Here is a 57,671-nt window from a genome sequence, read left to right as displayed (position 1 = left end):
CGCCCCGGACGTCCACCGGGCGGAACGGGGGGCGGCGGGGGTGGCCGCTCGCGTACTGTGACGTGCCGGGGGCGGCGCCGGGAGCTGTCGCCCGGATCAGCCCGACCCCCGCAGGTCCGGGCCGGTCCGGCCGGAAGACGCCGAGGCCCCCGTCGGACACGACACCGGGGCGATCCAGAGCGAGGAAGCACGTGGCAGAGCAGAGGCCGTCGCACCGCGAGACGGCAGTGACCGGCGCCCGCAGGATCGTCGTCAAGGTCGGCTCCTCCTCGCTCACCACGGCCTCCGGCGGCCTCGACGCCGACCGTGTCGACGCCCTCGTCGACGTCCTCGCCAAGGTCAGGGACGGCGGCGAACGGGAAGTCGTCCTCGTCTCCAGCGGGGCCATCGCCGCCGGACTCGCCCCGCTCGGCCTGGTCCGCCGCCCCAAGGATCTGGCCCGCCAGCAGGCTGCCGCCAGCGTCGGACAGGGCCTCCTGGTGGCCCGCTACACCGCCTCCTTCGCCCGCTACGGCGTCCGCGTCGGCCAGGTGCTCCTCACCGCCGACGACACCAGCCGCCGCGGCCACTACCGCAACGCCTACAGCACCCTCGACAAGCTCCTGGAGATGGGCGCCGTCCCCGTCGTCAACGAGAACGACACCGTCGCCACCGACGAGATCCGCTTCGGCGACAACGACCGGCTCGCCGCCCTCGTCGCCCACCTCGTCCACGCCGACCTGCTCGTCCTGCTCTCCGACGTCGACGGCCTCTACGACGGGCCGCCCGGCACCCCCGGCGCCTCCCGGATCACCGAGGTCACCGGCCCCGAAGACCTCGTCGGCGTCACCATCGGCAGCGCCGGCAGGGCGGGCGTGGGCACCGGCGGCATGGTCACCAAGGTCGAGGCCGCCAACATCGCCACCGCCGCCGGGGTGCCCGTGGTCCTCACCTCCGCCAGCCGGGCCGCCGACGCTCTCGCGGGCCGCGACACCGGCACTTACTTCCACCGCACCGGCCGCCGCTCCGCCGACCGGCTCCTGTGGCTGGCCCACGCCTCCACCCCGCAGGGTGCGCTCACCCTCGACGACGGCGCCGTACGGGCCGTGGTGGACCGGCGCACCTCGCTGCTGCCCGCCGGAATCTCCGCCGTCGAGGGCGAGTTCAGCGCCGGGGACCCGGTCGAGCTGCGCGACCTGCGCGGCACCCCGGTCGCCCGCGGGCTCGTCAACTTCGACGCGAAGGAGATCCCCCAGCTCCTCGGCCGCTCCACCCGCGATCTGGCCCGCGAACTGGGGCCCGCGTATGAGCGCGAGATCGTACACAGGGACGATCTCGTCATCCTCACGCCTCGCCTCACCCCCTGAAACGGCTGAAAGTCCCGCTCTGCGGCAGTGACCTTTACCAAAACCGCCCCACGCCCGGCTGTGGACTGGTCCACTTTGTAGCGGGGAAACAGGGGACCGCACAGCGACACATCACAGGAGGCCACCGGTGAGACGAGCGCGCCCGGGGGCGCCGCCCCGAGGCACGGCCAGCCGCGCCCTGACGAGTGTCGGAACGGGAGCGGATCTCGACCGGAATCCGCTCCCGGCCGACACCGCCGCGCAGGAGCCGGTCACGACGGCGAAGGAGGAGCCCCCGCCGTCGAAGCTCTGGCACATCACCCTCAGCGTCTCGGGCGCCGAGACTCCGCTGGGGGAGGTCAGACGCGGCCTGGAACAGCTCGCGCACGACCATCCCTTCCTGCTGACCAGCCGCTACGCGGGCGACCACGCGGAGATCCGCTACTGGGAAGAGGCCCGCGACCTCCACGACGCGGCCGCTGTCGCGCTGCGACTGTGGGGCGAGCACCGCTCCACCGCCCAGCTCCCGCCCTGGAAGATTGTCGGCCTCGAAGTCATCGACCGCGAGACCTACCACCAGCGCATCGCCGAGGGCTACGGCCCGCCGCCCGCGGCCCCCGTGGGAGTACACCCGTACTGACCGCGGGCGGCCGCCGGGCGAGCCGGTCGGGCGGCCGCCGGGCCCGGCTCGCGGGCGACGTCCCGTGGGTGGGCGGTGGGAGGTGGGCCGGTGGCCCGGGGCCGTCGGCTCGGAGCCGAGCGGTCGGGCGAGCCGGTCGGGCGGATGCTCGGGGCCTTGGGGTCGGGGCCCTGTGCCCGGTGACCGTCGGGCCGGGGCCTTCGGCTCGGAGCTGGGGCCTGTGCCCGGTGACCGCCGGGCACAGGGTCCCTGCGCCGGTGCGGTGTCCGACCCCCGGTCGGCCGTCTCGCATCACGGGATACGTGACGGATGCCCGCAGAACGCGCATTACCCTGCGGGCATGACCACGCTCTCGCCCTACGACAACCTCTCGCCGGTCACCCGGACCGCCTACCGGGCCCGCGCTGCCGCCGCCGACATCGCGCCACTTCCGCGCGCGGCCAAGGACGACGCGCTCCTGGCCATCGCCGACGCCCTGGAAGTGCGCACCGCCGAGATCGTCGAGGCCAATGCGAAGGACGTCGAGCGAGCCCGCGAGGCGGGGACGAGCGAAGGCATCATCGACCGCCTCACCCTCACGCCGGAACGGCTCCGCGCCATCGCCGCCGACGTCCGGGACGTGGCGGCCCTGCCCGACCCGGTCGGCGAAGTGGTGCGCGGCTCGACGCTGCCCAACGGCATCGACCTCCGCCAGGTCCGGGTCCCGCTCGGCGTGGTCGGCATCATCTACGAGGCCCGCCCGAACGTCACCGTGGACGCCGCGGCCCTCTGCCTGAAGTCCGGCAACGCGGTCCTGCTCCGCGGCTCATCCTCCGCCTACGCCTCCAACACCGCTCTGGTCCGCGTCCTGCGCGACGCGGTCGGCGGCTCGGGCCTGCCCGCCGACGCGGTGCAACTCGTCCCGGGCGAGAGCCGCGACTCCGTACGCGAACTGATGCGGGCGCGCGGCCTGGTCGACGTCCTCATCCCGCGCGGCGGCGCCTCGCTGATCCGCACGGTCGTCGAGGAGTCCACCGTCCCCGTCATCGAGACCGGCACCGGCAACTGCCATGTCTACGTCGACGCCCAGACGGACCTGGCCATGGCGGTCGACATTCTCGTCAACTCCAAGGCCCAGCGCCCCAGCGTCTGCAACGCAGCCGAGACCCTGCTCGTCCACAAGGACGTGGCGGACGCCTTCCTGCCGCTGGCCCTGGACGCCCTCGCCGAGGCCGGGGTCACCGTCCACGGCGACGAGCAGGTCCTGGCCCGCGCCGAGGGCTCGAAGGCCACGGTGGTCGCGGCGACGACGGAGGACTGGGAGACCGAGTACCTCTCGTACGACATCGCCGCCGCGGTCGTCGACTCCCTGGACGCGGCGGTCGCGCACATCCGGCTCTGGTCCTCCGGCCACACCGAGGCCATCGTCACCACCTCGCAGGCCGCCGCCCGCCGGTTCACCCAGTTGGTGGACTCGACAACGGTCGCCGTGAACGCGTCCACCCGCTTCACGGACGGCGGACAGTTCGGCTTCGGCGCCGAGATCGGCATCTCCACCCAGAAGCTGCACGCCCGCGGCCCGATGGGCCTGCCCGAGCTGACCTCGACCAAGTACATCGTCACGGGCGACGGCCACATCCGCTGACCATCGCCCCCCGCCGCACCCGGCCCTGGGGACCGGCCCCCTCCGGCCGGGAGGCGGCGGCGCAGGGGAGGGGCCGGGGCTACGGGGGCCGGGGCGGGCGACCCCGGCGGCGCCCCGGCGAGGAGGACCCGGATGGCGGAGGCCCGCCGGTGGGCCAGGGACGCAGACCCGGATGGCGGGGCCCGCCGGTGGCGGCCCGGCGACGAACACCCGCATGGCTGTGGCCCGTGGACGGCATCGGGACGGCTGGTACACCCACAGGTGAGGCCCCCCGGACGCGGGCCGCTCCCGACCGCATGTTCCCCTCCTCCCCGCCGGGGGAGTTTTCGGGGTCCCTGCCGAAATGGTCCCGACAGGGCTACGCTGAAACCGTGCCGGACGACGTGGGGGGCAAGCCGTTCCCGGACGGCTGGGAGCCCGACGACGACCGCGGGGGCGCGGACGAGGACTTCGCCACCGTGGTGTTCGACGAGGACTTCGTCCGGGCCGCGACCGTCCATGAACCCACCGCTGTGGAGCGCCTGCTCGCGGCCGCCGAGGCCCGCGCCGAGACAGACGCGGCCCGTGACCGCCGCAGCCGCCGGGGCGACGACGATCTCTACGACGAGCCCGGCTTCCACGGCGGGTCTCGCGGCTATCACGACCCCCAGGACCTCGACTACGACCCCGGCTACGGCGACGACGAGTACGACGGCCCCGCGGCTGACCCCTACGGCCGTCACGGCGGCTCCCTGCGCCCCTACCGGAACTCCGCCCGCTGGCATCGCCCGGTCGCCTGGCTGCTGGCGCTGGTGATGGGCGTCGGCATGGTCGCCCTCGCCTTCACCGCCGTGTACCGCGGTGCCTCGGCCAACCGTCAGGACCAGATGCCGCCCCCCGCGACCAGCGGCGTCGACAAGCCCGGAGCCGCTCCCTCCGCCTCCGCCGACTACTCCCGCCCGGTGGTCTCGGCCGAGCCCCGCCTCCCCTGATCAAGGTTTGACCACACGGACCCCCTGACCCTGACCGAGGTCCGGCCACGCGGACCCCCCTGACCGCCGCTTCGCTCACCCTTCGGGCCACAGAGCCGCTGGCACCGGGCCGCTCGCCCCCTCCTGGGCCGTCGGGCCGCAGACTGGTTGCCCCGTGTGCCGCACCCCGGCCTCCCTGGTGCCGTTCGCCCGGCTGCCCTAACCCCTCCCCGCCATTGCCGGCCGTCGTCGTCCCTTGTTCACGCCACCCCTCACCCCCCATGCGCCCCAGCGTTCGGCCGTGGTCCCGCCCGGCCCTCCCGTCACCCGTTCGCCGGTGCCCACACCGGCAGTTCCCCTCGCTCTCCGCGTTTACGTACGTGGCAATCGACCTACCCTCAAGGTGTGACCCCTCGTTCCCAGGGGGGCTTCTCGCTGCCGGACGTCGCTCGGCCGAAGCAGACCGTTGCGCACCGGACCGACGGTGTGGGGATCGGGAGAGAAGTCATGACAGGCCGCTCAGAACCGCCGGACGGCCCGCCCGAGAACCCCGCGGGCGGCGAGGACGAATACCGCTCCCTCGTCTTCGACGAATCGTTCGTCCAGGCTGCCCGTATGCAGGAGTACTCGGCCCAGGAGCGGATGGGCGACCACGCCCGTGCGGTCCGCGCGCTGCCCGAGCCACCGGTCGTCGTCCGCAGCGGCGGCTCCCGGACCGCCATAGCGCTGATCGTCCTGATCGCCCTGGCTTTCACCCTCGCCGTCTACATAGGTTTCCGCAGCCCCTACCCCCAGCCCGCGCCCCGGCGGGCCGAACCGCTGAGGACCACCGTCGTCCCCCTGGCCCCGCGAGGTGCCGTCCCCGGCGGATCACCCGAGCGGCTGTACGCGACCGGACCGGCCGCCGCGAGCCGGACGGGCGCGGAGGGGATCAACTTCCCCGCCGTGCGTCGTACGCAGAACTTCTCCGACAGCCAGATCACCGCCGCTCTCGCCACGGTCAAGGACTACCTGGTGGTGTCATCCCTGGACCCCGACGTCCTCACCGGCGCCGTCCGCAGGCCCGTCGAGCATCTCCTCGATCCCGATCAGCACACCCAGTTCGAACAGAGCCTGAGCACCCCCGCGGACGACGGGCGCCGCGCCGCCACCGGCTGGCTGGTCCGCTTCGATCCGTCCCACGCGGAACTCGCCGACCAGCGGATCCGGGTCCAGGGAACGCTCCGGTACGAGGAGGAGGCCGCCGGGGTCCTGGGGGTCGTCTCGGACCACACGTTCACCTATGCTCTGCGTCCGGCGAACGGGCCTGACCGGGAGGACGGCGCCTCGTTGTTCACTGTGCGGCGCGAACTGCATTTCCGCTTCGACCGGGAGGACCTCCGCCTCCACCGACTGGAACTGCGCACCGCCTACGTCCAGGCCGGGCCGCACTCCTGCTCGGTGGACGCGGCCGGTTCCTTTCGCCCCCTCCTCGCCGGGGAGCGGCCGGACGACCGCGGCCCCGCCGCCACCGACCCGTACGCCACGGGCCGGCCCACCGCTGCCCTGTGCGGGACCCTGGCCACCGTCGGCTCCTCGGCGCCGGCCCCGGGGCCCTCGGCTAGTTCCCCGAGCTCCCCTCCTCGGGGTCCTGAGGCCGGCGCGATGTCCCGTCCCCGCCCGTAGCGGAGTCTCCGGCCGGGCCCTGCGCCCCGCCCTTTGCGCCCCCGGCACCGGTGAACCTGTCGCGCAGCTTGCCGCCGAGGTCCCCCGCGCCTCCGGCGATGTCACCCACCAGCTTCATCAGCGGGTCCTTGCTGGTGCGCACGGTGTCGGCGTAGTGCGTGGCGGACTCCCGGAACGAGTCCGTCACGGACGTGTCCTTGTCCTCGTCGCGGCGGGGGTAGTGGCCGTCCATGATCCGCTGGAAGTCGCGGGTCTCCGACCACTTCTTCAGCTCGGCGGCGCGCACCGCGGTGAACGGGTGCGTCCGGGGCAGCACATTGAGGATCTTGAGGACGGAGTCGCGCAGGTCGCCGGACTTCTCGTACTCGTCGGCCTGGGCGAGGAAGGCGTCCACGTTCATCTCGTGGAGGTGGTTGCCACCGGCGATCTTCATCAGGCCGCGCATCGACGCCTGGGTGTCCTGGCCCACCAGCAGCCCGGCCCGGTCGGCGGACAGCTCCGACTTGCGGAACCACTCGCGCAGCGCGGTCACGATGGCCATGATCGCGACATTGCCCAGCGGGATCCAGGCGACCTTCACCGCCAGGTTGGTCAGGAAGAGCAGAATCGTCCGGTACACCGAGTGGCCGGAGAGCGCGTGGCCCACCTCGTGGCCCACCACCGCCCGCATCTCCTCCTCGTCGAGCAGCTCGACCAGGCCGGTGGTCACCACGATGATCGGCTCGTCCAGCCCGATGCACATGGCGTTGGGCTGCGGGTCCTGCTTGACGTACATCGGCGGGACCTTCTCCAGGTCCAGGATGTAACACGCGTCCCGCAGCATGACGTTGAGATGGGTGAACTGGGCGTCGCTCACCCGGACGGAGTCGGACAGGAACAGCAGCCGCAGGCTGCGCTCCGGAAGCAGCCCGCTGAGCGCCTTGAACACGGTGTCGAACCCGGTCAGCTTGCGCAGGGCCACCAGGGCCGAGCGGTCGGCGGGGTGCTCGTAGGCCCGGGAGGAGATCCCGGGGAATCGCCTGCGCTGCCTGCTCGGCACGTGCTCGTGACTGGTGTCGGTCATGGATGGCCCCCTGTTCGTACGAGACGTCGCTCGTCCCCCGGACAAAAACCAGCCTATGCGCTGGCGCTACGGTGTGCGGGGGGCTGTGGATAACTACAAGGAGCGCCCGAAATGCCGCACATCGCCGTACTGCTCGCCGCCGTGTCCGAGGAGCAGGGACCTGGTGACACCTTGAGGATCGTGCTGCTCGTGTCGATTCTCGGCGCGGTGCTGCTGGCCTGGTTCCTGCTGCGCGGATACCGCAACAACGACGACAACGACTGAGTCGGCGTGAGCGTGCCCGAGGGCCCCGCATACGATGTGCCTGACGTCTTCCTTCCGCCTCACGATCGATAGGTCCTGCCGAAGATGAGCCTCACGAGCACCGCACACGAGCTGGTCACCCTTGCCTCCGGAGGGGAGGGCGGCGGCAATCACGAGAGCCTCAACCCCTACCTCGTCGGCGGTCTGGCCTTCCTCGCGCTGATGTTCCTGCTCTGGGTCACCACCCGCTTCAACCGCGACCGCTGAGTCGGAGGCGTACAGCCGTGCCAGTAGGCTCTGCACGCATGGGAGAGCAGGAAGTGTCTACCGGCCCCGGCAAGCGCCGACTCGGCGTCATGGGCGGGACATTCGACCCGGTCCACCACGGACATTTGGTGGCGGCCAGTGAAGTGGCCGCCCAGTTCCACCTGGACGAGGTCGTCTTCGTCCCGACCGGGCAGCCGTGGCAGAAGAGCCACAAGAACGTCTCCCCGGCCGAGGACCGCTATCTGATGACGGTCATCGCCACCGCGTCCAATCCGCAGTTCTCCGTCAGCCGCAGTGACATCGACCGTGGCGGACCGACGTACACCATCGATACGCTGCGGGATTTGCGCGAGGCCCACGGCGACGCGGACCTCTTCTTCATCACCGGCGCCGACGCGCTGTCCCAGATCCTCACCTGGCGCGACGCGGAGGAGCTGTTCTCGCTCTCCCACTTCATCGGTGTGACCCGCCCGGGTCACGTACTCACGGACGACGGGCTGCCCGAGGGCGGTGTATCTCTCGTGGAGGTCCCCGCGCTGGCGATCTCGTCCACGGACTGCCGTGAGAGAGTCGCGCAGGGGGAACCGGTCTGGTACCTGGTGCCGGACGGCGTGGTCCGCTACATCGACAAGCGCCAGCTGTACCGCGGCGAATGAGCCACGGAGAGGGGCACCGGTGAACGACCGACACAACCCGTACGACCCGTACTACCAAGAGCCGCGGATCATCGGCTACGACGCGTACGGGCAGCCGGTGTACGAGCAGCAGGGCCAGCAGTCCTACGACCACCAGCAGTCGTACGACCAGCAGGGCCGACCGTACGACCAGCAGGGTCAGCCCTACGGCCGGCAGAGCCAGCAGTACGACGCCTACGCCCCCCAGCAGGACCAGGGACAGGGGCAGGACGGCCAAGGGCAGGGGCACGGCGGTCAGGGCCAGGGGCACCGGATTCCGGACGCGGGGTACGGCTACGACGCGTACGGCAATCCCCAGCAGCAGTCCCCGTCCCCGTACGACTCCTACCCGGGTCAGCACCCCGGGCAGGGCGGGCAGGGCCAGGGCGGGGACCAGGGGTACGGGTACGGCTCGTACACCGACTACGGCTACGCCACCGGGCAGCAGCCCGCCGCGGTCGACACCGGGCAGCACTGGGGCATCCCGCAGCAGGGCACCGCCCCCGCGCCGGAACAGGCCCCCGAGCACGCCCCGCAGCAGTCTCCTGCCGGGCCGCGGCAGCCGCAGGATCACGCGGCAGCCGAACCGGAGGGCGACGCAGCTGTTCCGGGCCGGCGCGAGGCCGCCCCCGACTACCGCACCGAGCAGTTCTCGTTCATCGAGGAGCCCGACGAGGACTCCGAAGACGTCATCGACTGGCTGAAGTTCACCGAGAGCCGCAGCGAGCGGCGTGAGGAAGCGCGCCGCAAGGGCCGCAACCGCATGATCGCCCTCATAGTCGTGGCCGCCCTCGTGGTCGTCGGCGGGATCGGGTACCTCTGGGCCGCCGACATGATCCCCGGAGCCTCCGGTTCGGACGAGAAGAAGGCCGTCGCCGCCGGAGCCCAGCAGCGCGACATGATCGTGGTGCACCTGCACGACACCAAGAAGGGCGCCACCTCCACGGCGCTGCTGGTCGACAACACCACCATCAAGCAGGGCACCACCGTCCTGCTCCCCAACTCCCTCGCCGTCGCGGGTGACGACGGTACGACCACCACGCTCGGCAAGTCCGTCGACGACGACGGCAGGACCGGCACCCGCGAGGCGATCGACACCCTCCTCGGCACCCGGATCACCGGCACCTGGCGGCTGGACACCCCCTACCTGGAGAACCTCGTCGAACTCGTCGGCAACATCGAGGTCGACACCGACACCGACGTGCCGGATGCCAAGAAGGGGGCCTCCCCGCTGGTGAACAAGGGCGACGGGCAGACCCTCAGCGGCCCGATGGCCGTCGCGTACGCCACCTACCGGGCCCCGGGCGAACCCGAGGCCAAGCAGCTGACGCGGTTCGGCGAGGTCATGCGGGCCACGCTCCGCAAGATCTCCGAGGACCCCAAGGCGGCGACCGTCACCATCGAGACGCTGCTCCAGGTGCTCGACCCGTCCCTCCCGGAGAAGGACCTCGGGGCCTCGCTCGCCAAGCTCGCCTCCCGCGCCAAGGTCGGCGACTACAAGACGGCCGTCCTGCCGGTCCAGGACGACGGCACCCTCACCGAAACGGCCACCCGCAGCGTCGTCAAGGACATTCTCGGCGGCGCGGTCAAGGCCCCCGAAGCGGGAGCACCCCTGCGGGTCGCCGTCCGCAACGCCACCGGGAACGACAAGGCAGCCGAGGCGGCCAGGGTCCAGCTGGTCAATGGCGGCTACGCCTTCGTGGACAGCGGAAAGGCCGGTGCCGAGTCCTCGTCCGTCGTGCTCTACCGGTCCGCCGAGGACAAGGGGAAGGCGACCGAGGTGGCCAAGACCCTGGGGCTGTCCGGCGATGAGGTGAAGAAGGGCGAGCCCGCCGCCAACGCCGACGTGTCCGCGGTCCTCGGTGAGGACTACAAGATCCAGTAGCCGTCACCCGTCACCCGTCACCCGTCACCCGTCACTCGTCAGGCGACGGGTGACGGCGGTAGGCGGCAGGCCGGGAGAAACGCGGTGAGGCGCTGTCGGCGGTCCGTGAGACCCTAGAGGTTGCATCCGACCGCCGACGAAAGCCTGCATGTGACCGCCACGGACCGCTCCATCGAGCTCATCAACGCCGCCGCTCAGGCGGCCGCCGACCGGCTCGCGCACGACATCATCGCCTACGACGTCAGCGACGTGCTGTCGATCACCGACGCCTTCCTGCTGGCCTCGGCCCCCAACGACCGTCAGGTCAAGTCGATCGTCGACGAGATCGAGGAGCGGCTCCAGAAGGAGCTCGGCGCCAAGCCGGTGCGCCGTGAGGGCGACCGCGACGCCCGCTGGATCCTCCTCGACTACGTCGACATCGTCATCCACGTCCAGCACAGCGAGGAGCGCGTCTTCTACGCGCTGGAGCGCCTGTGGAAGGACTGCCCGGAGATCGCGCTGCCCGAGGACGCGATCAAGACCCGCGGCAAGGCCGAGGAGCACGCACAGCTCAACGGCGGCACGGAAGGCGACCAGAGCTGAACGGCGGCAGGGGCGGCAGGGGCCGCAGAATCGTCCTCTGGCGACACGGCCAGACGGCATGGAATCTGGAGCGCCGCTTCCAGGGCTCCACGGACATCGAGCTGACCGAGGCAGGCGTCGGGCAGGCCCGCCGGGCGGCCCGGCTGCTCGCCTCCTTGAAGCCGGACGCCATCGTGGCCTCCGACCTGCGGCGCGCGGCGGCCACGGCCGCCGAGCTGGCCGCCGTCAGCGGACTGAGCGTCGCTCACGACGCCGCGCTCCGGGAGACGTACGCGGGTGAGTGGCAGGGGCTGACGCACCAGGAGATCGTCGAGCGCTACGGCGAGCAGTACGCCGCGTGGAAACGCGGTGAGCCCGTGCGCCGGGGCGGCGGCGAGCTGGAGACCGAGGTCGCCGACCGGGCCGCCCCGGTCGTCCTGGCGCACGCCGAGAAGCTGCCCGCCAACGGCACCCTCGTCGTGGTCAGCCACGGCGGCACGATCAGGACGACGATCGGTCGGCTGCTGGGGCTGGAGGCGCATCACTGGGAAGGGCTCGGCGGGCTGTCCAACTGCTGCTGGTCCGTCCTCGGCGAGGGCGCGCGTGGCTGGCGGCTGTTGGAACACAACGCGGGCACCCTGCCCGAACCGGTGCTCGGCGACGACGACTAGGACGGGTCCTCAGACGATTAGGACGGGTCCTCAGGCGAGGTCCCAGGGTTGTCCCGAGGGGAAGCACCAGGGCTGTCCTCCCGTGAGGGCGGCGGGTCGGGCGGCGGGCCGGACGCTGTTTCCGGCTCCGCTGGGGCGGGCCCGGCCGGATTTCACTTTCCGGCAGGTCGCAGGCTAGAGTTCTTCTTGTTCGCAGCGCGGAAACGCGAGGAAACACAGCGGACAGCGGGGCTATAGCTCAGTTGGTAGAGCGCCTGCATGGCATGCAGGAGGTCAGGAGTTCAATTCTCCTTAGCTCCACAATCACGATCCCGTCCCCACCAGGGGGCGGGATCTTCTGTATGGGGGGTCGCGAGCGGGCTGACCCTCTTGCGAGGTCATGGCAGAATCGGAACGCCGAAGGGGGCGACGGACCGATCGGGAGGGAGCGCGATGCCTGCGACTCGCGCACGCGTCCCCGACCTGCCGCTTGTCGCTGTTCCGCACTCCGGCTCTCCAACGTCCGAAGATCGATCCCGGCTCGGCTGTCCGTCCTGCGGTTCGTCCCATGTCGCCCAGGTCCTGGGTGACAACGGAGGGGTCTCCTACGTGTGCACGGCCTGCGGCCACAGCTGGAGCTGACTGATGGGTGCACACAGGCGTAAGTGCGACTGGTGCGACAGCGGTACGCCCATTGTCAGGGACATGGACCCGGTCAACGCGGAGTACCAGTACTGGTGCGAGGAGTGCGCACGGGCGTTGATCATAAAAGGCGACCCCATCGAGACCTACCGGGAGCTGGAGGGGGAGCCGATCTACGGGCGGCTCCTGGAGGAGCACTGCACCCTCAAGCGTTTCTACTCGTTCGCGACCGCCTGACCTGCGATGGAAGGTTCCCTATCCGTGATGAATCGGGCATAAGGTGGCCAACCGGATGCGATGTGGTGAAGCACCGGGGGGACCGTGTAATGTTCTCGATGTCGCCGGGGAAACCGGGCGGCGAACGGCAAGGGGCTATAGCTCAGTTGGTAGAGCGCCTGCATGGCATGCAGGAGGTCAGGAGTTCAATTCTCCTTAGCTCCACAGTGAAGAGGCGGCCACCCGATGCGGGTGGCCGCCTCTTTTGTCCGTTGGTGTGGCCGAGGTGGGGACAGCGACGGCAGTCGTCCCGGGGGGCTGCGCCGAACGCCCGCAGCAAGGCCTCTGGCCGCACGTCGCGTATCCTCGGGGACGCCATGATTTCTGCTACGGAGAGCGACCGCTGACCGGGAGGGACGTCGACCCACCCGCGCTGTCCGGCCATCGGTCGCTCTCCGGTCCCCTCCGGACGTGTGCGGTACCCTGACGCCATGCGTGCCGTACGCCTTCTGCTTAGCGAGCCGCGCTGAAGAGTCCCGACCGGTGAGAACGCCTGGTCGGAGTCAGCGCGGCGTCCCCTCCTGTGCGAGGGGATTTTTCGTTTCCCGGCAGATGACGATCGATGGAGCTTTGAGGATCATGAGCGAGACGAATTCCGCCGCCGAGACGGCCGCGCCGCACCGCTACACGGCGGCGATGGCCGCCGACATCGAGGCACGCTGGCAGGACTTCTGGGACGCCGAGGGGACGTACGAGGCGCCGAACCCCACCGGCGACCTGGCGGGCAACCCGGAGCTGGCCGCTCGGCCGAAGAAGTTCGTCATGGACATGTTCCCGTACCCCTCGGGCGCGGGACTGCACGTCGGACACCCGCTGGGCTACATCGCCACCGACGTCTACGCCCGTCACCAGCGGATGACCGGCCACAACGTGCTGCACACCCTGGGATTCGACGCGTTCGGCCTGCCCGCCGAGCAGTACGCCGTCCAGACCGGCACGCACCCCCGGGTCTCCACCGAGGCCAACATGGAGAACATGAGGGTCCAGCTGCGTCGGCTGGGGCTGGGACACGACAACCGCCGCTCCTTCGCGACGATCGATTCCGAGTACTACAAGTGGACGCAGTGGATCTTCCTGAAGATCTTCAACTCCTGGTACGACACCGAGGCCGACCGGGCCCGCCCGATCGACGAACTGGTCGAGCAGTTCGAGAACGGCACGCGCGCCACCCCCGACGGCCGTGAGTGGAGCGCTCTGAGCGCCGCCGACCGCGCCGAACTGCTGGGCGAGTACCGCCTGGCGTACGCCTCCGACGCGCCCGTCAACTGGGCGCCCGGTCTGGGCACCGTGCTGGCCAACGAGGAGGTCACCGCGGACGGCCGCTCCGAGCGCGGCAACTTCCCCGTCTTCAAGGCCAAGCTGCGCCAGTGGAACATGCGCATCACCGCCTACGCCGACCGGCTGCTGAACGACCTGGACGGGCTGGACTGGCCCGAGGCGATCAAGCTCCAGCAGCGCAACTGGATCGGCCGCTCCGAGGGCGCCCGGGTCGAGTTCCCCGTCGACACCGCCGGGGGCATCACCGTCTTCACGACCCGTCAGGACACCCTGTTCGGCGCCACGTACATGGTGCTGGCCCCCGAGCACGACATGGTCGAGCGGATCATCCCGGCCACCTGGCCCGAGGGAACCCACCCGGTGTGGACCGGGGGGCACGCGAGCCCCGCCGAGGCCGTCAACGCGTACCGCAAGCAGGCCGCCGCCAAGTCCGACGTCGAGCGGCAGGCCGAGGCGAAGGACAAGACCGGTGTCTTCACCGGCGCGTACGCCACCAACCCGGTCAGCGGCGAGCGGGTCCCCGTCTTCATCGCGGACTACGTCCTGATGGGCTACGGCACCGGCGCGATCATGGCCGTACCGGCGCACGACACCCGCGACTTCGCCTTCGCGCGCGCCTTCGAGCTGCCCATGCGCTGTGTCGTCCAGCCCTCCGACGACCGCGGCACCGACCCCGCCACGTGGGACGACGCCTTCAGCTCGTACGACGCGGAGCTGGTCAACTCCGCCAACGACGAGATCTCGCTGGACGGTCTGGGCGTGGTCGAGGCCAAGGCGAGGATCACCGAGTGGCTGAAGGAGCGTGGCGCCGGCGAGGGCACCGTCAACTTCCGGCTGCGTGACTGGCTGTTCAGCCGCCAGCGGTACTGGGGCGAGCCCTTCCCGATCGTCTACGACGAGGACGGCATCGCCCACCCGCTGCCGGAGTCGATGCTGCCGCTGGAGCTGCCGGAGGTCGAGGACTACTCGCCCCGCACCTTCGACCCGGAGGACGCCTCGGCCCAGCCCGAGACCCCGCTGTCGCGCAACGCGGACTGGGTCAACGTCACGCTGGACCTGGGTGACGGACCGAAGCGGTACCGCCGCGAGACCAACACCATGCCCAACTGGGCCGGTTCCTGCTGGTACGAGCTGCGCTACCTGGACCCGACCAACGACCAGCAGCTGGTCGACCCGTCGATCGAGCGGTACTGGATGGGCCCGCGCGAGGGGCAGCCCACCGGCGGCGTCGACCTGTACGTCGGCGGCGCCGAGCACGCCGTGCTGCACCTGCTGTACGCGCGCTTCTGGTCCAAGGTCCTGCACGACCTGGGCCACATCTCGTCCGCCGAACCGTTCCACAAGCTGTACAACCAGGGCATGATCCAGGCCTTCGTCTACCGCGACAGCCGGGGCATCGCCGTCCCCGCGGCCGAGGTGGAGGAGCGCGACGGCGCCTTCTACCACGCGGGCGAGAAGGTCAGCCGCGTCCTGGGCAAGATGGGCAAGTCCCTGAAGAACGCGGTCACCCCGGACGAGATCTGCGCCGAGTACGGCGCGGACACGCTGCGCCTCTACGAGATGGCGATGGGCCCCCTGGACGTGTCCCGCCCCTGGGACACCCGGGCGGTCGTCGGCCAGTACCGGCTGCTCCAGCGGCTGTGGCGCAACGTGGTCGACGAGGAGACCGGCGAGGTCACCGTCGTCGGCACGGAGCCCGACGAGGACACCCTGCGGGCCCTGCACAAGGCCATCGACGGCGTCGGCCAGGACCTGGCCGCGATGCGATTCAACACCGCGATCGCCAAGATCACCGAGCTGAACAACCACCTGACCAAGGCGGGCGGCCCGCTGCCCCGCCCGGTCGCCGAGCGGCTGGTCCTGCTGATCGCCCCCCTGGCCCCGCACATCGCGGAGGAGCTGTGGCGGCGGCTGGGCCACACCGATTCGGTCGTCCACCAGGACTTCCCGGTGGCGGACCCGGCGTACGTCGTGGACGAGACCGTCACCTGCGTCGTCCAGATCAAGGGCAAGGTCCGGGCCCGCCTGGAGATCTCGCCGTCGATCACGGACGAGGAACTGGAGAAGCTGGCCCTGGCCGACGAGACGGTCGTGGCGGCGCTGGGCGGGGCGGGAATCCGCAAGGTGATCGTGCGCGCGCCGAAGCTGGTGAACATCGTCCCCGCGTGACGTCCCCGTCACCGCTGGGGGCCATCCCCTACGGGCAGGTTGGGGGTTCCGAAGGAACCCTCGGCCTGCCCGCTCCGTTTACGGTGGAGAGGGCGACCGGTACGTCCGGTACCGGCGGCCGCACCGAGACACCGAGGGGCATTCATGGAAGCCGCGATCACGATCCTGGCGCTGCTCCTGGTCGCGTTCTTCGCGCTGGGCGTCTACGCGACGGTCAAGGCCGTCGGCGCGGCCAAGCGGGGCGTGGACCGTACGATCACGCAGGCCCGTCGCACCGTGGAGGACACCACGCTCCGGGCCAAGAGCTTCGGACAGGTCGGTGTCGCGGGCGACCTCGCGCAGCTCCGCCTCTCCCTGCGCACCTCGATGCGGGCCACACAGGACGCCCTGCACGCGGGTGTCGCCGAGGACGCCTCCCTGGCCGAGTCGGTGGCGCTCTTCCGGCGGCTCAGCGCCCACGGGCTGGAGCTGGACGAGGAGCTGAGGCGGCTGGAGCGCGAGCCCGACCGTGCGACGGTCGCGGCCCTGCTGCCGAAGCTGAGGGAGCGCACCCAGCGGATCACGCACTCGGCGGAGTCCTTGCGCTGGGCGGCTCGGGACCGGGCGCGTCAGTTCGCCGACGACGACCTGGACGCGCTGAACGCCCAGATCGACGTCGAGGCCGGAGCGCTGCGGCACTGGACGGTGGAGGAGCCGTCGCCGGCCCCGGGCGCCCCGGCGTCCGCGTCTTCGGACCACCGTCCCGGGGCGGAGTGGCCGGAGCCTGCTCCCTCGGCCGGAGCCAGCAGCACGGCCGACGAGGCCTGGGCCGGACAGCCCGCCGAAGAGGCCCCGCAGGCGATCACCGGACCGGACCCACGGCAGCAGACGGCTTACCCGTGGCAGAAGACCACCCGGCCGGAAACGACGAACTGACCCCAGGGCACGGGGAGGGGCGCGGGGCCCGGGGCGGGAACGGGGGGGCTCCGGTCGGCAGTCAGGTGCGGTGGCACTGGGGCACGTTGGTGGTTCGACACCTGGGTGCGCGGCTTTCGGGGAGCTCGGTCTCTACGTTCAGGTGCCGTGCTCTTAGGCACGTTGGTGGTTTGACACGTAGGTGCGCAGGCTCTCGAGGAGCATGGTCTCGACGTTCAGGTGCCGTGGCCCTCAGGCACGTTGGTGTCCCGACGCTCCGGAGGGTCGTGTCGCCGGTGCCACGGACTCCGCTTGAGCGGTGCCGCGCTGCCCGCCTCGGGTGACGTCGGACCGCGAGGCTCCGCATGGCGGCGCGGTGGTTGGCCCGGCGCGCCCAGCTGACCGGATGCGTTCCGAAGCGACCAGGAATGATCGCTGGTCCGGGGCCGGGCTGCCGAGTCCCCACCACGCCAGGTAACCTCCGGCACATGTCCCGCCATGTCGCTGTCGTCACCGATTCAACGGCCTATCTGCCGCGCCCGGCGATGGAACGGCACGGCATCACCGCGGTGCCGCTGACCGTCGTCCTGGGCGATCAGGCCTTGGAGGAGGGCACGGAGATCTCGGCCCGTTCGCTGGCCCTGGCGTTGCAGAAACGCCACTCCGTGACGACGTCCCGACCGAGCCCCGAGGTCTTCGCCGCGGCCTACCGGGCGGCGGCCGTGGGCGGGGCGGACGCCGTGATCTCCCTGCACCTGTCGTCGGAGTTCTCGGGAACGTACGACGCGGCGCTGCTCGCGGCGCGGGACGCCCCCGTACCGGTGCGGGTGGTGGACACCGGCATGGTCGCCATGGCCCTGGGGTTCTGCGCCCTCGCGGCCGCGGAGGCGGCAGAGGCGGGGAGCGGCCTGGACGACGCGGTGGCGGCCGCGGAGAAACGGGCCGCCGGGACGTCCGCTTATTTCTATGTCGACACTCTGGACTATCTGCGCCGGGGCGGCCGGATCGGTACGGCACAGGCCTGGCTGGGCTCCGCCCTCGCGGTGAAGCCGATCCTGGAGCTGGACAGCGGTCGGATCGAGCTCCTGGAGAAGGTTCGGACGGCGTCCAAGGCGATCGCCCGCCTGGAGGAGATCGCGGCCGACCGGGCGGGGAAGGCGGCCGTGGACGTCGCCGTCCACCACCTCGCGGCCCCGGAGCGCGCGGACCGGCTGGCGGAGCGGCTGCGTGAACGTGTCCCCGGCCTGGCCGACCTGCACGTCAGTGAGGTCGGCGCGGTGATCGGTGCGCACACCGGGCCGGGGCTGCTGGGCGCGGTGATCTCGGTTCGCTGACCTCGGCGGTTGGCTGATCCCGGTTGGGTGAGCTTGGTTGGGTGGGGTCGCGCGCCCTAATTCTCACTCGGGGGAGTGGCCGAGTTATCCACTACTGGCCGTTTGTCCCCAGGAATCGTGGCTGCTCAGCGGCTTCGGGAGGATGTGCCTAACGTCGTGAGGCATGACCCTTCCAACTCCTCGGGTGTCTGCACCCGATGCCGCGTCCGTCCAGCCGAACGACGAGCTGTTCCCCGCTCCCGATTCCGGCTCCGGCCCTGGCCCTGGCTTCAGCCCCGGCCCCGGTTCAAGCCCCGGCTCCGGCTTGGGCTTCAGCCTTGCCCCTGATTCCGGCCCCGGCCTCGGTCCTCCGGCCGACCGCCCGCCGGGGTGGCGGCGGCAGGGTTCCGGTACGCGTCCGAGCGGTCGCGCGGGAGTCCGGCCAGGCTCTCGATCTGCTGCCGCTCCCCGTGCCCGCCACAGTGCACGACGATCCGCGAGAGGGCGAGAGGCTCTTGCCGCGGCCGCCGCGCGGCACCGCGCGGATGCGCTGATGGCGGGCGCGCCTCCCTCCGTCGGTGAAGGCGACTCCGGTTCTGCTTACCTCGCCGAACGGCAGACCACGGACCCGGTCAGCACCCCTGCCGAGGAGGAGAACAGGTCCGTGGCCGGGGACGCGGTTGCCGGAGATCGGCCGCTCGAACCACCGTACGGACGGCGGCGCCGTCTGGTGTCGGCTGTTCGGGACCGGCTGCCGTTGTGGGTGCGGCTCCGCTGCGGAATTGCTCCGCGGACGTCGGTGGTGCTGGGCATGGTGCTGCTCGCCGCCGTGGTCTTCGCCGCGTTCCACTTCTGGTCCGTGCGTCCCGAGGCGGTGCGTGCGCCGGAGCCCGTCGTCGCTGAAGGGAGCACGGCGGACCCCGCGTTGCCGCAGGAGTCGTTACGGCCGGACAGCCCCGATCCGGTCCCCCGCCCGATCGGCGGTGCTCCACAGGCAGGCGGGGCCGCGGCCGGGGAGGTCGTGGTCGATGTCAGCGGCAAGGTGCGCCGGCCGGGCGTTCGGCGACTCCCGGCGGGTTCCCGGGTGGCGGACGCGCTCCGAGCGGCCGGGGGTGTGCGGGACGGCACCGATGTGACCGGACTCAACCGGGCGCGGGTCCTCGTGGACGGCGAGCAGGTCGTGGTGGGTCTACCGGCCGGTGCCTCCGCGCCCGGGGCGACCGGTGGCGCCGGCGGACCGCTCGGAGCGGCGGGCCCACCGGGTCAGCCCGGCCCCGGGGCACCGCTGAGCCTCAATACGGCGACCGCGGAGCAGCTCGAAACCCTGCCGGGCGTCGGGCCGGTGCTGGCCCAGCGCATGATCGACCACCGCACGGAGAGCGGCGGCTTCCGGTCCGTCGACGAGCTCCGGGAAGTCAACGGCATCGGTGACCGACGCTTCGCCGACCTCCAGCCGCTGGTACGGCCATGAGCGGCCGGTGGAGCCGAACCGGGGCCCTCGATGCGAGGCGGGGGCCGGAGGTGGATCCGGCCCCTGGGTCGGGGCTGGGGCTGGGGCCCAGGTTGGGGCCGGGGCCCGGGCCGGTATCGGGGGCGGAGCCGATGTCCGGGGTGGTGCCGAAGCCGAAGCCGAAGCCGAAGCCGAAGCCGAAGCCGACACCGGAGCCGGCGCCGGAGGCCGTCCGGGCGGAAGGGCCCTTGGATCTGCGGCTCGTCCCGCCCGCCGTGGCGACCTGGGCCGCTGCGGCGTGGGCTCTGGGGTTGCCGGGGCGTTGGGTGGTCGTGGTGGTCCTCGCCTGTTCCGTACCAGCGTTTGCGCTGCTGGCGGTGGCCTGCCGTACGCCGTGGGCCTCGGGTGGTTCTCGGCCCGGTGACGGCACGCCGCCCCCCGGTGACCCGCAGGAGCCCGCTGATCCCCGGGCCGCCGATCCTCGGGCTCCCGGCCGCGCTCGGGCTCCCGGCCCTGCTGGGGCCTCCGGCCGTGCGCGGGCCGCCGGTGCTTTCCGGGCGGAGTGGTCTGCCGGACGGCCCCGGGCGGTGGTCGCTGTAGGAGCCGTGCTGCTCTGCGCGGCGGCGGGCGCGGCTGTGGCGGGACTCCATGGGGCCGACGTACGACGCGGTCCCGTTCCGGGGCTGGCGCGGGAGGGCGCCCGGGTAGACGCCGAAGTGCGGGTCAGCTCGGACCCCCGGGCGACCCGTCCGGCGGTGCGGGGCAGCCACAGCACCCCGGCCCTCCTCCTGATCGACGCCGACGTCATCGAGGTGGTGACGCCCGACGGCCGGAGCACGCGGGTCCGTACGCCGGTACGGCTGATGGTCGCGGCGGGCGAGCACCGCGCTGACTGGCAGCGGTTGTTGCCGTCCACCCGGGTCCGGATCAGCGGCCGTCTCTCGCCACCGGCGTACGAGGGACAGCGTCTCGCCGCCGTGCTGAAGGTGGACGACGTGGGGGCACCACGGATCACCGGGCTGCCCACGTGGATCCAGCAACTGGCCGGGGAGCTGCGTGCCGGACTGCGGGAGGCGACGGACGGGCTCGACGAGGACGCGCGGTCCTTGCTGCCGGGGCTGGTCGTCGGCGATACGTCGAGGGTGTCGCCCGAGCTGCACGACGCCTTCAAGGCGACCGATCTGACGCACCTGTTAGCTGTTTCCGGGGCCAACCTGTCCATCCTCCTCTTCCTCCTCATCGGGCCGCCGGGGGCGGCGCTGAGCAGCGAACGGCGAGGTCTGGCGCCCCGGTTGGGCATCACGTTGCGGGGGACCGCGATGATCGGCGGCGTCCTGACGCTCCTGTTCGTCGTGGTGTGCCGCCCGGAACCGAGCGTCCTGCGGGCGGCCGCCTGCGGCCTCATCACGCTGCTCGCCATCGGGACCGGCCGGCGGCGGTCCCTGATCCCGGCCCTGGCGGCGGCGGTGGTCCTTCTGGTGCTGTACGACCCCTGGCTGGCCCGGAGTTACGGGTTCCTGCTGTCGGTGCTGGCGACCGGCGCGCTGCTGACACTGGCGCCCCGGTGGAGCGCCGCTCTACAGGCGCGGCGGGTGCCGGGCAGGCTCGCCGAGGTGCTGGCCGCCGCCCTGGCCGCGCAGGCCGTGTGTGCGCCCGTGGTGGTGGTGCTGGCCTCACGGGTCAGCCTGGTGGCCGTTCCGTGCAACTTGCTGGCGGAGTTCGCGGTGGCGCCCGCGACGGTGCTCGGTTTCGCGGCCCTCGCGGTCGCCCCGGTCGCCATGCCGGTGGCCGAACTGCTCGCCGAGGTCGCGGGCTGGCCGGTCGGGTGGATCGCCACGGTCGCCCGGACGGGCGCGGATCTGCCCGGGGCCGAGGCTGCCTGGCCCGGCGGCTGGTGGGGGGCGGGGCTGCTGGCCGGTCTCACGCTGCTGGTGGTGCTCCTGCTTCCTCGGCTGGCGCGAAGCCCCTGGATCTGCGGGGTGGTCGCCCTGCTCCTCGTCCTGGTGGTGCTGCGGCCGGTCCCGCTGACCAGGATCGTGACCGGGTGGCCGCCGCCGGACTGGGCGTTCGCGCTCTGCGATGTCGGCCAGGGCGATGCGATGGTGCTCGCGGCGGGTGAGGACACCGGGGTGGTGGTCGACGCCGGACCCGACCCGCGTGCGGTCGACCGCTGCCTGCGCGATCTCGGGGTCACCCGGGTGCCGCTCGTGGTCCTCACCCACTTTCACGCCGACCACGTGCGGGGGCTGCCCGGTGTGCTCCGGGGCCGGGCGGTCGGGACGATCCAGACGACGAGCCTCGAAGAGCCGCCCGAGCAGGCCGCGTTCGTCCGCCGGACGGCCGCGGCGGCGCGGGTCGCGACGGTGCGCGCCGCACCGGGGGAGCGCCGCCGGACGGGTCCGCTCGCATGGCGGGTGCTGTGGCCGCGCGACGGCCCCGGGGGAGCGGGGCGCGGGGGTGCGGGGACAGCGGCCGTGCGGGAGCCGAACGACTCCAGCGTCACCCTGTACGTGCGGACGGCTGAAGGGTTGACGCTGTTGCTGCTGGGAGACCTCGAACCGCCCGCGCAGCGGGAGTTGCTGCGCGACGCGGTGATGCCGGGGCGGGTGGACGTCGTCAAGGTGGCCCATCACGGTTCGGCGTTCCAGGACACGGGGCTGTTGCACAGCACGCGGCCGAGACTGGCGCTGATCTCCTGCGGGGCTGACAACCCCTATGGTCATCCCTCGCCGCGCACGGTCGACGCGCTCCGGGGCGCCGGGGCCAGGGTCCTGCGCACGGACACCGACGGGGCGATCGCGGTGACCGGCGCGGGAAGGGGACTGGAGGCGGTGGGGCGTTCATGACAGAGATCCGGGGGCGGGCCGGGGGCGGCCCGGCAGCGGGAAGCCGACCCGTCCGGGAAGCCACGGCCCGCTCGTGGGGCGAGCGGAGCGCCGTCGCGGCTCCGACCGGTGGCCGGGCCGGTGCGTCACCGTCGCCGTCAACGCCCTACGGGGCCTCCAGCCACCCCTCGTACTCCGCGGCGAACGCGTCGAGCGCGGCCGGGTCCAGGCGTCCGGCCGGGTCCTCGATGACCACCAGCCACTGGGCGTCCTCGGCGTCGTCCTCGCCGGCCAGTGCGTCTCGGACGAGCTGGGGTTCCTCGGCGACCCCGAAGCGGTCGGCCAGCTCGGCGGCCACCTCCTCCGCGGTGTCGCGGTCGGGCAGCACCAGTACATGTCTTACGTCGCTCACCCGCCCATTCTCGGGCACGGCCCTCCGGGCGACGGGCGGCGGGGCGCCCTCCGGCAGGCCACGGGGCATCCCGGTTGTCAGTAGGGCATGGGATGCTGGATCGCGATGGCCACCAGGAAGAATTCCACCGACGATCCGCTCGCCCCCGTCACCCTCGCCGTGGGCCAGGAGGACCTTCTCCTGGACCGTGCCGTGCAGCAGGTGGTGGCGGCCGCGCGCGCCGCCGACGCCGACACGGACGTCCGGGATCTGGCGTCCGACCAGTTGCAGCCCGGCACGCTCGCCGAGCTCACCAGCCCCTCGCTCTTCGCCGAGCGCAAGGTCGTGATCGTGCGCAACGCGCAGGACCTTGCCGCGGACACCGTCAAGGACGTCAAGGCATATCTCGCCGAGCCGGTCGAGGAGATCACCCTCGTCCTGCTGCACGCGGGCGGCGCCAAGGGCAAGGGGCTGCTGGACGCGGCGCGCAAGGCCGGGGCGCGGGAGGTCGCCTGCCCCAAGACCACCAAGCCCGCCGAGCGGCTCTCCTTCGTACGGTCGGAGTTCCGGACGCACGGGCGGTCCGCGACGCCGGAGGCCTGCCAGGCCTTGGTCGACTCGATCGGCAGCGACCTGCGCGAACTGGCCAGCGCGGTGTCCCAGCTCATTGCGGACATCGAGGGCACGATCGACGAGGCGGTCGTCGGGCGCTACTACACGGGGCGGGCCGAGGCGTCGTCCTTCACCGTCGCCGACCGGGCGGTCGAGGGCCGGGCGGCGGAGGCGCTGGAGGCGCTGCGGTGGTCGTTGTCCACCGGGGTCGCGCCCGTCCTGATCACCAGCGCGCTGGCGCAGGGCGTGCGGGCGATCGGCAAGCTGTCCTCCGCGCGGGGCGGGCGGCCCGCCGATCTGGCCCGGGAGCTGGGGATGCCGCCGTGGAAGATCGACCGGGTACGGCAGCAGATGCGCGGGTGGACGCCGGACGGAGTCGCGGTGGCCCTGCGGGCTGTGGCGGCCGCGGACGCGGGGGTGAAGGGCGGGGGAGACGACCCCGAGTACGCCCTGGAGAAGGCCGTGGTCGTCATCGCTCGCGCCGCGCGGGCGGGTCGGTAGACCTCCCGGCCGACGGGGTGCGCGATCCGCGGAGGGGGTCGCCGCGGTCTGCGGTGCCCTGGGGTGCCCGGTCCCGTCCCGGACGACGCCGCACAGGTCGGCAGAGCGCCGGACGGGCTGGACAGGGCGGGCCGGACAGGGCGGACTGCACAGACGGACGTCCCGGCTCCCGGCGCCTCCCTATGCATCCCGGCGCCTCCCGATGCATCTCGACGCGTCCCGACGCACCCTGGTGATACGGACGTCCCGGCTCCCGGCGCCTCCCGCGCCTCCCGGCGGAAACGGACGCCCCGGCGGCTCCCGACTGTCCCTACGTATCCGGGCACACCCGAGGTAGCCGGGTACATACGGAAGCCCCGGTTCTCGACCTGGGGAGTCGAGGAACCGGGGCTTGCGTATCAAGCTTCAGTGCGCCGCACCCGCGTGGCGAACGCAGGTTCGGTGTGCGGCGCGGGGTGCCGGTCAGGGGCGGGAGAGAGGGCCCGCTGGTCCGTCCCGGCGATCACATCAGTGAGCTTCGGGAAGAAGCTCAGGCCTGGAGAGCGGCAACCTTGGACGCCAGCGCCGACTTCTTGTTGGCGGCGGCGTTCTTGTGGATGACACCCTTCGAGACAGCCTTGTCGAGCTGACGGGAAGCGTCGCGGGCGGCCGTGGTGGCCTTCTCGACGTCACCGGCAACGGCGGCCTCGCGGGCCTTGCGGATCGCGGTCTTGAGCGACGACTTGACGGCCTTGTTGCGCAGGCGCGCCTTCTCGTTGGTCTTGTTCCGCTTGATCTGGGACTTGATGTTCGCCACGAAAAGAGCCTTTTCAGGTTCGTTGGATCTTCTAGGTGCGCCACGCGCTCGCGAGAGCCACGAGGCACAGCTGTCCACGGTAGCAGTCACCGTCCGACCGGCCCAAACCGGTCGCTGCCCCGCAGGCGTGGGACGATGGAGCCTACGTATCGATCCGACCGACGATCCGACCGACCCGACATCGACCCGAGACACGGCGTTCGGCGTCTCAAGAATCAGGACCCTGCGTGCCCGCGACTCCTTCCAACGTGCCCGAGCCGAGCCGTACCGCCCCGGCGCTGATCCGCAATTTCTGCATCATCGCGCACATCGACCACGGCAAGTCGACCCTCGCCGACCGGATGCTTCAGCTGACCGGAGTGGTCGACCAGCGGCAGATGCGCGCTCAGTACCTCGACCGGATGGACATCGAGCGCGAGCGCGGCATCACCATCAAGTCCCAGGCCGTCCGGCTGCCCTGGGCCCCCACCGAGGGCGAGGGTCAGGGCAGGACCCATGTCCTCAACATGATCGACACCCCGGGTCACGTGGACTTCACCTACGAGGTCTCGCGCTCGCTCGCCGCCTGCGAGGGCACGATCCTGCTGGTCGACGCCGCGCAGGGCATCGAGGCCCAGACGCTGGCCAACCTCTACCTCGCGATGGAGAACGACCTCACCATCGTCCCGGTGCTCAACAAGATCGACCTTCCCGCCGCGCAGCCGGAGAAGTTCTCCGAGGAGCTGGCCAACCTCATCGGCTGCCAGCCCGAGGACGTGCTCAAGGTGTCGGCCAAGACCGGTGTCGGCGTGGACGCACTGCTCGACCGGGTGGTGCGGGACGTCCCGGCCCCGGTCGGCGTCGCGGAGGCCCCCGCCCGCGCGATGATCTTCGACTCGGTCTACGACTCGTACCGCGGTGTCGTCACCTACGTCCGTGTCGTCGACGGGCAGCTCAACAAGCGCGAGCGCATCCGGATGATGTCGACCGGCGCCACCCACGAGCTCCTGGAGATCGGGGTGTCCTCCCCGGAGATGACCCCGGCCGACGGCATCGGCGTCGGCGAGGTCGGCTACATCATCACCGGCGTGAAGGACGTCCGGCAGTCCAAGGTCGGTGACACGATCACGTCCCTGAACAACGGGGCGACCGAGCCGCTGGGCGGCTACAAGGACCCGAAGCCGATGGTGTTCTCCGGGCTGTACCCGCTGGACGGCTCGGACTACCCGGACCTGCGCGAGGCGCTGGACAAGCTCCAGCTGAACGACGCCGCCCTCGTCTACGAGCCGGAGACCTCCGCCGCGCTCGGCTTCGGCTTCCGCGTCGGCTTCCTCGGCCTGCTCCACCTGGACGTGGTCCGCGAGCGGCTGGAGCGCGAGTTCGGCCTCGACCTGATCGCCACCGCGCCCAACGTGGTCTACCGGGTCGAGATGGAGGACGGCACCGAGCACACCGTCACCAACCCGAGCGAGTTCCCCGAGGGCAAGATCGACAAGGTGCACGAGCCGGTCGTCCGCGCCACGGTGCTGGCCCCGAGCGAGTTCATCGGCGCGATCATGGAGCTGTGCCAGAGCCGCCGCGGCACCCTGCTCGGCATGGACTACCTCTCCGAGGACCGGGTCGAGATCCGCTACACCCTGCCGCTCGCCGAGATCGTCTTCGACTTCTTCGACCAGCTGAAGTCCAAGACCCGCGGGTACGCCTCCCTCGACTACGAGCCCACCGGTGAGCAGTCCGCCCACCTCGTCAAGGTCGACATCCTGCTCCACGGCGACAAGGTGGACGCGTTCTCCGCGGTCACCCACAAGGACAAGGCGTACGCGTACGGCGTCCGGCTCGTCGCCAAGCTCCAGAAGCTCATCCCGCGACAGAACTTCGAGGTGCCGATCCAGGCGGCCATCGGCTCCCGGGTCATCGCCCGCGAGACCGTCCGCGCCATCCGCAAGGACGTCCTCGCCAAGTGCTACGGCGGTGACATCTCCCGTAAGCGGAAGCTGCTGGAGAAGCAGAAGGAGGGCAAGAAGCGGATGAAGATGGTGGGCAACGTGGAGGTCCCGCAGGACGCCTTCATCTCCGTCCTGTCGACGGACGAGTCCGCCGGGGAGAGCAAGAGCAAGAAGTAGCGTCCCCCCGCCGCCGACCGGGCAGCCGCAGTCGCGTCCCGCTCGGACGCACCGCCCGACCGCACGCCCCGCTGGCCCCGGACATGCGGGGACACTCCGCCCGCCCGCGGGCCCCGGGCACCCTGGGACACTCCGCCCGCCCGGACGCCTGTCAGCCCCGGACACGCCGAGACACACCATGCGCCTCTTCGGGGAGGCGGGAGAGGGCCCCTTCGCCGCAGTACCGTGCGGCGCGGGGGCCCTTTCGTTATGAAAGCGGCGGCTCGTTGCCTCTTACGTGGCGGACAAGCGCGCTCTAGTCTGATCCACGACTCGATAGTTACTGGCCAGTTAAGCAAGCCGAACAAGCAGGTTGCGCAGCAGAAAGACGCCAGCAGTCGCCGTATCAGAGAAGCCGGTCGTAGCAATGCCGCAGGCCCGGAGGACATCGTGAGCGACACACAGACCTTGATCGAGAACCGGCCGCCCTCCGTGGCGGCCCTCTTCGTCGACCGCGTTGCGGCGACCCCCGACGGGGAGGCGTACCGCTATCCGGTGCCGCCCGTCTCGGGCGAGGGCCCCGACGACTGGAAGTCGCTGACCTGGGGACAGGCCGCCGAGCGGGTCTACGCGATCGCTGCCGGGCTGATCGCGCTGGGCGTGCGGCCGGAGGAGCGGGTCGCCCTGTCCTCGGCGACGCGGGTGGAGTGGATTCTCATCGATCTCGGAGTGATGTGCGCGGGGGCCGCGACGACCACGATCTACCCGTCCACGAACGCCGAGGAGTCCGCGTTCATCCTGGGCGACTCCGGGAGCCGGATTCTCGTCGCGGAGGATGCCGAGCAGCTGGCCAAGGCCCGGGAAACCCGCGCCGAGCTGCCGGACCTCGCCCATGTCGTCGTCATCGACCCGGCCGGTGTCGAGCCGGCCGCCGACGACCCCGAGGGCTGGATCCTCACCCTGGCCGACCTGGAGGCCCGGGGGAAGGAACTGCTCGCCACGACCCCGGACGCGGTCACCGGACGGGTCGCCGCCATCACGTCCGACCAACTGGCCACCCTCATCTACACCTCGGGCACCACCGGCCGCCCCAAGGGTGTGCGGCTGCCGCACGACAACTGGTCGTACATGGCCAAGGCCACCGTCTCGACCGGTCTGATCAACGCCGACGACGTGCAGTACCTCTGGCTGCCGCTCGCCCACGTCTTCGGCAAGGTCCTCGTCTCGGGCCAGATCGAGGTCGGCCACGTCACCGCGGTCGACGGCCGCATCGACAAGATCATCGAGAACCTGCCGGTCGTCCAGCCGACCTACATGGCGGCCGTGCCCCGGATCTTCGAGAAGGTCTACAACGGGGTCGCCGCCAAGGCGCGTGCGGGCGGCGGCGCCAAGTACAAGATCTTCCAGTGGGCGGCCGGGGTCGGCCGCGAGTACGCCAAGGTCTCCCAGGACAACTTCCGGCGCACCGGCAAGGCGTCCGTCCCCTTCGCGCTCGGCGCCAAGCACAAGGTCGCCGACACGCTGGTCTTCGCCAAGATCCGCGAGGCGTTCGGCGGCCGGATGCGCGCCTGCGTCTCCGGCTCCGCCGCCCTCGCCCCCGACATCGGCTACTTCTTCGCGGGGGCCGGGGTCCACATCCTGGAGGGTTACGGCCTCACCGAGAGCAGCGCCGCCTCCTTCGTCAACCCGGGCGAGACCTACCGCACCGGCACCGTCGGCAAGGCGCTCCCCGGCACCGAGGTGCGTATCGCGGACGACGGCGAGATCCTGCTGCGCGGCCCCGGCATCATGGAGGGCTACCACCGGCTGCCCGAGAAGACCGAGGAAGTCCTGGAGTCGGACGGCTGGTTCCACACCGGGGACATCGGTGAGCTGTCCGCCGACGGCTACCTCCGGATCACCGACCGCAAGAAGGACCTGATCAAGACGTCGGGCGGCAAGTACGTCGCCCCGGCGGAGGTCGAGGGCCAGTTCAAGGCGGTCTGCCCGTTCGTCTCCAACATCCTGGTGCACGGCGCGGACCGTAACTTCTGCACCGCCCTCATCGCGCTCGACGGCCCCACCATCCTGGGCTGGGCCGCCGAGAACGGCCTGGAGGGCAAGGAGTACGCGGAGGTCGTCGCCGCCCCGCAGACGGTCGAGCTGATCGACGGGTACGTCCAGCGCCTCAACGAGGGCCTTCAGCGCTGGCAGACCATCAAGAAGTTCCGCCTCCTGCCGCGCGACCTGGACATCGAGCACGGCGAGCTGACCCCCAGCCTCAAGCTGAAGCGACCGGTCGTCGAGCGCGAGTACAAGGGGCTCATCGAGGAGATGTACGTGGGCTCCCGCGAGGCGTAGACGGCCGTCGGCCCCACCGCGGACCGGACCGGTACGGCAGCGGGCGGTGAGCCCGTACCCGCACGGGTACGGACCCCCCGCCCGCCGCAGGTCCCCGGCCAGGACCCCTCCGGTGCCGGTACCGGTGCCGGGGCCATCGGCCGGTGGCTCGCGTTCGAGGCCGCTCGATTTTTCTGACCACTTCGGTAACTCGGTGCTTACGGCTGCGGCCGGTCTGTCACTCTGTCGGTGTCGTCGGCGGCGTTTCGCCAAGACCCGTAGGAGCCGCACCGTGGGGCCCATCCCCTTGCAGCGGGACATCGTCCACCGTCCCGGCACCACCGGCACCGGGCACGGCGGTGGACCGCGCCCGGTCAGCCGCACCAGCCTGCCCGGCATCCCCCTCTCGCCGTCCGCCGCCCGGCAGTTCGTGCGGGCCGCGCTCGCGGAGTGGACCGGGATCGGGGTGCCCGCCGCCGCGGGGTTCAGCGACCGGCTCGCGGACGACGCGGTGACCGTCGCCAACGAACTGGTGACCAACGCCGTGGTGCACGCCGGGACCACCGTCGACCTGCTGCTGCGGCTGGAGGACGAGGGCGGTGACGAACCGGCCGCCCTCGTCCTGGAGGTCACCGATCACCACCCCGCCCGCCCGGTCGGCGGCGACGAGCCGGGAAGGGCCGAGGGGGCGCGGCGGCGCGGCGGTGGGGCCGCCCCGGGGGCCGCCTCGGCCGGGCCTGCCAACCTCGCCGCCCTCACCGGCTCCGTCCCTGCCGACGCCGCCCTTGCGGGCACCACCCTCGCCCCCACCGAGCCCGCCTCCGCCGGCGCCACCCTCACTCCCACCCGGCCCGCTTCCACCGGCTCCGCCTCCGCCCCCGCAGCCCCCGAGCTGCCCGACCCCGCCGAGTACGGCCGGGGGCTCCAGCTCGTCGCGACCCTCGCCGACTCCTGGGGCATCACCTACCGCACCGGGCTCAAGACCGTCTGGGCCCGCCTCCCCTTCGACGACTGGAGCGCCCCGCCCGCCCCGGCCGACCGGAACGCCCTCCGGCGGGGTCTGCGCGCCGCCGAGATCCTGGCTCCGGCCGCCCGGCGTACCGAGCGCGACGACGCGGTGTGGGACAGCCGGGGCGCCCCGGCCTTCCTCGCCGAGGCGTCCGACCTTCTCGCCGGGCAGCTCGACGAGGACTTGGTGGCCGCCATAGCGGGGCAGCTGCTGGTGCCCCGCCTAGCGGACTGGTGCGCGATCTGGCTGGAGACCGAGGGCGGGGGACCGGATGCCGAACCCCGGCTCGCCCGGGTCTGGCACAGCGACGAGACCGGTGCCGAGCCGCTGCGCACGGCTCTGGAGCGGGAGCCCTTCCGGCTGCCCCCGGGCGTCGGTCCGGGCCCCGTGGCCGTCCCCCTGCCCTGGGCGGTGCCCCGTGCCGCGGCAGACGGGGAACAGCCCGGGAAAGCCCAGCACGCGGCGGAGGCCCGGCAGCAAACCGGGGAAGCCCACCCGGACACGGCGGAGGCCCGGCAGCACACCGGGGAAGCCCACCCGGACAGGGCCGAGGCCCGGCAGCACAGCGGGAAAGCCCAGCACGCGGCGGAGGCCCGGCAGCACAGCGGGGATGCCCACCCGGACACGGCGGAGGCCCGGCAGTACCCGGGAAAGCCGCCGCACCCCGGTGGTCGGGACGGCGCCGCGCTCGCCTTCCGGATCGTCGCGGGCGGCCGGGCGCTCGGGACCGTGCTCGTGGGCCGTGAGGGAGTGGCCCAGATGCCCGAGGCCGTCGCCTCGCTCATCGAGGACTTCGTCCGCCGCCTCGGGCTCGCCGTCGGCGCGGCCCGCGCCTACACCCGGCAGGCCACCATCAGCCGCATCCTCCAGCGCGGTCTGCTCCCCAGCAAGGTCGCGGACATTCCCGGCGTGACCAGCGCTCTCGTCTACGAGCCGAGCGACGACGGCGTGGTCGGCGGCGACTTCTACGACATCTTCCCGTGCCCCGGCGACCGCTGGTGCTTCGTCCTCGGCGACGTCCAGGGCAGCGGCCCCGAGGCGGCCGTCGTCACCGGCCTCGCCCGCCCCTGGCTCCGCCTCCTCTCCCGTGAGGGCTTCGGTGTCGGCGAGGTCCTGGACCGGCTCAACCGGCTGCTCCTCGACGACGCCATGGAGGCCGCCGAGGCCGCCGCGCTGATGGTCGCCGCCGCCGGGGGCCGGCAGCTGCACGACGGGTCGCAGTCGCGGTTCCTGTCCCTGTTGTACGGGGAGGTCGTGCCGCTCCCCGGCGGCGGGATCCGCTGCACGGTGGCCAGCGCCGGGCACCCGCTGCCCCTGCTGCTGCGGCCCGACGGTTCCGTACGCCCGGCCGCCGAACCCCAGGTGCTCCTCGGGGTGGTGGAGGACGTGGCGTACGAGAGCCAGGTCTTCGACCTCGCGCCCGGTGACACCCTGCTCTGCGTCACCGACGGGGTGACCGAGCGGCGGTCGGGTCCGCTGATGTTCGACGACGGCGACGGGCTGGCCCGGGTGCTCGCCGGGTGCGCCGGGCTGCCCGCGGAAGTGACGGCGGACCGGATCAGACGGGCGGTGCACGAGTTCGCCGAGCAGCCGCCGGACGACGACGTGGCGTTGCTGGTCCTGCACGTCGAGTAGGCGGGGCGGGCCGTCCCCGGAAGAGGCGACAATGGGCGGTATGCCTTCCGTACTGCCCGATGGTGAGCCCGTACCCGACGACGGGGCGCTGCCCCGCCATGCCCTGGAAGGCGCGGCCGGCCGTCCGCTCGGCTTCTACCTGCACGTCCCGTACTGCGCGACCCGCTGCGGCTACTGCGACTTCAACACCTACACCGCCACCGAGCTGCGCGGCTCCGGCGGGGCCCTGGCCTCCCGCGACAACTACGCCGTCCATCTGATCGAGGAGGTCCGCCAGGCCCGCAAGGTGCTCGGCGACGACCCCCGCCCGGTCCGTACCGTCTTCGTCGGCGGCGGGACCCCGACCCTGCTGCCCGCGGCCGACCTCGTGGCGATGCTGGGGGCGATCCGGGACGAGTTCGGGCTCGCGGAGGACGCGGAGATCACCACCGAGGCCAATCCGGAGTCGGTCGACCCGGCCTACCTCGAAGCCCTGCGCGAGGGGGGCTTCAACCGGGTCTCCTTCGGGATGCAGAGCGCCCGGCAGCACGTCCTGAAAATCCTGGACCGTACCCACACCCCCGGCCGCCCCGAGGCGTGCGTCGCCGAGGCGCGCGCGGCGGGCTTCGACCACGTCAACCTGGACCTGATCTACGGCACCCCCGGCGAGTCGGACGACGACTGGCGGGCCACCCTGGACGCGGCGATCGGCGCGGGCCCCGACCACGTCTCCGCGTACGCGCTCATCGTCGAGGAGGGCACCCAGCTCGCCCGCCGCATCCGGCGCGGCGAGATCCCCATGACCGACGACGACGCGCACGCCGACCGCTACCTCATCGCGGACGAGGCTCTCGCCGCCGCCGGATTCCACTGGTACGAGGTCTCCAACTGGGCCACCACCGAGGCGGGCCGCTGCCGCCACAACGAGCTGTACTGGCGCGGCGCCGACTGGTGGGGCGCGGGCCCCGGCGCCCACAGCCACGTCGGCGGCGTGCGCTGGTGGAACGTGAAGCACCCCGGCGCGTACGCCCAGGCGCTCGCCGAGGGCCGCTCACCGGGCGCGGGCCGGGAGGTCCTCGCCGAGGAGGACCGCCGGGTCGAGCGCATCCTGCTGGAGCTGCGGCTGCGCGAGGGCTGCCCGCTGGACCTGCTGAAACCCGACGGTCTCGCCGCCTCCCGCCGGGCCGTGGCCGACGGACTGCTGGAGTCGGAGCCGTACGGCAGGGGCCGCGCGGTCCTCACCCTGCGCGGGCGGCTCCTGGCCGACGCCGCGGTCCGCGACCTGGTCGACTGAGGCACGAGGAAGACCTCACGGCTTGCACTCCTTCGCCGTCAGCGGCGGCGCGACCCCCGCGGGTTTTCCGCACACCAGCGTGCGCTCGGCGGTCGGCCCGGGGCGGACCACCTTGACGATGTTCAGACCGTGCACGTTGTCGGAGGCCGAGGACTTCGCCCGGCTGAAGGAGATCGTCCCCGTCGGCATGCTGTTCAGGTCCACGGTGTGCAGCGTCGCCCACGTCTCGGCGGCGCTGCGGGGCGCGTCCCCGCGCGCGGCGGCGTCGTAGAGGGCCGCCGTCGCGCTGTAGGCGATGACGGTCTGCCCGCTGGCGAACAGCTCGTCCTCGTACGCCGGGCGCCCCGAGGCCAGGCTCGCGACCTCGCCGTCGGGGTGCAGGGCCCGCAGGGTGCGGTAGGCGTCCCCGTAGAAACCGAGGTTCTTTCCCCGGTCCAGCGGGGCGAGCGAGCTGTGGTAGAGCGTGACGTTCGTCGCGATGGACGTGCTGTCGCCGAACGTGCCCTTCGTCAGATCGTCGCCCGTGAACACCGTCATCCGCCGGTCCGAGCACCCGGTGGTCTCCGACAGTCCCCGCATCAGGTTCCGCACGTCCTCGACGCGCCCCGCGAAGTACAGCGCGTCCGGGACCCGCTCGGCCTGGCAGATGGTGGTCAGCGGGGTGTTCAGGCTGGCGCCGCCCGCGAGGTCGTACTCCACGTCCCGCCCCAGCGAGAAGCCCGCGCCCCGGAGCATCTCCCGGCCCGCGTCCCGCTGTTCGGCGGTGTAGCGGTCCTTGTCCCCGTTACGGGTCCGGCGGGACAGCACGAGCGCGTGCGGGTCCTCCATCGACTTCGCGATCTGCCCGGCGACCAGCCCCAGCGCGTACGTCTGCTCCTCGTCCGTCGCCGCGAGCCCGAAGTAGTTCGGGTAGCGCCGGGGGAGATCGCTGCTGGAGTTGGTCGTGTTCACCAGGGGCAGTCCGGCGTCGCGCAGCAGGTCCGCCGCGTCGTCGCTCTCCTCGGTGTTGCGGCCCAGGCCCACCACGCCGACCACCGTGGGGTCCCGCTTCGCCACCTCGATGATCCTGCGGACGGCGGTGAGCTGCCGCAGCATGTCCTGGCCGCCGTTGGCGGTCAGCACCCGCAGCTTGACCGACCGCCCCACGGTCTTGTTCACCGCGTGCTGCTGGAGGTAGACGCCGGTCAGCTCCTCCAAACCTTTGCGCGCCGCCTCGCGGTCCTGGCCCGTGGCGGTGAACGGACCGGCGTAGACCACCGTGACGTACCGGTCGTCCGGCTCGATGTCCCTGTTCTCGTCCCGGATCGCCTGCTCGATCCGGTCGAACGTGATGCCCTTCCCGGCCCCGTTCAGCTCCAGGCCGTTGCCGCGCGCGAACCGCACCTCGGTCGTGGTCGCCACCCCGACGCACTCCCGGTCCCCGTCCGGCCCGGCCCAGATCGCATCCGTGTTCCGGCCGGTCAGCGGGCCGTGGCAGTACGTCTCCCGCCAGTGCCCCGCCCACAGGAACGCGCCCAGCAGGCTTCCCACCACGACCAGTGCGATGCTCGCCCGCGACATCACCCACCACGCCCAGGTCCGCCGCACCCGGGAGGTCGCCAGATGGGCGTGGGCGTGCTCGTGGTCCAGCTTCTCCGTGGACAGCGGCAGCCGCAGCACCCAGGCCAGCGTCGCCGCCGCCACCGGCGACTGCCCCAGGCTCAGATCGTTGACCCAGCGCTCGTAGCGGGCCTGAGCCCCCGACGAACCGGTCGGCACGCCGGGGTCCGGCCGCTCCGGGGGCAGCGGCGGGGTGTGCCGCATGATCTCGGCGGCGGGCAGCGAGGCGAGCAGCAGCAGCGGATCGACCTCGCTGCGCCGCGACCGTACGTTGTTGATCGCGTTGATCAGCAGGATGCCGCCGTCGTCCTGCGTGGCCCGGGTCAGGAACACCACCGGCGGCACCGTGCGCTTGCTGCGCCGCCAGTCCGGCGTGTGCGGCCGGTAGGCGTCCCGCAGGTCCTCCAGCAGCGCCTGCACCCGCAGCTCCAGATGGAACTGGCGCGCGTGCTCGTCGCCCGTCCCCGCGTCCGCCACCCGCTGCGCGACCGCCGCCGCCCGCGCCCGGATCACCCGCCACGAACCGCTGGGCGACAACCACGACCAGCCGTCCGACGGATAGCCGGTGCTGGAGGCGGCCAGCGAGGAGGTGGTGGCGAACCAGCGGCTGGCCCGGCGCAGCCACAGCAGCGGCGGCGCGGCGTGGGTCATCAGCCCCACGACGGCCAGGGCGATCAGCGCGCCTGCCGCCACCAGGACCGTGAGCAGCCAGTCGATCTCCCCGAGCAGCACGCTGAGCAGGGCGATGAAGAGCGCGCCGACGAAGGTCTCCGGCCGCACCGAGTCGCGCAGCGAACCCCACCAGGTGCCCCGGCGGGGCGGCCCGGCCCGCCACCGCAGGCGGCTCAGCTGCTCCAGAATCCTTTCCTCGCGCACCTCCGCCGTGCTGCCGCCGGACTGCTCGACCACCGTCGCGGTCGCCTGCTCGATCGCGCCGAGCAGCCGCGAGCGCGGAAAGGGGAACGGCTTGTACTGGGCGTTCTCGCGGGTCTCCCACGGCTTCTCGGACAGGGTGCGCACCATGTCGAGCGCCGCCGCGTACGGGGTGGCGCCCTCGCCGTCCAGCAGCCGCACCGGCACCCGGCGCAGTTCGTTGGCCCGGTACACCTGTTGGACGATGCTCGCGACCTTGGTGTCGGTCTGCGGCCCGGCCCCGGCGTCCGCCGCCTGGAGCACCACGAGCGGCATCACCGGCCGGTTCACCCGGTACCGGTCGATCAGCTCCTGCATCAGATGGAAGACGGCGGAGGCCGCCTCGTTGCGCGCACTGTCCCGCCAGACCTCGCGTGCCATCGCCCCACGCCCTTCCCCCGTGCGTCCGTGAGCCGTGTCCCCACCCTCAATAGCCGATGGTGCGTGTGGGACGCAGGGATTCCCAGGGATCGGCACGTGATCGTCCGGGGCGGGGCGGGCTCAGCCGGGGGACATCAGTCCGGAAGGGTGACGAAGTCGATCAATTCCTCCACCCGGCCCAGGAGTTGGGGTTCAAGATCCTTGTAGCTGCGGACCGTGGACAGGATGTGCTGCCAGGCCGCCCCGGTGTTCTCCGGCCACCCCAGCGCCCGGCACACCCCGGTCTTCCAGTCCTGCCCGCGCGGGACGACCGGCCAGGCATCGATCCCCACCGACGACGGCTTCACCGCCTCCCAGACGTCGATGTACGGGTGCCCCACCACCAGCACGTGGTCGCCGGTCACCTGGGCGGCGATCCGCGACTCCTTGGAACCGGGCACCAGATGGTCCACCAGCACCCCCAGCCGGGCGTCCGGCCCCGGCGCGAACTCCGCGACGATCGAGGGAAGGTCGTCGATGCCCTCCAGGTACTCCACGACCACGCCCTCGATGCGCAGGTCGTCGCCCCACACCCGCTCCACCAGCTCCGCGTCGTGCCGCCCCTCCACGTAGATCCGCCCCGCCCGCGCCACCCGGGCCCGCGCCCCGGGCACCGCCACCGAACCGGACGCCGTACGGGTGGGGCGCACCGGGCCGCCCGCCGAGGGGCGCACCAGCGTGACCACCGTGCCCTCCAGCAGGAAGCCGCGCGGCTCCATCGGGAAGACCCGGTGCTTGCCGAACCGGTCCTCCAGGGTCACCGTGGGCCCCTGGGCCGTCTTCTCGCAGCGGATCACCGCCCCGCAGAATCCGGTGGCGACCTCCTCCACCACCAGATCGGGCTCGGCGGGCACCTCGGGCACGGGGGCGGACTTCTTCCACGGCGGGGTCAGGTCCGGCTGGTAGCTGCGCATGCCCCGACGATAATCGTCACGCCACCCCGAACCGCTCCGCCAGCGCCGCCCGTTGCGCCCGGACGAACGCCGCGTCCACCGCCGCCCCGTGCCCCGGGACGTACACCGCGTCCTCACCGCCCAGCCCGAGCAGCCGCTCCAGCGCGGCGGGCCAGCGCGCGGGAACCGCGTCCGGGCCCGCCTGCGGGTCGCCCGACTCCTCGACCAGATCGCCGCAGAACACCACCGGCGCGTCCGGGCCCGCCCCCGGCACCAGCACCGCGAGGTCGTGGCTGCTGTGGGCGGGCCCCAGATCGGCCAGCACCACCCGGCGGCCGCCGCCCAGATCCACCGTCAGCTCGCCGCGCACCTCGTGGCGCGGGAGGACCAGCGTGTCCGCCGACCCGGCCGCCTCGTCCTCCGGCACCCCGTGGCACACCGCCGACGCGTACAGCTCCCCCTCCGCGCCCCGCAGCGCGGCGGCGAGGCCCGCCGAGCCGTACACCTCGGCCCCGGCGAACGCCGCGGTGCCCAGCACGTGGTCGAAGTGCGGGTGGCTCAGTGCGACATGCGTCACCCGGCGCCCCAGCAGCGCCTCGGCCTGCCGCCGCACCTCGGCCCCCTCGCGCAGCGTCGAGCCCGTGTCGCAGAGCAGCACCCCCGTCGTCCCGGCGACCAGCGCGACGGTGGCGTCCCAGCCCGGGAGCCGCCGTCTGCCGACACCGTTGCCCAACCGCTCCCAGCCGAAGTCTTCCCAAGGGACGTCCATGCGACGACGCTATCGGCGACGACCTGGGCACTCCCGGCGGGGCGTGGCCGGTCGCCCTTGCCCCTGCCCCACCCCACCCCCGTACACTGACCGCGGGGATTGCTGGCACTCGTACGCACCGAGTGCCAGACAGGGACCGCGGAACCACAGCTGGAGGTGTGCGCGATGCTCAGCGAACGCAGACTCGAAGTGCTGCGCGCCATCGTCCAGGACTACGTGGGCACCGAGGAGCCCGTCGGCTCCAAGGCGCTCACCGAGCGCCACCAGCTGGGCGTCTCCCCGGCCACCGTCCGCAACGACATGGCGGTGCTGGAGGACGAGGGTTTCATCGCGCAGCCGCACACGAGCGCGGGACGCATCCCGACGGACAAGGGGTACCGCCTCTTCGTGGACAAGCTCGCGGGCGTCAAGCCGCTGTCCTCGCCCGAGCGCCGGGCCATCCAGAACTTCCTGGACGGCGCGGTCGACCTGGACGACGTGGTCGGGCGCACCGTGCGGCTGCTCGCGCAGCTGACCCGGCAGGTCGCGGTCGTGCAGTACCCCTCGCTGACCCGCTCGACCGTGCGGCACGTGGAGCTGCTGTCGCTGGCCCCCGCCCGGCTGATGCTCGTCCTGATCACGGACACCGGCCGGGTCGAGCAGCGTATGATCGACTGTCCCGCGCCGTTCGGCGAGGCATCGCTCGCGGATCTGCGGGCCCGGCTCAACAGCCGGGTCGTCGGACGCCGCTTCGCGGATGTCCCGCGACTGGTGCGGGAGCTGCCGGAATCCTTCGACAGCGAGGACCGGGGGACGGTCTCCACGGTTCTCTCCACCCTCCTCGAAACCCTGGTCGAGGAGACGGAGGAGCGGCTGATGATCGGCGGCACCTCCAACCTCACCCGCTTCGGACACGACTTCCCGGTGATGATCCGGCCGGTGCTGGAAGCACTGGAGGAACAGGTCGTCCTGCTGAAGCTGCTCGGTGAGGCCACGGACTCGGGCATGACCGTACGGATCGGGCACGAGAACGCCCACGAGGGGCTCACCTCCACATCCGTCGTCGCGGTCGGCTACGGTTCGGGCGACGAGGCAGTCGCCAAACTCGGCGTGGTCGGACCGACCCGCATGGACTACCCCGGAACGATGGGAGCGGTACGCGCAGTGGCACGTTACGTCGGACAGATCCTGGCGGAGTCGTAAGTGGCCACGGACTACTACGCCGTACTCGGCGTACGCCGCGACGCATCTCAGGACGAGATCAAGAAGGCATTCCGTCGGCTCGCCCGCGAGCTGCACCCGGATGTCAACCCGGACCCGAAGACCCAGGAGCGGTTCAAGGAGATTAACGCCGCCTACGAGGTGCTCTCGGACCCGCAGAAGAAGCAGGTCTACGACCTCGGCGGCGACCCGCTCGCCGCGGGCGGCGGAGGCGGCGGCGCGGGCGGGTTCGGCGCCGGGGGCTTCGGCAACTTCTCCGACATCATGGACGCGTTCTTCGGCAACGCCGCCCAGCGCGGGCCCCGCTCGCGCACCCGGCGCGGCCAGGACGCCATGATCCGTCTGGAGATCGACCTCAACGAGGCGGCCTTCGGCACCACCAAGGACATCCAGGTCGACACGGCGGTCGTCTGCACCACGTGCAGCGGCGAGGGCGCGGCCCCCGGCACCTCCGCCCAGACCTGCGACATGTGCCGCGGCCGCGGTGAGGTCTCGCAGGTCACCCGGTCCTTCCTGGGCCAGGTCATGACCTCGCGCCCCTGCCCGCAGTGCCAGGGCTTCGGTACGGTCGTGCCGACACCCTGCCCGGAGTGCGCCGGCGACGGCCGCATCCGCTCGCGCCGCACGCTCACGGTCAAGATCCCCGCAGGCGTCGACAACGGCACCCGCATCCAGCTCGCCGGAGAGGGCGAGGTCGGCCCCGGCGGCGGCCCGCCCGGTGATCTGTACGTCGAGATCCACGAGCTGCCGCACGCCGTCTTCCAGCGGCGCGGCGACGACCTGCACTGCACGGTCACCATCCCGATGACGGCGGCCGCCCTGGGCACCAAGTGCCCGCTGGAGACGCTGGACGGCCTGGAGGAGATCGACATCCGGCCCGGCACCCAGTCCGGCCAGTCCGTCCCGCTGCACGGGCGGGGCATCACCCACCTGCGCGGCGGCGGCCGGGGCGACCTGATCGTGCACGTCGAGGTGATCACGCCCGCCAAGCTCGACCCGGAGCAGGAGCGGCTGCTGAGGGAGCTGGCGAAGCTGCGCGGCGAGGAGCGGCCGACCGGTCAGTTCCAGCCAGGTCAGCAGGGCCTGTTCTCCCGGCTGAAGGACGCGTTCAACGGCCGCTGAAGCGCTTTCTCCCTGTCACCGCACCGCCCGCCGGTCTTCTTCCGGCGGGCGGTGCGGTGTACGGCGGAAGAACCGGTCAGCCCGTCGGCTGGCTGATTCGGCCCTGTGTGCCGGACATGGCACGATGCGCTCATGTCCTCCGAGTTGACCGAGCTCTGCCGGTATCCGATCGTGCAGGCCCCGATGGCGGGCGGCGCCTCCGGACCCCAGCTCGCCGCGGCCGTCGCCGAAGCGGGCGGGCTCGGGTACCTGGCCGCCGGGTACAAGACGGCGGACGGCATGTACCACGAGATCAAACAGCTGCGGCGGCTCACCTCCGGGCCGTTCGGCGTCAACCTCTTCATGCCGCAGCCCGCGCTGGCCGACCCCAGCGCCGTGGACGTCTACCGCCATCAGCTCGCCGGTGAGGCCGCCTGGTACGAGACCCCGCTCGGCGACCCGGACGACTGCGGCGACGACGGCTTCGAGGCGAAGGTGGCGATCCTGCTGGAGGACCCCGTCCCCGTCGTCTCCTTCACCTTCGGCTGCCCGACCCGCAACACCCTGGACGCGTTCGCCGCCGCGGGCACGTACACCGTCGTCACCGTCACCTCGGCCGAGGAGGCCCAGGCCGCGCAGTGGGCGGGGGCCGACGCGCTGTGCGTCCAGGGCGTCGAGGCGGGCGGCCACCAGTCCACCCACCACGACGACTCCCAGGCCGACCAGACCGGCACCGGACTCCTCGCCCTGGTCACCCAGGTCCGCGAGACCGTGCAGATCCCCCTCGTCGCCACCGGCGGACTGATGCGCGGCGCCCAGATCGCCGCCGTCCTCGCGGCGGGCGCGGACGCCGCCCAGCTCGGCACCGCGTTCCTGATCTGCCCCGAATCCGGGGCGCACCTGCTGCACAAGCAGGCCCTGACCAACCCGCTCTTCGTCCGTACCGAACTGACCCGCGCCTTCTCCGGGCGGCTCGCCCGCGGCCTGGTCAACCGCTTCGTCCGCGAGCACGGCCCGTACGCCCCCGCCGCCTACCCCCAGGTCCACTACGTGACCAGCGGACTGCGCCGGGCCGCCGCCAAGGCCGGGGACGCCCAGGGCATGGCGCTGTGGGCGGGGCAGGGCCACCGGATGGCCCGGGAACTGCCCGCGGGCGAGCTGGTCGAGCTGCTCGCCGCCGAACTGGAGGCCGCCCGGTCGGCCCTGAGCGCAAGGAGCCCGAGGTGACCGCGCCGGTCTTCGTCGTCGAACGGATGCCCGCCGGGCCGGAGTTCGTGCTGGAGGGCCCCGAGGGGCGGCACGCCGTGTCGGTCAGGCGACTGGAGCCAGGCGAGGACGTCGTCCTCACCGACGGGCTCGGCCGCTGGGCCGAGGGCACCGTCCGCGCCGCCGAGGGCAAGGACCGTCTCACCGTCACCCTGCACGCGTCCGGCGAGGAGCCCGAGCCCACGCCCCGCGTCACCGTCGTCCAGGCGCTGCCCAAGGGCGACCGGGGCGAGCTGGCCGTGGAGACCATGACCGAGACCGGGGTCGACGCGATCGTGCCCTGGCAGGCCGCCCGCTGCATCACCCAGTGGAAGGGCGAGCGGGGCGCCAAGTCCCTGGCGAAGTGGCGCGGCACGGCCCGGGAGGCGGGCAAGCAGTCCCGCCGGGTGCGCTTCCCCGAGGTGACCGAGGCCATGACGACCAAGCAGGTCGCCGCGCTGCTGGCCGGGGCCGACCTCGCCGGGGTCCTGCACGAGGACCGCGACCACGACAGCACCCCGCTGGCCACCGCCGAACTCCCGGCCGACGGCACGATCGTGCTGGTCGTCGGCCCCGAGGGCGGCGTCTCCCCGCAGGAGCTGGCCGTCTTCGCCGAGGCGGGCGCCCGCCCCTACCGGCTGGGCCGCAGCGTCCTGCGTACCTCCACGGCGGGGACGGCCGCGACGGCGCTGCTGCTGGGGCGGACGGGGCGCTGGGGCTGAACGGGAGCCCGGCGGGCCGGGGATAGCATGCCCCTGTACTGATCACGAGCGTCACGCGTCCCGGCGCACCGGTCACCGGCGTCAGCTGTCCTGGCGTACGGAGGCACGAGCGTCACCCCGAACTGATCACCAGCGAGCGAGGAGGCCCGGCGCCATGGCGGGAGATCCGCAGTCCGACTGCCTGTTCTGCAAGATCGTCTCGGGAGACATCCCGGCGACCATCGTCCGCGAGAGCGAGACCACCGTCGCCTTCCGCGACATCAACCCGCAGGCCCCGACCCACGTCCTGGTCATCCCGAAGGTCCACTACCCGGACGCCGCCTCGCTGGCCGCCGCCGAGCCGCGGATCGCCGCCGACGTGCTGACCGAGGCCGGGACGGTCGCCGCCGACGAGAAGATCGACTCCAGCGGCTACCGGATCATCTTCAACACCGGGTCCGGTGCGGGCCAGACCGTCTTCCACGCGCACGCCCACGTCCTGGGCGGCCGCGGCCTCCAGTGGCCCCCCGGATGACACCCCGCACCGCAGGAGCGTCTCCCCGTGTCCGTACGTGAGCTGGTGGTGCTCGGCACCGCCAGCCAGGTCCCCACCCGGCACCGCAACCACAACGGGTATCTGCTGCGCTGGGACGGCCAGGGCATCCTCTTCGACCCCGGCGAGGGCACCCAGCGCCAGATGCTGCGGGCCGGGGTGGCCGCGCACGACATCGACCGGATCTGCGTCACCCACTTCCACGGCGACCACTCCCTCGGGCTCGCCGGAGTGATCCAGCGGATCAACCTCGACCAGGTGCCGCACCCCGTCACCGCGCACTACCCGGCGAGCGGGCAGCACTTCTTCGACCGGCTGCGGTACGCCACCGCCTACCGCGAGACCGTCCAGCTGACCGAGGCCCCGGTCGCCGGGACCGGCGGCGTCCTCGCCACCACCCCCGCCTACACCCTGGACAGCCACCGCCTCTCGCACCCCGTCGAGTCCTACGGCTACCGCCTCACCGAACCCGACACCCGCCGTATGCTGCCCGCCCTCCTCGCGGAGCACTCCGTCGCCGGACCGGACGTCGGCCGCCTCCAGCGCGAGGGCGTCCTCGGCTCCGTCACCCTGGACCAGGTCTCCGTCCGCCGCCGTGGGCAGCGGTTCGCGTTCGTCATGGACACCCGGCTCTGCGACGGGGTGTACGCGCTCGCCGAGGGCTGCGACCTGCTGGTCATCGAGTCGACCTTCCTCGACGAGGACGAGAAGCTGGCCGCCGACCACGGCCACCTGACCGCCGGACAGGCCGCCCGGGTGGCGAAGGAGTCGGGCGTACGCCACCTCGTGCTGACCCACTTCTCCCAGCGCTACAACGACCCGGACCTCTTCGAGACCCAGGCCCGCGCCGCCGGGTTCGACGGCGAACTCACCGTCGCCCAGGACCTGATCAGGGTCCCGGTCCCCACCCGGCACCACCACCCCTGAACCGGCGCCCCGGACAGGCGCCCGCCACCCCCGTACCGACCGCACCACCGTTTGCGAGACACCGTGCACCTCCCCAAGGCCGAACTCCACCTCCACATCGAAGGCACCCTCGAACCCGAGCTGGCCTTCGCCCTCGCGGAGCGCAACGGGGTGACCCTGCCGTACGCCACCACCGACGACCTGCGCCGCGCCTACCGGTTCGAGGACCTCCAGTCCTTCCTGGACCTCTACTACGCGCTGATGGCCGTCCTGCGCACCGAGGAGGACTTCGCCGCGCTCGCCGACGCCTACCTAGCCCGCGCCGCCGCGCAGGGCGTCCGGCACGCGGAGATCTTCTTCGACCCGCAGGCCCACACCGCCCGGGGTGTCCCGATCGGCACCGTGGTCGAAGGGCTGAGCCGGGCGCTGGAGCGCAGCGAGGAGAACCACGGCGTCTCCACCCAGCTGATCATGTGCTTCCTGCGCGACCTCTCCGCCGAAGCCGCCCTCGGCACCCTGGACGCCGTCCGGCCCCACCTCCACCGGATCAGCGGCATCGGCCTGGACTCCGCCGAGGTCGGCCACCCGCCCGCGAAGTTCCGCGAGGTGTACGAGGAGGCCGCCGCGCTCGGCCTGCGCAAGGTGGCCCACGCGGGGGAGGAGGGGCCGCCGGAGTACATCCGGGAGGCCCTGGACGTCCTCGGCGTCGAGCGGATCGACCACGGGCTGCGCTGCCTGGAGGACCCCGCACTGGTGGCGCGGCTGGTCGCCGACCGGGTGCCGCTCACGCTCTGCCCGCTGTCCAACGTACGGCTGCGGGCGGTCGACACTCTGAAGGACCACCCGCTGCCAAAGATGATCGCCGCCGGGCTGCTGTGCACGGTCAACTCCGACGACCCCGCCTACTTCGGCGGCTACGCGGGCGACAACTTCGACGCCGTGCGCGACGCGCTCGCCCTGGACCAGGAGCAGCTGCGCACCCTGGCCCGGAACTCCTTCGAGGCGGCCTTCCTCGACCACGACGAGGAGCGCCGGGCGCGCTACCTGTCCGAGGTCGAGGCGTACGCGTTCGACTGACCGGGCCCGCCCTCCGGACCGGCCGTACGGAAGGCGCTGCGCGCCGGCCGCCTGCGCCGCAGCGCCGGAACGCGCAGTTCCGTGACGGCCTGCTCCGGCGAACCCAGCTTCGGCACCGCACCGGACAGGCCGCTGCCGGTGGTGGCGGCCAGCAGCGCGGCCGGGGCGCCACCGCGGCGGCGCACCGAACCGGAGACCAGCGGGCGGCCGCCGGTGTGCAGCGCCACCGCGCTCACGGGCGCGGCGACCAGCAGGGTGACCGCGCCCAGGACCAGCCCCATCACCGGGTAGCCCGCCTCCTCGGAGAGCAGGCTGCCCAGCAGTGGCCCGCAGGCGACGCCGACCGAGGAGGCGGAGCCCGCCAGGACCGCCCAGCGGCCGCGGACGTCCAGGGAGGCGGCCAGCCCGATCAGATACGACAGCACCACCGGGTAGAAGGTGTTCCACAGGATCTCGCCGGTCGCGAACGACCCCAGGTCCCGGGCGGAGGAGCTGAGCACGATGCTTCCCGCGATCACCATCGTCCCCACCCCGATCGGCACCGCCCGGCCGAGCCGGGCGCCGAGCATCCCGGCGCCCGTCACCCCGAGCAGTCCCGCGCCGAGCGCGGCCGCGAACACCGCCCCGACGGTCACCTCGGAGAGCCCGGCCTGGACCGCGCCGATGCGGCTGCTGACACCCCACAGCGCGTTCTGCGCCATGGACCACACGAGCATCCCGCCCGCCAGGACGAGACCGGAGCGGCGGTGCGGCAGCCGCCCGGTGATCCGGGAGGCGGTTTCCCCGGCCGCCGCGGGGCCGGTCAGCCGGGCGGTCGCAGGCCAGACGAGCAGGGCCACCAGGGCGATCGAGGCGAACGGAAGCCGGTGCTCGCCGCCGAGGTGAGGGATGGTCAGGTAGAGGGCGCCCGCCGTGGCCGACACGGAGAGCAGCCCGAGCGAGGACGTCCGGTGCGGATCGTGCCGCGCGGCGATCTGGGCCGCGGCCACCGCCGTCGCGGTGCCCGAGCCGAAGCCGCCGACGACCATTCCGGTCACCACCAGCGGCACCGACCCGCCCAGCGCGGCACAGCCGTACCCGGCGGCGGCCAGCAGCAGACCGATCCGGGCCGGGGTACGGGCCCCGTACCCCTCCACCCGGCCGGCCAGGGCGAACCCGGCACCCGCCGAGCTCAGCAGCAGGGCGCTCCCGGCCAGGCCCGCCTGCGCGGGACTCAGCCCGAGATGGGCGCTCAGCCGGCCGACGACGGTGGGCAGGAGGTAGGAGGCGAGGTAACCGGCGGTGAACACGGCGACCAGAGGCCACGCGGCGCGGGGGGCGCGAGGGCGCGAGGACATGGGCGTTCCTGAAGACGTGCCTGAGCAGGCGGAGGGGGAGGGGAGGGCACAGCGAAGGGGGGTGGGGGAGGGCACGGCGAAGTGAGCGGGGGAATGCGGGCATGGCGAAACGAGGAGGCGATGCGGGAACACGAGGGTGTGCAGCGAGATGCTGGGAGATGCGGCGCTCGTCGGACAACGTCCCCGAAGGTGCGCGCGGGGCAATTTGTATCAAGCGCTTCCAGGCCCACGAAAGCCAGCCCGATGTGATCTGGCTCACTTATGCGTTTATGCAGGAAAAAGCCGGGTAACAGCGCATGTTTATGCAGGTCAGCCAGGACGAGAAGACCGGCGACGACACCCGCGTTCGCGGCGTTCCATCGGGCACACTGGCCGCACTTCACACTGTCCGGATTCTCCCGGGAATCCGCCGCACGACCGGGAGCGCACGGTGAGCACAGAGACTCCGGGCATCGACCCCCTGCTGGCGCTGCGCGCCCCCCGCGACCCGTACTGCGACGTCTTCCTGACCGGACCGGTCTTCCTCGACATCATCTTCACCGGCCTGGACAGCGCCCCCGTACGCGGTACCGAGTCCTGGGCGCGCGGCATGGGCTCCAGCCCCGGCGGAGTCGCCAACATGGCCACCGCCCTCGCCCGGCTCGGCCTGCACACCTCGCTCGCCGCCGCCTTCGGCGACGACCACTACGGCGAGTACTGCTGGGACGCCCTCGAACAGGGCGAGGGCATCGACCTGTCGATGTCGCACACCGTCCCCGGCTGGCACTCCCCGGTCACCGTCTCCATGGCGTACGAGGGCGAACGCACCATGGTTTCCCACGGCCACGAGGCCCCGCCCCCCACCGGGACCGGCGCCCCGGGACCGGCCTTCCCGCACTGCCCGCCGCGCGCCCGCGCCGCGATCGCCTCGCTCGCCCCGGAGCGCGGCGAACCCTGGGTCGCCACCGCCGCCCGGGACGGCGCCCGGATCTTCGCCGACGTCGGCTGGGACGACAGCGGCCGCTGGGACCTGGACGCCCTCCCCGGCCTGGCGCACTGCGAGGCGTTCCTGCCCAACGCCCAGGAGGCGATGCGCTACACCCGTACGGACTGCCCCCGCGCCGCCGCCCACGCCCTCGCCGAACGCGTCCCGCTCGCCGTGGTCACCCTGGGCGCCGAAGGCGCCTACGCCGTCGACGGACGCACCGGAGCCAGCGCCCAGGTGCCCGCCATCGAGGTGGCGGCCCTCGACCCCACCGGCGCCGGGGACGTCTTCGTCGCCGGATTCGTCACCGGCACCCTCGCCGACTGGCCGCTCGCCGACCGGCTCGCCTTCGCCGGACTCACCGCGGCCCTCTCCGTCCAGGAGTTCGGCGGCTCGCTCTCCGCGCCCGGCTGGACCGAGGTCGCCGCCTGGTGGCAGCGCATCCGCACCCTCGACGACCAGGACCCCGCCGCCCTGGAGCGCTACGCCTTCCTGGACGACCTGCTGCCCACCACGCCCCGCGCCTGGCCGCTGCGGCGCGCGGTGCCCACGATCGGCTTCCGCCAGTGAGCGCGGCGCGATCGCACACACGGGCGGTAAAAGAGCTCTGCGTTGTCAGCGGCAGGTCGTAGGCTGGGTGACCCAGAGGTTGTCGAGCAGCGAGAACCCTGCAACGGGAGGTATGCGCAGGCCATAGGGCCGGCCCATGACTCAGACACCCACACCGCACCCGCAGGCGCGTGCCCAGATCAGGATCCCGGCCGCACACCCCATGGTGATGCTCCTGGGATCGGGTGACTCGCTGTTGCGCGTGATCGAAGAGGCTTTCCCGGCGGCCGACATCCACGTCCGGGGCAACGAGATCAGTGCCACGGGCGAGGCAGCCGACGTCGCCCTCATCCAGCGCCTGTTCGACGAGATGATGCTCGTGCTCCGCACCGGAGCGCCGATGACGGAGGACGCAGTGGAACGGTCGATCGCCATGCTCAGGGCGAGCGGCAACGGCGAGGGGGACCCGCAGGGCGAGACGCCCGCCGAGGTGCTCACCCAGAACATCCTCTCCAACCGCGGCCGCACCATCCGCCCCAAGACGCTCAACCAGAAGCGCTACGTCGACGCGATCGACGAGCACACGATCGTCTTCGGCATCGGCCCCGCCGGCACCGGCAAGACCTATCTGGCCATGGCCAAGGCGGTCCAGGCGCTCCAGTCCAAGCAGGTCAGCCGGATCATCCTGACCCGCCCCGCGGTCGAGGCGGGCGAGCGGCTCGGCTTCCTCCCCGGCACCCTGTTCGACAAGATCGACCCGTATCTCCGCCCCCTCTACGACGCCCTGCACGACATGCTCGACCCCGACTCGATCCCGCGCCTGATGGCGGCGGGCACGATCGAGGTCGCGCCGCTGGCGTACATGAGGGGCCGTACGCTCAACGACGCCTTCATCATCCTCGACGAGGCGCAGAACACCAGCGCCGAGCAGATGAAGATGTTCCTCACCCGCCTCGGCTTCGACTCCAAGATCGTCGTCACCGGTGACGTCACCCAGGTCGACCTGCCGAGCGGAACCAAGAGCGGGCTGCGGCAGGTCCAGGAGATCCTGGAGGACGTGGACGACGTCCACTTCTCCCGGCTCACCTCCCAGGATGTCGTCCGGCACAAGCTCGTCGGCCGTATCGTCGACGCGTACGAGAAGTACGACAGCCGAAACGGTCAACGGGACGGTCAGGCGGACGGCCGCGAAGACGGCCGACGCGACCGACGAAAAGGGAAGTAGTCGCAGCGCACCATGTCGATCGACGTCAACAACGAGTCCGGAACCGAGGTCGACGAGCAGGCGATCCTCGACATCGCCCGCTACGCACTGGCCCGGATGCGGATCCACCCGCTGTCCGAGCTGTCGGTGATCGTGGTGGACAGCGACGCCATGGAGCAGCTGCACATCCAGTGGATGGACCTCCCGGGCCCGACCGATGTCATGTCCTTCCCGATGGACGAGCTGCGACCCCCGGCGAAGAACGACGAGGAGCCCCCCCAGGGACTCCTCGGTGACATCGTGCTCTGCCCGGAGGTCGCGAAGAAACAGGGCGAGGACGCGCCCACCCAGCACTCCATGGACGAGGAGCTTCAGCTCCTGACCGTCCATGGAGTGCTGCATCTGCTGGGATACGACCACGAGGAGCCGGACGAGAAGGCCGAGATGTTCGGTCTCCAGGCCGCCATCGTGGACGGCTGGCGCGGCGAGCAGGGGCTCACCGGCGCGTCCCCCGCCCCCACCGTCTCGTGAGCGCGCCCCTGATCACCGGCGCCGTCCTGCTGGTCGTGGTCGGCTGGCTGGCCGCCTGCGCCGAGGCGGGTCTGGCCCGGGTCTCCAGCTTCCGGGCCGCCGAGGCGGTCCGGGCCGGGCGGCGCGGCAGCGCGAAGCTGGCACAGGTCGCCGCCGACCCGACCCGCTATCTCAACGTCGCCCTGCTGGTGCGGGTCGCCTGCGAGATGTCCGCCGGGGTCCTGGTCACCTACGTCTGCCTCCAGAAGCTCCCGGAGACCTGGGAGGCCCTGGCTCTCGCGATGGGGGTCATGGTCCTCGTCAGCTACGTCGCCATCGGCGTCTCCCCGCGCACCATCGGCCGCCAGCACCCGCTGAACACGGCGACCGCCTCCGCGTACGTCCTGCTGCCCCTGGCCAGGATCATGGGGCCGGTCCCGCAACTGCTGATCCTCGTCGGCAACGCGCTGACCCCCGGCAAGGGGTTCCGCAAGGGGCCCTTCGCCAGTGAGGCCGAACTGCGCGCCATGGTCGACCTGGCCGAGGCCGAGTCGCTCATCGAGGACGACGAGCGCCGCATGGTGCACTCCGTCTTCGAGCTGGGCGACACCCTGGTCCGGGAGGTCATGGTGCCGCGCACCGACCTGGTCTCCATCGAACGCTACAAGTCGATCCGCCAGGCCCTCACCCTCGCCCTGCGCTCCGGCTTCTCCCGGATACCGGTCACCGGGGAGAACGAGGACGACATCGTCGGGATCGTGTATCTGAAGGACCTGGTCCGCAAGACCCACATCAACCGCGAGTCCGAGGCCGATCCGGTCTCCACCGCGATGCGCCCCGCCGCCTTCGTCCCCGACACCAAGAACGCCGGGGACCTGCTGCGCGAGATGCAGCGTGACCGCAGCCACGTCGCCGTCGTCATCGACGAGTACGGCGGCACGGCGGGCATCGTCACGATCGAGGACATCCTGGAGGAGATCGTCGGCGAGATCACCGACGAGTACGACCGGGAACTGCCGCCCGTCCAGGAGCTGGAGAACGGCTGCTACCGGGTGACCGCCCGGCTCGACCTCGGCGATCTGGGCGATCTCTTCGGCCTCGACGAGTACGACGACGAGGACGTGGAGACCGTCGGCGGACTCCTCGCCAAGGCGCTGGGCCGGGTCCCGATCGCCGGTGCGTCGGCCGTCGTCGACCTGCCCGACGGCCGCAGCCTCCGGCTCACCGCCGAGTCCACGGCCGGCCGCCGCAACAAGATCGTCACCGTGCTGGTGGAGCCGTGGGCGCGGGAGTCCGAGGACCCCGAGGGCAAGGAGAGGGAAGCGGAATGACACCGGAGCGGCTGCGGGCGTTCTGCCTGGAGTTCAACGCGAGCGCGGAGGAGTTCCCGTTCGGCCCGGAGACCTCGGTCTTCAAGGTGCTCGGCAAGATGTTCGCCCTCACCGCCCTGGACGCCCGCCCGCTCACCGTCAACCTCAAGTGCCAGCCCGACGAGGCGATCCGGCTGCGCGAGACGCACCCCGCCGTCGTGCCCGGCTGGCACATGAACAAGCGCCACTGGAACACCGTCACCGTCTCCGGCGTCCCGGACCGGCTGCTGCGCGAGATGATCGAGGACTCCTACGACCTGGTGGTCGCCGGACTCCCGAGGGCGGACCGGCTGCGGCTGGACCGCCCGTAGCGCCCGTCCGGCCTCCGGAGCCCGGAGCCCGTGGTCCGCGGGGACCGGCCGCTTCGTATGCTCGTGGCATGACCGACACCACCGGCACCACCGACCTCGACGCCGAGGACCGCAAGATCGTCACGCTGGCGCGCAGCGCCCGCGCCCGCAACGGTGTGCCCGAGGGTGCGGCCGTACGGGACGAGACCGGGCGTACGTACGTCGCGGGCACGGTGGCGCTGGAGTCGTTGAAGCTGAGCGCGTTGCAGACCGCCGTCGCCATGGCGGTGGCCAGTGGCGCCACCTCGCTGGAGGCCGCTGCGGTCGTCTCCGCCGCCGAGGCGCCCTCCGACGACGACCGGGCCGCGGTGCGGGACCTGGGCGGACCGGGGACCCCGGTGCTGCTCGCGGGCCCGGACGGCACGTTGCGGCTGCGCGTCACGGCTGGCTGAGGCGGGACGTCCGGGGCGCGCGCCCGGCGGCCCGGCGCGCCCCCGCGGGCCCGCTGTGCCGGAGCGCCGCCGGGATCGGGGAGAATGGTGGCCATGAGCGCTCGACCGAACCAAGAAGCCGCTGTCCCGCAGGCGGAGAACACCTCCCCCCACCGGGCCGGTTTCGCCTGCTTCGTGGGCCGCCCCAACGCGGGCAAGTCCACCCTCACGAACGCTCTCGTCGGGCAGAAGGTGGCGATCACCTCCAACCGCCCCCAGACCACCCGGCACACGGTGCGCGGCATCGTGCACCGCGACGACGCGCAGCTGATCCTGGTCGACACCCCCGGCCTGCACAAGCCGCGCACGCTGCTGGGGGAGCGGCTCAACGACGTCGTGCGGACCACCTGGGCCGAGGTCGACGTCATCGGCTTCTGCCTGCCCGCCGACCAGAAGCTCGGCCCCGGCGACAAGTACATCGTCAAGGAGCTGGCGGGGATCAGGAAGACCCCCAAGATCGCCATCGTCACCAAGACCGACCTGGTCGAGTCGAAGGCGCTGGCCGAACAGCTCCTCGCGGTCTCCGCGCTGGCCGAGGAGCTGGGCTTCGAGTGGGCCGAGATCGTCCCGGTGTCGGCCGTCGCCGAGGAGCGGGGGGCGGCAGGCGGCCCCTCGGGCAAGCCGGACCAGTCGGACCAGGGCGGTGGCGGGCGCGGGGCGGGCCAGGTCGGCCTGCTCGCCGACCTCATCGCCCCGCTGCTCCCCGAGAGCCCGCCGCTCTACCCGGAGGGCGACCTCACCGACGAGCCGGAGATGGTCATGGTCGCGGAGCTGATCCGCGAGGCGGCGCTGGAGGGCGTACGCGACGAGCTGCCGCACTCCATCGCGGTCGTCGTCGAGGAGATGCTGCCGCGGGAGGACCGCCCTGCGGACCGGCCGCTGCTGGACATCCACGCCAACGTCTACATCGAGCGGCCCAGCCAGAAGGGCATCATCATCGGCCCGAAGGGCAAGCGGCTGAAGGACGTCGGGACCAAGTCGCGCAAGCACATCGAGGCGCTGCTCGGCACCCCGGTCTTCCTCGATCTCCATGTGAAGGTCGCCAAGGACTGGCAGCGCGACCCGAAGCAGCTGCGGAAGCTCGGGTTCTAGGGTCGGTAGCTCGGGTTCCAGGGTCCGCCGTCACCCTGCTGTCGCCGCCCGGACCCGGACGCTGGTCTCACGCGCCCTCCTTCAGGACGCGGGAGACCAGCGTGCGCTGCGCCTCGCTCAGACCGGGGTCGGCGCAGTGCACGGTGCGCTCACCGGCCGTGATCGCGTACCGGAAGCCGTCCGGCACTCCGGGCGGTGGCGCCTCCGGCGGGCCGGCGACGGCCTCCTCGGCGAGTGACTCCCACTCCGCCGCGTCCGCCCGGCCCTCGGTGTCGATCTCGCCGCGGCGGGAGATCCCGGCGAACCCGCCGGTCCTGCTGACCTGAATACGCATGGGGTCCTGTCTATCGGGGACCGGAGGGGCGCTCAACCCCGCCCGCCGTCCCGGGGACGCGGAGGCTTGGTACGCGGAGGTCCGGGGACGTGGAGGTCCGGGGACGTGGAGGTCCGGGTCACGCCCGGGTCGAAACCCCCACCTCCGACCAGGCCTTGAGGACCGCCTCCCGCTCGTCGCCCGCGCCGAAGCGGTCGCCCGCCGCCGCGACCGTCAGCCGGGCGAACTCCGCGAAGTCCGCGGTGGCCGTCAGCTCGCCGCCGGTCAGCACGTCGAACCAGATCTGTCCGGCGCGCTCCCAGGAGTTCCCGCCGAGCGCGGTGGCCAGGAGGTGGAAGGCGCGGTTGGGGATGCCGGAGTTGATGTGGACCCCGCCGTTGTCCTCCTCCGTCTCGACGTAGTCCGCCATGGACGCGGGCTGCGGGTCCTTGCCGAGCACGTCGTCGTCGTACGCCGTGCCCGGGGCCTTCATCGAGCGCAGCGCCTCCCCGGCGACCCGGGGCGCGAGCAGTCCGGCGCCGATCAGCCAGTCGGCCTGCTCCGCGCTCTGGCCCAGTGAGTACTGCTTGACCAGGGCGCCGAAGACGTCTGACACGGACTCGTTGAGCGCGCCGGACTGGCCCTCGTAGCGGAGGTTGGCGGTGTACTGGGTGAGGCCGTGGGCCAGTTCGTGGGCGATGACGTCGACCGCGACGGTGAAGTCGAGGAAGATCTCGCCGTCGCCGTCCCCGAAGACCATCTGCTCGCCGTCGAAGAAGGCGTTGTTGTACTCGTGGCCGTAGTGCACGGAGCCGGTCAGGGGCAGGCCCCGGCCGTCGATGGAGCTGCGGCCGTACGCCGAGAGCAGGAGCTCGAAGGTGGCGCCGAGCCCGGCGTAGGCGCGGTTGACGCTGGCGTCGGAGGTGGGTTTGTCGCCCTCGGCGCGGACGGTGCGGCCGGGCAGCTCCGTGCCGCCCCCGCAGTCGTGGATCGTGCGGCGGGGCTTGCTGGGGACGGCGCCCGCGCTCGGGGCGGAGGGGGCGGTGGCCAGGGCCGTCATCCGGCGGCGGTTGCGGCGGAGGCCGTCGGCCTCCAGGGTGCGGCGGGCCGGGTCCGCCAGGCGGGTGTCGGCGGACCGGGACAGGTGGTCGAGGACGTGGGGCGGGACGATGGTGCAGAAGACGGGGTGGAGTTCGCCGTCGGGTCGAAGGTGCATACCCACGACTGTGGCACTCCGTCATCGAGCTGTCACTGGTTGCGACGACGATTGACGAAATGGAGTGATGAGTCACTGTTTACCCGCCATGGGTATCCGGTCCCGCATACTGATACGGACCGGCACCACGGGCCACACTCGGTTACGCTCGTCGCATCATGCGTTTCGGGCTGCTTCTCCTTAGCTGCCGCGGCGAGGGCCTGTAGTCGTAGGCCGACCCCCTCCCCGCGGAGTCTGCTGTTGCGGCGGCACAGTCGGCCGACCCCTTGTCGGACCCCTGAGGAGCCCCACGTCATGACCACCGCGAATCCCTCCGGCAACGCCGTCGGCCGCCCCACGCCGGTCACCAACGCGGCGCGGCCGCAGAAGCCGTCCGGGATGCCGGTCCACAAGTACCGCCGCTACGAGGCCGTCGACCTGCCCGACCGCACCTGGCCCGACAACCGGATCACCGCGGCGCCCCGCTGGCTCTCCACCGATCTGCGCGACGGCAACCAGGCGCTGATCGACCCGATGTCCCCGGCCCGCAAGCGCGAGATGTTCGACCTGCTGGTCGCGATGGGCTACAAGGAGATCGAGGTCGGCTTCCCCGCCTCCGGCGAGACCGACTTCCAGTTCGTCCGCTCCATCATCGAAGAGGGCGCGATCCCCGAGGACGTGACGATCTCCGTCCTGACGCAGGCCCGCGAGGAGCTCATCGAGCGGACCGTGGAGTCGTTGGTCGGCGCGCGGCGCGCCACCGTCCACCTGTACAACGCCACCGCCCCGACCTTCCGCCGCGTCGTATTCCGCGGCTCCCGCGAGGAGGTCAAGCAGATCGCGGTGGACGGGACCCGGCTGGTCATGGAGTACGCCGAGAAGATCCTGGGCCCCGAGACGGTCTTCGGCTACCAGTACAGCCCGGAGATCTTCACCGACACCGAGCTGGACTTCGCCCTGGAGGTCTGCGAGGCCGTCTGCGACGTGTGGCAGCCGGAGGAGGGGCGCGAGATCATCCTCAACCTGCCCGCCACCGTGGAGCGTTCGACGCCCTCCACGCACGCCGACCGCTTCGAGTGGATGTCCCGCAACCTGACCCGCCGCGAGCACGTCTGCCTCTCGGTCCACCCGCACAACGACCGGGGCACCGCCGTCGCCGCCGCCGAACTGGCCGTCATGGCCGGGGCCGACCGCATCGAGGGCTGCCTGTTCGGCCAGGGCGAGCGCACCGGCAACGTCGACCTGGTCACCCTGGGCATGAACCTCTTCTCCCAGGGTGTCGACCCGCAGATCGACTTCTCGCAGATCGACGAGATCCGCCGCACCAGCGAGTACTGCAACCAGATGGAGATCCACCCGCGCCACCCCTACGCGGGCGACCTGGTCTACACCTCCTTCTCCGGCTCCCACCAGGACGCCATCAAGAAGGGGTTCGACGCCATGGAGGCCGACGCGGCCGCCCAGGGCAGGACCGTGGACGAGATCGAGTGGGCCGTGCCCTACCTGCCGATCGACCCGAAGGACGTCGGCCGCTCCTACGAGGCCGTCATCCGGGTCAACTCGCAGTCCGGCAAGGGCGGTATCGCCTACGTCCTGAAGAACGACCACAAGCTGGACCTGCCGCGCCGGATGCAGATCGAGTTCTCCCGGATCATTCAGGCCAAGACCGACGCCGAGGGCGGCGAGGTCACCCCGGCGCAGATCTGGACCGCCTTCCAGGACGAGTACCTGCCCAACCCGGACGACGCCGGGCGCTGGGGGCGCGTCCAGCTGCGTTCCGGCCAGACCACCTCCGACACCGACGGCACCGACACCCTGACCGTCGAGGCGGTCGTGGACGGCGCCGACACCGTCCTGACCGGCTCCGGCAACGGCCCGATCTCCGCCTTCTTCGAGGCGCTCCAGGCCATCGGCATCGACGCCCGGCTGCTGGACTACACCGAGCACACCATGAGCGAGGGAGCCAGCGCCCAGGCCGCCTCGTACATCGAGTGCGCGATCGACGGCAAGGTCCTGTGGGGCATCGGCATCGACGCCAACACCACCCGCGCCTCGCTCAAGGCGGTCGTCTCCGCGGTCAACCGCGCCGCCCGCTGACCGGGAGTCCGCGGGCTCCCACGGACCGGACGCCCACGGACGTGGACGGACGCGTGCGGCGTCCGGTTCGTCCCGTACGACGGCATTCGCGGACCCCGGCCGGCCTCTCAGGGCGGTCGGGGTTCGGCCATGTTCCCGGGCGGTGATGTCCGAGAGGCTGACGCCGCATCGCGGATGTGGCTAACATCACGTCCAACCGACGGCAGTGTTGCCGGAGCGTTACGGAGGTGTGCGACGTGCGATCAGCCAAAGGACAACGCGCTCTGAGGCCGGTCCTCTGCGGTATGCGCACCGTCTGGGACGCCGTCGGCGACGGCTCCTTCTTCTGCCCCGGCTGCGGGGGAGACCGCAACTACCGCCGCCTCACCGGCCGTCGCCGCCTCACCGTCCTCGGCGTCCCGCTGCTGCGCCGCGGCGAGACCGGGCCCGTCGTCGAGTGCGCCGCCTGCCGCGTCCACCACGCGCCGGAGACCCTGGACCACCCCACCACCACCCGGTTCTCCGCGATGCTCCGCGAGGCCGTCCACACGGTCACCCTGGCCGTCCTCGCCGCGGGCGGCACCACCTCCCGCACGGTGCTGGAGGCCGCGGTGTCCGTCGTACGCGACGCCGGGCTCGACGACTGCACCCAGGAGCAGCTGTACACCGTGGTGGAGGTGCTCGCCGCCGACACCGGCCACGGCTCCGGCGCCGACCCGGCGGCCGAGGCGTGCGGCCCGACCCTCGCCATCGAATTGCACGAGGTGCTGTCCCCGCTCGCCCCGCACCTGGCGACCGCGGGCCGCGAGTCCGTCCTCCTCCAGGGCGCCCGGATCGCGCTCGCCGACGGCCCCTACTGCCCCGCCGAACGCCAGGTGCTGGCCACGGTCGGCATCGCCCTCGGCATCCCCGCCGAGGACACCGCCCGATTGCTGGTCGCGGCCGCCCGTACGCCCTCGTAACAGCTTCCCGGCACCGGCCCCGCTCCTCCGGGGCTTCGGGGTCCTCCGGGGCCTCCAGTGGGTGACAATGGCCCCATGAGCTTGTTCCGGGACGACGGCATCGTGCTGCGTACGCAGAAACTGGGCGAGGCCGACCGGATCATCACGATCCTGACCCGGGGCCACGGCCGGGTCCGCGCCGTCGCCCGCGGGGTGCGCCGCACCAAGTCCAAGTTCGGCGCCCGCCTGGAGCCCTTCTCCCACGTCGACATCCAGTTCTTCGCCCGCGGCAGCGAACTGGTCGGCCGCGGGCTGCCGCTCTGCACCCAGAGCGAGACGATCGCCCCCTACGGCGGTGGCATCGTCGCCGACTACGCCCGCTACACGGCCGGCACCGCGATGCTGGAGACCGCCGAGCGGTTCACCGACCACGAGGGCGAACCGGCCGTCCAGCAGTACCTGCTCCTCGTCGGCGGGCTGCGCACCCTCGCCCGGGGGGAGCACGCCCCCCACCTCATCCTCGACGCGTTCCTGCTCCGCTCGCTCGCGGTCAACGGCTACGCCCCCAGCTTCGAGGACTGCGCCAAGTGCGGAATGCCCGGTCCGAACCGGTTCTTCTCCGTCGCGGCGGGGGGCGCCATATGCGGTGACTGCCGGGTCCCCGGCAGCGTCGTACCCTCGGCACAGGCCCTCGGCCTGCTGAGCGCGCTGCTCAGCGGCGACTGGGCGACGGCGGACGCGTGCGAGGCGCGTCATGTCCGGGAGGGGAGCGGGCTGGTGTCCGCCTACCTCCACTGGCATCTGGAGCGCGGCCTGCGTTCGCTGCGCTACGTCGAGAAGTGACGCGGGCCCCGGAGCCGGAGCGCGACGCGGCAGACGAAGAAGTGACACAGGGAGACTGAGAAGCTCATGGCAGTACGCGGGATCCTCGGCGGCCGTAACCGGCGCACGT

At 72.1% G+C, this 57,671-nt stretch carries 50 protein-coding genes and 2 tRNA genes (1 of these 52 cut by a window edge); 43 read left to right on the top strand and 9 right to left on the bottom strand.

Annotation, left to right across the window (positions count from 1 at the left end; all coding sequences use genetic code 11):
* Window positions 1-191: 191 nt before the first annotated feature.
* The 5 genes from proB (at window position 192) to ACIRRU_RS09690 (ending at window position 6,204) form a co-directional block, all read left to right on the top strand.
* A complete protein-coding gene (gene proB, locus ACIRRU_RS09710; protein WP_403678291.1) occupies window positions 192-1,346 on the top strand; it encodes a glutamate 5-kinase in 1,155 nt (384 codons plus the stop codon).
* 127 nt (window positions 1,347-1,473) lie between these two features.
* Window positions 1,474-1,965: a hypothetical protein gene (locus ACIRRU_RS09705; RefSeq protein WP_363199501.1), complete on the top strand. Its 492-nt coding sequence runs from the start codon at window positions 1,474-1,476 to the stop codon at window positions 1,963-1,965.
* A gap of 340 nt (window positions 1,966-2,305) precedes the next feature.
* The gene (locus tag ACIRRU_RS09700) at window positions 2,306-3,589 is read left to right on the top strand and encodes a glutamate-5-semialdehyde dehydrogenase (protein ID WP_403678289.1); all 1,284 of its coding nucleotides are present in this window, start codon (window positions 2,306-2,308) and stop codon (window positions 3,587-3,589) included.
* Between the two features lie 371 nt (window positions 3,590-3,960).
* Window positions 3,961-4,560, top strand: coding sequence for a hypothetical protein (locus ACIRRU_RS09695; protein WP_403678287.1), 600 nt, complete (start codon window positions 3,961-3,963; stop codon window positions 4,558-4,560).
* A 486-nt stretch (window positions 4,561-5,046) separates the two neighbouring features.
* Window positions 5,047-6,204 (top strand): hypothetical protein, encoded by a 1,158-nt coding sequence (locus ACIRRU_RS09690; RefSeq protein ID WP_403678285.1) that lies wholly within the window; start codon window positions 5,047-5,049, stop codon window positions 6,202-6,204.
* On the opposite strand, the gene ACIRRU_RS09685 is transcribed toward ACIRRU_RS09690, so the two are convergent.
* On the bottom strand, window positions 6,140-7,267 hold the full coding sequence (locus tag ACIRRU_RS09685; RefSeq protein WP_403678284.1) for a M48 family metallopeptidase: 1,128 nt from the start codon (window positions 7,265-7,267) through the stop codon (window positions 6,140-6,142). The genes ACIRRU_RS09690 and ACIRRU_RS09685 overlap by 65 nt on opposite strands.
* A gap of 111 nt (window positions 7,268-7,378) precedes the next feature.
* Between ACIRRU_RS09685 and ACIRRU_RS09680 the strand changes: the two genes are divergently transcribed.
* The 15 genes from ACIRRU_RS09680 (at window position 7,379) to ACIRRU_RS09610 (ending at window position 22,415) form a co-directional block, all read left to right on the top strand.
* The gene (locus tag ACIRRU_RS09680) at window positions 7,379-7,531 is read left to right on the top strand and encodes a hypothetical protein (protein WP_403678282.1); all 153 of its coding nucleotides are present in this window, start codon (window positions 7,379-7,381) and stop codon (window positions 7,529-7,531) included.
* A gap of 84 nt (window positions 7,532-7,615) precedes the next feature.
* Window positions 7,616-7,777 (top strand): hypothetical protein, encoded by a 162-nt coding sequence (locus ACIRRU_RS09675; RefSeq protein WP_363199495.1) that lies wholly within the window; start codon window positions 7,616-7,618, stop codon window positions 7,775-7,777.
* Window positions 7,778-7,815: 38 nt separating this feature from the next.
* Window positions 7,816-8,433, top strand: a complete 618-nt coding sequence (gene nadD / locus ACIRRU_RS09670) for a nicotinate-nucleotide adenylyltransferase (protein WP_403678280.1) — start codon at window positions 7,816-7,818, stop codon at window positions 8,431-8,433.
* Between the two features lie 19 nt (window positions 8,434-8,452).
* Window positions 8,453-10,336: an LCP family protein gene (locus ACIRRU_RS09665; protein WP_403678278.1), complete on the top strand. Its 1,884-nt coding sequence runs from the start codon at window positions 8,453-8,455 to the stop codon at window positions 10,334-10,336.
* 150 nt (window positions 10,337-10,486) lie between these two features.
* Window positions 10,487-10,918, top strand: a complete 432-nt coding sequence (gene rsfS, locus ACIRRU_RS09660) for a ribosome silencing factor (RefSeq protein ID WP_010062919.1) — start codon at window positions 10,487-10,489, stop codon at window positions 10,916-10,918.
* On the top strand, window positions 10,915-11,568 hold the full coding sequence (locus ACIRRU_RS09655) for a histidine phosphatase family protein (RefSeq protein WP_403678383.1): 654 nt from the start codon (window positions 10,915-10,917) through the stop codon (window positions 11,566-11,568). Before rsfS ends, ACIRRU_RS09655 begins: the two co-directional genes overlap by 4 nt.
* Before the next feature lie 227 nt (window positions 11,569-11,795).
* Window positions 11,796-11,868, top strand: a tRNA-Ala gene (locus tag ACIRRU_RS09650).
* 132 nt (window positions 11,869-12,000) lie between these two features.
* Window positions 12,001-12,189 (top strand): hypothetical protein, encoded by a 189-nt coding sequence (locus tag ACIRRU_RS09645; RefSeq protein WP_363199492.1) that lies wholly within the window; start codon window positions 12,001-12,003, stop codon window positions 12,187-12,189.
* Window positions 12,190-12,192: 3 nt separating this feature from the next.
* On the top strand, window positions 12,193-12,426 hold the full coding sequence (locus ACIRRU_RS09640) for a hypothetical protein (protein WP_096623355.1): 234 nt from the start codon (window positions 12,193-12,195) through the stop codon (window positions 12,424-12,426).
* Window positions 12,427-12,557: 131 nt separating this feature from the next.
* A tRNA-Ala gene (locus ACIRRU_RS09635) sits at window positions 12,558-12,630 on the top strand.
* Between the two features lie 414 nt (window positions 12,631-13,044).
* Window positions 13,045-15,912, top strand: coding sequence for a leucine--tRNA ligase (gene leuS / locus ACIRRU_RS09630; protein ID WP_403678276.1), 2,868 nt, complete (start codon window positions 13,045-13,047; stop codon window positions 15,910-15,912).
* Window positions 15,913-16,056: 144 nt separating this feature from the next.
* Window positions 16,057-16,827, top strand: a complete 771-nt coding sequence (locus ACIRRU_RS09625) for a hypothetical protein (protein ID WP_403678274.1) — start codon at window positions 16,057-16,059, stop codon at window positions 16,825-16,827.
* A gap of 467 nt (window positions 16,828-17,294) precedes the next feature.
* Window positions 17,295-18,140 carry a DegV family protein gene (locus ACIRRU_RS09620; protein WP_403678272.1) on the top strand — a complete coding sequence of 282 codons (846 nt, stop codon included), beginning with the start codon at window positions 17,295-17,297 and terminating at the stop codon, window positions 18,138-18,140.
* A 532-nt stretch (window positions 18,141-18,672) separates the two neighbouring features.
* The gene (locus ACIRRU_RS09615) at window positions 18,673-19,590 is read left to right on the top strand and encodes a helix-hairpin-helix domain-containing protein (protein ID WP_403678270.1); all 918 of its coding nucleotides are present in this window, start codon (window positions 18,673-18,675) and stop codon (window positions 19,588-19,590) included.
* A 131-nt stretch (window positions 19,591-19,721) separates the two neighbouring features.
* Window positions 19,722-22,415, top strand: coding sequence for a ComEC/Rec2 family competence protein (locus tag ACIRRU_RS09610; protein ID WP_403678268.1), 2,694 nt, complete (start codon window positions 19,722-19,724; stop codon window positions 22,413-22,415).
* Window positions 22,416-22,560: 145 nt separating this feature from the next.
* Here the strand turns inward: ACIRRU_RS09610 and ACIRRU_RS09605 are convergent, their stop codons facing one another.
* Complete coding sequence (locus ACIRRU_RS09605; RefSeq protein ID WP_403678267.1) at window positions 22,561-22,806, bottom strand: hypothetical protein; 246 nt, start codon at window positions 22,804-22,806, stop codon at window positions 22,561-22,563.
* Window positions 22,807-22,911: 105 nt separating this feature from the next.
* Here ACIRRU_RS09605 and holA point away from each other — a divergent pair, with 105 nt between their 5' ends.
* Entirely contained in the window at window positions 22,912-23,898 is a 987-nt protein-coding gene (gene holA, locus ACIRRU_RS09600) for a DNA polymerase III subunit delta (RefSeq protein ID WP_403678265.1), read from the top strand.
* A 529-nt stretch (window positions 23,899-24,427) separates the two neighbouring features.
* Here the strand turns inward: holA and rpsT are convergent.
* Window positions 24,428-24,694, bottom strand: a complete 267-nt coding sequence (rpsT, locus tag ACIRRU_RS09595) for a 30S ribosomal protein S20 (RefSeq protein ID WP_363199484.1) — start codon at window positions 24,692-24,694, stop codon at window positions 24,428-24,430.
* Window positions 24,695-24,921: 227 nt separating this feature from the next.
* Here rpsT and lepA point away from each other — a divergent pair, with 227 nt between their 5' ends.
* The 4 genes from lepA to hemW all read left to right on the top strand — a co-directional run bounded on the left by lepA (window position 24,922) and on the right by hemW (window position 33,011).
* A complete protein-coding gene (lepA, locus tag ACIRRU_RS09590) occupies window positions 24,922-26,796 on the top strand; it encodes a translation elongation factor 4 (RefSeq protein ID WP_403678263.1) in 1,875 nt (624 codons plus the stop codon).
* A 429-nt stretch (window positions 26,797-27,225) separates the two neighbouring features.
* Window positions 27,226-29,115, top strand: a complete 1,890-nt coding sequence (locus tag ACIRRU_RS09585) for an AMP-dependent synthetase/ligase (RefSeq protein ID WP_403678262.1) — start codon at window positions 27,226-27,228, stop codon at window positions 29,113-29,115.
* Window positions 29,116-29,386: 271 nt separating this feature from the next.
* On the top strand, window positions 29,387-31,738 hold the full coding sequence (locus ACIRRU_RS09580) for a SpoIIE family protein phosphatase (RefSeq protein ID WP_403678260.1): 2,352 nt from the start codon (window positions 29,387-29,389) through the stop codon (window positions 31,736-31,738).
* Window positions 31,739-31,769: 31 nt separating this feature from the next.
* Complete coding sequence (gene hemW / locus ACIRRU_RS09575) at window positions 31,770-33,011, top strand: radical SAM family heme chaperone HemW (protein ID WP_403678258.1); 1,242 nt, start codon at window positions 31,770-31,772, stop codon at window positions 33,009-33,011.
* A 15-nt stretch (window positions 33,012-33,026) separates the two neighbouring features.
* On the opposite strand, the gene ACIRRU_RS09570 is transcribed toward hemW, so the two are convergent.
* The 3 genes from ACIRRU_RS09570 to ACIRRU_RS09560 all read right to left on the bottom strand — a co-directional run bounded on the left by ACIRRU_RS09570 (window position 33,027) and on the right by ACIRRU_RS09560 (window position 37,604).
* Window positions 33,027-35,903 (bottom strand): hypothetical protein, encoded by a 2,877-nt coding sequence (locus ACIRRU_RS09570; RefSeq protein ID WP_403678256.1) that lies wholly within the window; start codon window positions 35,901-35,903, stop codon window positions 33,027-33,029.
* Window positions 35,904-36,037: 134 nt separating this feature from the next.
* Complete coding sequence (locus tag ACIRRU_RS09565; RefSeq protein ID WP_403678254.1) at window positions 36,038-36,856, bottom strand: DUF3097 domain-containing protein; 819 nt, start codon at window positions 36,854-36,856, stop codon at window positions 36,038-36,040.
* Between the two features lie 16 nt (window positions 36,857-36,872).
* On the bottom strand, window positions 36,873-37,604 hold the full coding sequence (locus tag ACIRRU_RS09560; protein WP_403678252.1) for an MBL fold metallo-hydrolase: 732 nt from the start codon (window positions 37,602-37,604) through the stop codon (window positions 36,873-36,875).
* 165 nt (window positions 37,605-37,769) lie between these two features.
* Between ACIRRU_RS09560 and hrcA the strand changes: the two genes are divergently transcribed.
* The 7 genes from hrcA (at window position 37,770) to ACIRRU_RS09525 (ending at window position 44,387) form a co-directional block, all read left to right on the top strand.
* Complete coding sequence (gene hrcA, locus ACIRRU_RS09555; protein WP_363205187.1) at window positions 37,770-38,786, top strand: heat-inducible transcriptional repressor HrcA; 1,017 nt, start codon at window positions 37,770-37,772, stop codon at window positions 38,784-38,786.
* Window positions 38,787-39,926, top strand: a complete 1,140-nt coding sequence (gene dnaJ / locus ACIRRU_RS09550) for a molecular chaperone DnaJ (RefSeq protein ID WP_403678250.1) — start codon at window positions 38,787-38,789, stop codon at window positions 39,924-39,926.
* Window positions 39,927-40,058: 132 nt separating this feature from the next.
* Entirely contained in the window at window positions 40,059-41,132 is a 1,074-nt protein-coding gene (locus tag ACIRRU_RS09545) for a nitronate monooxygenase (protein WP_403678249.1), read from the top strand.
* Window positions 41,129-41,872 (top strand): 16S rRNA (uracil(1498)-N(3))-methyltransferase, encoded by a 744-nt coding sequence (locus ACIRRU_RS09540; protein WP_403678248.1) that lies wholly within the window; start codon window positions 41,129-41,131, stop codon window positions 41,870-41,872. Before ACIRRU_RS09545 ends, ACIRRU_RS09540 begins: the two co-directional genes overlap by 4 nt.
* Before the next feature lie 154 nt (window positions 41,873-42,026).
* Window positions 42,027-42,386: a histidine triad nucleotide-binding protein gene (locus tag ACIRRU_RS09535; RefSeq protein WP_403678246.1), complete on the top strand. Its 360-nt coding sequence runs from the start codon at window positions 42,027-42,029 to the stop codon at window positions 42,384-42,386.
* Window positions 42,387-42,413: 27 nt separating this feature from the next.
* Window positions 42,414-43,331 carry a ribonuclease Z gene (locus ACIRRU_RS09530; protein ID WP_403678245.1) on the top strand — a complete coding sequence of 306 codons (918 nt, stop codon included), beginning with the start codon at window positions 42,414-42,416 and terminating at the stop codon, window positions 43,329-43,331.
* A 63-nt stretch (window positions 43,332-43,394) separates the two neighbouring features.
* Window positions 43,395-44,387 (top strand): adenosine deaminase, encoded by a 993-nt coding sequence (locus ACIRRU_RS09525; protein ID WP_403678243.1) that lies wholly within the window; start codon window positions 43,395-43,397, stop codon window positions 44,385-44,387.
* On the opposite strand, the gene ACIRRU_RS09520 is transcribed toward ACIRRU_RS09525, so the two are convergent.
* Window positions 44,351-45,724, bottom strand: coding sequence for an MFS transporter (locus tag ACIRRU_RS09520; RefSeq protein ID WP_403678241.1), 1,374 nt, complete (start codon window positions 45,722-45,724; stop codon window positions 44,351-44,353). The two genes, ACIRRU_RS09525 and ACIRRU_RS09520, sit on opposite strands and share 37 nt — an antisense overlap.
* Before the next feature lie 430 nt (window positions 45,725-46,154).
* Between ACIRRU_RS09520 and ACIRRU_RS09515 the strand changes: the two genes are divergently transcribed.
* From ACIRRU_RS09515 to ACIRRU_RS09485, 7 genes are all read left to right on the top strand, one after another.
* Window positions 46,155-47,258 (top strand): carbohydrate kinase family protein, encoded by a 1,104-nt coding sequence (locus ACIRRU_RS09515; RefSeq protein ID WP_403678240.1) that lies wholly within the window; start codon window positions 46,155-46,157, stop codon window positions 47,256-47,258.
* A gap of 136 nt (window positions 47,259-47,394) precedes the next feature.
* A complete protein-coding gene (locus ACIRRU_RS09510) occupies window positions 47,395-48,462 on the top strand; it encodes a PhoH family protein (RefSeq protein ID WP_363205178.1) in 1,068 nt (355 codons plus the stop codon).
* A gap of 12 nt (window positions 48,463-48,474) precedes the next feature.
* Complete coding sequence (gene ybeY, locus ACIRRU_RS09505; protein ID WP_403678238.1) at window positions 48,475-48,972, top strand: rRNA maturation RNase YbeY; 498 nt, start codon at window positions 48,475-48,477, stop codon at window positions 48,970-48,972.
* Entirely contained in the window at window positions 48,969-50,282 is a 1,314-nt protein-coding gene (locus ACIRRU_RS09500) for a hemolysin family protein (RefSeq protein ID WP_363205176.1), read from the top strand. The genes ybeY and ACIRRU_RS09500 overlap by 4 nt, the downstream gene beginning before the upstream one ends.
* Entirely contained in the window at window positions 50,279-50,632 is a 354-nt protein-coding gene (locus tag ACIRRU_RS09495) for an MmcQ/YjbR family DNA-binding protein (protein ID WP_403678236.1), read from the top strand. Before ACIRRU_RS09500 ends, ACIRRU_RS09495 begins: the two co-directional genes overlap by 4 nt.
* A 68-nt stretch (window positions 50,633-50,700) precedes the next feature.
* Window positions 50,701-51,063, top strand: coding sequence for a cytidine deaminase (locus tag ACIRRU_RS09490; protein WP_363205174.1), 363 nt, complete (start codon window positions 50,701-50,703; stop codon window positions 51,061-51,063).
* A gap of 93 nt (window positions 51,064-51,156) precedes the next feature.
* Window positions 51,157-52,194, top strand: a complete 1,038-nt coding sequence (locus ACIRRU_RS09485) for a GTPase Era (protein ID WP_403678234.1) — start codon at window positions 51,157-51,159, stop codon at window positions 52,192-52,194.
* Window positions 52,195-52,261: 67 nt separating this feature from the next.
* Here the strand turns inward: ACIRRU_RS09485 and ACIRRU_RS09480 are convergent, their stop codons facing one another.
* Together ACIRRU_RS09480 and ACIRRU_RS09475 are read right to left on the bottom strand one after the other, a co-directional pair.
* Window positions 52,262-52,528, bottom strand: coding sequence for a protealysin inhibitor emfourin (locus tag ACIRRU_RS09480; RefSeq protein ID WP_403678233.1), 267 nt, complete (start codon window positions 52,526-52,528; stop codon window positions 52,262-52,264).
* Between the two features lie 118 nt (window positions 52,529-52,646).
* Window positions 52,647-53,723, bottom strand: coding sequence for a M4 family metallopeptidase (locus ACIRRU_RS09475; protein WP_363205171.1), 1,077 nt, complete (start codon window positions 53,721-53,723; stop codon window positions 52,647-52,649).
* A gap of 294 nt (window positions 53,724-54,017) precedes the next feature.
* Here ACIRRU_RS09475 and leuA point away from each other — a divergent pair, with 294 nt between their 5' ends.
* The 4 genes from leuA to ACIRRU_RS09455 all read left to right on the top strand — a co-directional run.
* The gene (gene leuA, locus ACIRRU_RS09470) at window positions 54,018-55,799 is read left to right on the top strand and encodes a 2-isopropylmalate synthase (protein ID WP_363205170.1); all 1,782 of its coding nucleotides are present in this window, start codon (window positions 54,018-54,020) and stop codon (window positions 55,797-55,799) included.
* Between the two features lie 284 nt (window positions 55,800-56,083).
* A complete protein-coding gene (locus ACIRRU_RS09465) occupies window positions 56,084-56,740 on the top strand; it encodes a TerB family tellurite resistance protein (RefSeq protein ID WP_403678230.1) in 657 nt (218 codons plus the stop codon).
* A gap of 75 nt (window positions 56,741-56,815) precedes the next feature.
* Window positions 56,816-57,562 (top strand): DNA repair protein RecO, encoded by a 747-nt coding sequence (gene recO, locus ACIRRU_RS09460; RefSeq protein WP_363205168.1) that lies wholly within the window; start codon window positions 56,816-56,818, stop codon window positions 57,560-57,562.
* Window positions 57,563-57,628: 66 nt separating this feature from the next.
* Window positions 57,629-57,671, top strand: the 5' portion of a protein-coding gene (locus ACIRRU_RS09455) for an isoprenyl transferase (protein WP_363205167.1). It continues 773 nt past the right edge of the window; the window shows 43 of its 816 coding nt (coding positions 1-43); its start codon is at window positions 57,629-57,631; the stop codon falls past the right edge of the window.

The sequence above is a fragment of the Streptomyces sp. NPDC101181 genome, from assembly GCF_044767975.1.
Taxonomy (GTDB): Bacteria; Actinomycetota; Actinomycetes; order Streptomycetales; family Streptomycetaceae; genus Streptomyces.
This window is presented reverse-complemented; position numbering and strand designations above follow the sequence as displayed.

Excerpts from the sequence above, each read along its gene's own strand:
- ACIRRU_RS09485 (WP_403678234.1), top strand. The coding sequence starts at position 51,157 with ATGAGCGCTCGACCGAACCAAGAAGCCGCTGTCCCGCAGGCGGAGAAC.
- ACIRRU_RS09535 (WP_403678246.1), top strand. The coding sequence starts at position 42,027 with ATGGCGGGAGATCCGCAGTCCGACTGCCTGTTCTGCAAGATCGTCTCG.
- ACIRRU_RS09615 (WP_403678270.1), top strand. The coding sequence starts at position 18,673 with ATGGCGGGCGCGCCTCCCTCCGTCGGTGAAGGCGACTCCGGTTCTGCT.
- hrcA (WP_363205187.1), top strand. The coding sequence starts at position 37,770 with ATGCTCAGCGAACGCAGACTCGAAGTGCTGCGCGCCATCGTCCAGGAC.
- hemW (WP_403678258.1), top strand. The coding sequence starts at position 31,770 with ATGGGCGGTATGCCTTCCGTACTGCCCGATGGTGAGCCCGTACCCGAC.
- ACIRRU_RS09545 (WP_403678249.1), top strand. The coding sequence starts at position 40,059 with ATGTCCTCCGAGTTGACCGAGCTCTGCCGGTATCCGATCGTGCAGGCC.
- ybeY (WP_403678238.1), top strand. The coding sequence starts at position 48,475 with ATGTCGATCGACGTCAACAACGAGTCCGGAACCGAGGTCGACGAGCAG.
- ACIRRU_RS09475 (WP_363205171.1), bottom strand. The coding sequence starts at position 53,723 with ATGCACCTTCGACCCGACGGCGAACTCCACCCCGTCTTCTGCACCATC.
- ACIRRU_RS09685 (WP_403678284.1), bottom strand. The coding sequence starts at position 7,267 with ATGACCGACACCAGTCACGAGCACGTGCCGAGCAGGCAGCGCAGGCGA.
- recO (WP_363205168.1), top strand. The coding sequence starts at position 56,816 with ATGAGCTTGTTCCGGGACGACGGCATCGTGCTGCGTACGCAGAAACTG.
- ACIRRU_RS09700 (WP_403678289.1), top strand. The coding sequence starts at position 2,306 with ATGACCACGCTCTCGCCCTACGACAACCTCTCGCCGGTCACCCGGACC.
- ACIRRU_RS09570 (WP_403678256.1), bottom strand. The coding sequence starts at position 35,903 with ATGGCACGCGAGGTCTGGCGGGACAGTGCGCGCAACGAGGCGGCCTCC.
- ACIRRU_RS09690 (WP_403678285.1), top strand. The coding sequence starts at position 5,047 with ATGACAGGCCGCTCAGAACCGCCGGACGGCCCGCCCGAGAACCCCGCG.
- ACIRRU_RS09640 (WP_096623355.1), top strand. The coding sequence starts at position 12,193 with ATGGGTGCACACAGGCGTAAGTGCGACTGGTGCGACAGCGGTACGCCC.
- ACIRRU_RS09495 (WP_403678236.1), top strand. The coding sequence starts at position 50,279 with ATGACACCGGAGCGGCTGCGGGCGTTCTGCCTGGAGTTCAACGCGAGC.
- ACIRRU_RS09490 (WP_363205174.1), top strand. The coding sequence starts at position 50,701 with ATGACCGACACCACCGGCACCACCGACCTCGACGCCGAGGACCGCAAG.
- ACIRRU_RS09565 (WP_403678254.1), bottom strand. The coding sequence starts at position 36,856 with ATGCGCAGCTACCAGCCGGACCTGACCCCGCCGTGGAAGAAGTCCGCC.
- leuS (WP_403678276.1), top strand. The coding sequence starts at position 13,045 with ATGAGCGAGACGAATTCCGCCGCCGAGACGGCCGCGCCGCACCGCTAC.
- ACIRRU_RS09675 (WP_363199495.1), top strand. The coding sequence starts at position 7,616 with ATGAGCCTCACGAGCACCGCACACGAGCTGGTCACCCTTGCCTCCGGA.
- holA (WP_403678265.1), top strand. The coding sequence starts at position 22,912 with ATGGCCACCAGGAAGAATTCCACCGACGATCCGCTCGCCCCCGTCACC.
- ACIRRU_RS09510 (WP_363205178.1), top strand. The coding sequence starts at position 47,395 with ATGACTCAGACACCCACACCGCACCCGCAGGCGCGTGCCCAGATCAGG.
- ACIRRU_RS09620 (WP_403678272.1), top strand. The coding sequence starts at position 17,295 with ATGTCCCGCCATGTCGCTGTCGTCACCGATTCAACGGCCTATCTGCCG.
- ACIRRU_RS09680 (WP_403678282.1), top strand. The coding sequence starts at position 7,379 with ATGCCGCACATCGCCGTACTGCTCGCCGCCGTGTCCGAGGAGCAGGGA.
- leuA (WP_363205170.1), top strand. The coding sequence starts at position 54,018 with ATGACCACCGCGAATCCCTCCGGCAACGCCGTCGGCCGCCCCACGCCG.
- ACIRRU_RS09560 (WP_403678252.1), bottom strand. The coding sequence starts at position 37,604 with ATGGACGTCCCTTGGGAAGACTTCGGCTGGGAGCGGTTGGGCAACGGT.
- ACIRRU_RS09610 (WP_403678268.1), top strand. The coding sequence starts at position 19,722 with ATGTCCGGGGTGGTGCCGAAGCCGAAGCCGAAGCCGAAGCCGAAGCCG.
- ACIRRU_RS09625 (WP_403678274.1), top strand. The coding sequence starts at position 16,057 with ATGGAAGCCGCGATCACGATCCTGGCGCTGCTCCTGGTCGCGTTCTTC.
- ACIRRU_RS09465 (WP_403678230.1), top strand. The coding sequence starts at position 56,084 with ATGCGCACCGTCTGGGACGCCGTCGGCGACGGCTCCTTCTTCTGCCCC.
- ACIRRU_RS09645 (WP_363199492.1), top strand. The coding sequence starts at position 12,001 with ATGCCTGCGACTCGCGCACGCGTCCCCGACCTGCCGCTTGTCGCTGTT.
- ACIRRU_RS09480 (WP_403678233.1), bottom strand. The coding sequence starts at position 52,528 with ATGCGTATTCAGGTCAGCAGGACCGGCGGGTTCGCCGGGATCTCCCGC.
- nadD (WP_403678280.1), top strand. The coding sequence starts at position 7,816 with ATGGGAGAGCAGGAAGTGTCTACCGGCCCCGGCAAGCGCCGACTCGGC.
- ACIRRU_RS09520 (WP_403678241.1), bottom strand. The coding sequence starts at position 45,724 with ATGTCCTCGCGCCCTCGCGCCCCCCGCGCCGCGTGGCCTCTGGTCGCC.